Source organism: Streptomyces sp. ActVer, assembly GCF_027270795.1.
Lineage (GTDB): Bacteria > Actinomycetota > Actinomycetes > Streptomycetales > Streptomycetaceae > Streptomyces > Streptomyces umbrinus_A.
The window spans coordinates 1-57,069 of the sequence record NZ_JAPWHT010000010.1 but is presented as its reverse complement, the minus strand read 5'-3'; the positions used below and the strand labels follow the sequence as shown (position 1 = coordinate 57,069).

The window sequence follows — 57,069 nt, the reverse complement described above, 5'->3', positions numbered from 1 at the left end:
TGCTGGCGGCCATCTGAGGCCCGTCGGCTTGCCAGACCCGCCCCGCGGAGTTGACGACGGTGTCGGCACCGACCGTGGCGAGCAGGCCCGCGATCTCCCGGGGGGAGGCGGCGAGCACGTCGAGGCGGACGGTGGCCGTGGCGCCCGAGCGGGGTACGGCGCTGGGGGAGACCAGGTGCACCCGGGCCCCGAGCGCGGTGAAGGCCTCACCGATGTGGCGGCCGATGAACCCGGTGCCGCCGAGCACGACGACAGTGCCGTCGGCGGCCTTGTCGAGGTCAGGCAACGGCCCGGTCCGTTCCGTGCTTGGCGGCCTTCCACCAGTCCGGGTTGTCCCGGTACCAGGCGACCGTGTCGGCGAGACCCTGCTCGAAGCCGATCCGCGGGGCGTAGCCCAGCTCCTCGCGGATCTTGGTCTCCTCGATGGAGTAGCGCAGGTCGTGCGCCTTGCGGTCGGGAACCCGCTGGATCGCCTCGGCACCCGCACCGGTCAGTTCCAGGAGCTGCTCGGTGATGGCCAGGTTGGTGCGCTCGTTGCCGCCGCCGATGTTGTAGATCTCGCCCGCCCGGCCCTGGTTCAGGACCAGGTGGATGCCCCGGCAGTGGTCGTCCACATGCAGCCACTCACGGACGTTGGCACCCTCGCCGTACAACGGGACCCGGCGGCCTTCGAGCAGGTTCGTGACGAACAGCGGGATGAGCTTCTCGGGGTGCTGGTACGGCCCGTAGTTGTTGGAGCAGCGCGTGATGGACAGGTCGACGCCGTGGCTCCGCCAGTAGGCGCGGGCCACCAGGTCGGAGCCTGCCTTCGACGCCGCGTAGGGCGAGTTGGGCGCGAGCGGCCACTCCTCGGTCCAGGAGCCCTCGTCGATGGAGCCGTACACCTCGTCCGTGGACACGTGCACGACCCGCTCCACCCCGCTGTCGAGCACGGCGTCGAGCAGTGTCTGGGTGCCGAGGACGTTCGTACGGAAGAAGTCGCCCGCGCCCTCCAGGGAACGGTCGACGTGCGTCTCGGCGGCGAAGTGCACTACGGCGTCGTGGCCGGGCACCAGCTCGCGCAGCAGCTTGCGGTCGCAGACGTCGCCGCGTACGAATACCAGGCGCTCGTGTGAGGCCGGCAGGTTGTCGCGGTTGCCGGCGTACGTCAGCTTGTCCAGGGCGGTGACCTGCGCGTCCTCCCACCCGCTGTACGAGCCCTCCAGCACGTTGCGCACGAAGTGGGAGCCGATGAAGCCGGCCGCTCCGGTGACGAGGATCCTCATGCCGTGACCTCCACTCGGGTGTGGTCTCCGACGACCAGCCGGTACCGGTCGACGCCCTGCTCACTGGTGCCGACCGAGGCGGACCGCCCGATCAGCGAACTGCGCAGGCCCTTGACGCCGCTGACCGAGGCCTCGTCGAGGGCGATGGAATTCTCCACGGCGCTGTCGCTGACCAGGCAGCCGCGCCCGATGGACGTGTGCGGGCCGATGTGGCTGTTCTCCACCACCGCGCCGGCTCCGATGATCACCGGCCCCTCGATGCGCGACCGTGTCACGCGCGCCCCCGCCTCGACGACGACCGCGCCCAGCAGTTCGCTGAGGTCGTCGACGTCACCCTCGACGGACGGCGCCAGCCGGTCCAGGAGGTAGCGGTTGCAGTCCAGGACGTCCTCGACGTTCCCGGCGTCCTTCCAGTAGCCGCCGTACTGGGTGGCGCGGACCTCGGCGCCGGAGGCCAGCAGCCACTGGATGGCGTCCGTGATCTCCAGCTCGCCACGGGCGCTGGGCTCGATCGAGTCCACCGCCCGGTGGATGGCCGAGGTGAAGAAGTACACGCCGACCATCGCCATGTCGCTGCGCGGTTCGCGCGGCTTCTCCACCAGACGCAGCACCTCGCCGTCCGGCCCGAGTTCGGCGACACCGAACTGGCGCGGGTCGGTCACCTTGTGGACCACGATCTGCGCGGCCGGACGCCGGGCCGTGAACTCCTCGGCGGTGGCGGCGACGCCCTCGGGCAGCACGTTGTCGCCGAGGTACATCACGAAGTCGTCGTCGCCGAGGAAGTCCCGGGCGATGGCCACCGTGTGGGCGAGGCCGCGCGGGGCGTCCTGGGAGATGTAGGTGAGTTTCACGCCGAAACGGGAGCCGTCACCGAGGGCGGCGTCGATCTCCGGGCCCCGGTGGCCGACGATGACGCCGATGTCGGTGACGCCCAGGTCCCGGATGTTCTCCAGAACATGTACCAGGACGGGGGTGTTGGCGATCGGGATGAGCTGTTTCGGCATCGAATAGCTGAAGGGTCGCAAGCGGGTACCGGAACCGCCTGCCAGCACAAGCGCCTTCATGAGGAGTCCTCTCGATTCACGTGTGCATGCCTTTTCTCGTCGTGCTCTGGGCGTTTGTGCCTCGGGCGTCGGGGCGTCGCGGCCTCGGCGGTTCAGCGGAGCTGTTCCAGTGCCGCCACCACGTGGGAGGGCAGCGGCATCGTGGCGATCTCCGCGGAGAGTTCGCCCGCCCGCTCCCGGTATCCGGGGCGTGCGAGCAGTTCCTCGCAGGAGTCGGCGATGCGCTCGGCTGTGTCCTCGCCGGGCAGCAGGGTGATCGCCGCTCCCCGCTCGGCGATGCGCAGGGCCGGGCGTTCCATGACGGCCCCCTTGGGGATGAGCAGTTGGGGGACGCCCGCGTTGAGTGCGGTCAGGGTGCTGACACCGCCCGCGTGGTGGACGAGCAGGTCGCAGGTGGGCGCGATGACGTCGAGCGGGACCCAGCCGGCCCGCAGGCCCGGCAGTTCGGCGGTGAGGGCCTCGGCCACCTCTTCGGGGGCGGCGACGACGAGTTCGACGTCCCAGGCGGTGACGTCCTTGGCCATGCCGCGCAGGAACTCGAAGTTCCGGTCGTAGCTGTCCTTGGCGACCCGGCTGCCCGAGGTCACACAGATCCGGCGCCGCTCACCGCGCGAGTACATCCAGGGTTCGAGCCTGCGCTGCCCGTTGGCCGGGATGTAGCGCATCATCTGCGCGGGACCGGCGTTCGCCGGGCGCAGGCTCGGCGGGCAGATGTCGACGAACAGCTCGGGCTCGGGCAGCCGGTCGAGCCCCAACTCGGCCAGTTCCGGCGCCAGTTCGGTGTCGGCGCCCGGATGGATGCCGTCGGCCTCGATGGCGTCCCAGGCCTGGCGCACATGCGGGATGCCCAGATGCGCGGCGAGCAGCGGGGCGACGTAACACATCGTGCCGCCGACGACGAGGTCCGGCCGCCAGGACCGCGCGAACTCCAGCATGCGCGGGAGGCTCTCCGCGCCCATGCGGGCGAACCAGCGGCCGGTGAACAGCGCCTGCTCGACGGGGTCGGAGGGGATCGACTCGGGGTTGCCCTCCCGGTCCTGGGTGATGAACTCCCGGATCGGCCGGTGGGTGGTCGGGATGCCGGGCAGTCCCGAGCCCGTGATGTGCGGCATCATGTCCGCGTTCGCGGCCATCACGACCTGGTGCCCGGCGTTGCGGGCGGCGGTGGCCAGCGGGGCGAGCGCGAAGACGGTCGCGGGGCTGCCCGCGGTGACGAAGAGGATCCTCACAATGTCCCTGCCTTGGTGAATCGGGGCGTGCCTGTCCTGCCGAACCGGGGCAGAACGCCGGCGGCTCTGGCCTCGGCCACGGTCGGTGCCTTGGCGTCCTTGTCGGAGATGAGGGGGACTTCGGGGCAGTCCCACGGCAGATCGAGCTCGGGATCGAGCGGATTGATGTCGATCTGCGTTCCGGGCACATAGGTGCTGGAGACGACGTAACAGATGCAGGCGTCGTCGGTGAGCGCGAGAAAGCCGTGGCCGACGCCCTCGGGCACATAGACGGATCTGCCCGAATCCGCGTCGAGCTCATTGACCTGATGCTTCATGAACGCCGGGGAACCGATCCGCAGATCGACCACGATGTCGCGCAGCACGCCCCGCACACAGGTGACGTACTTCGCCTGACCCGGAGGAATGCTCACGCTGTGGATGCCGCGCAGCGTATGGCGCCTCGACACCGAATAGTTGATCTGGCGGGGCTGAAAGGCGACACCGGTCGCCTTCTCCAGCGTGTCGTCACGCATCGCCTCGTAGAAGTTCCCCCGCTCATCGAGTATCTGACGGGGCGTTACCAGATAAGTACCGGGAATGACCATTTCCTCGATCAGCACCGCGCGTTCGCCTCTCTCGGCTCAGTGGCCTCGGGGTGGTGGTCCTTCATGCCTGACGGGACAGCCGCTCGAGGTCGGCCGCGACATCGGCGGGCGATGGCATCGCTGCCATCTCCGCGGCGAGCCGCCGGGCCGCCGCGCCGTACGCGGGATCCGACAGCAGGGTGTCCAGGGCGCCGGCGATCAGCTGCGGGTCGTCCTGCTCGGCTGCCTTGTCGAAGGTGAGGCCCGCGCCGGTCGCGGCGAGCCGGTCGCCCAGCGGGAAGTGGTCCGCCAGCTGGGGCAGGGTGAGCTGCGGCAGCCCGAAGGCGGTCGCGGTCATCGCGGTGCCCGCGCCGCCGTGGTGGACCATCGCGTCGCAGCGGTCGAGGAACAGGTGCAGGGGCAGCGGATCGATCAGCCGTACGTGTTCCGGTACGGCGCCGATACCGGCCCGGTGCCGCTCGGGCACCGTCGCGAGGATCTCGGTGCCGGGCCGGTCCGCGAGGGCTTGCAGCAGGTGCCGGGTGAACGGTTCGCCGTGCAGGGCGAGGGTGTTGCCCAGCGAGACGGCGACCCGCTGCCGTCCGGCACCGGGCCCCCGGTCCGCGCGCAGCCAGCCGGGCACCTCACCACCGCCGCTGTAGGGCACGTACCGGATGGACGTGCCCGGCTCGGAGTCCGGCAGCCGCAGGGACGGCGGGCACGGGTCGAGCAGCACCGCCGGATCCGGCAGGCCGGGCAGGCCCAGCTCCTCGCACAGCTCCGGGAAGTCGGGGCGCACCAGGCGCCGGGCCGGACCGGAGATGGCGTCCACCGTCCAACGGTGGTGCACCACCGGCACGCCCAGCCGCGCGCCGAGGATCAGCGAGCAGTACTCCAGCGGGTCCGAGAGGATCAACTCGGGCCCGAACTCCCGGGCGAGCTCGCCGTAGTGGCCGAGCACGGACTTGGCGTGCCCCATCCAGAGCTTGCCGTATCCGCCGAGCACCTCGGGCGCGGGCCGGGGCCGCGCCTGCAACGGCCGCTCCTCCTCGGCCAGCCCCCGCAGCAGCATCCCGTCCACGTCGAACGACTCGCCCACGACCGCGCCGGTCAGCCCGGCGGCCCGCACGGCGCCGAGCACATCGGGCTGCCCGGTCACCAAGACCTCGTGCCCCGCCGAGCGCAGCGCCCAGACGAGCGGCACGAGCGGCAGGAAGTGGGTGGGAACAGGGGTGCAGATCACGAGTACGCGCATCTGACGGGGTCCTCTCGGTGGCTGGTCGGTGGGTCGCCGTCAGCGGCGCTCGGCGGTCAGACGTTCCAGCAGCGGTACGACGTCCGTGGGCGCCGGCGCGGCGAGCATCTCCTCGTACAGGCCGCGCGCGCCGAGCTGGAACGACGGGTCCTCGAGGAGTCGTACGAGCTGCTTGTGCAGGCCGTCGACGTCCAGCGCGGCGGGGTCGGCGACCAGGCCCGCGCCCATGTCGGCGACATAGCGCGCCGTGACCATCTCGTCCCACATGACCAGCGGCACCACGAGCTGCGGCACCCGGTGGGGCACGGCCGCGGCGAAGGTGCCGCCGCCTCCGTGGTGGATGATCGCCGAACTGGTCGGCAGAACCTGGTTGAGCGGCACGTACTCGACGGTGCGCACGTTGTCGGGCACCTTGCCGACCGCCGCGAGCTGCTCGTTGTTGAGGGTGGCGACGACCTCGACGTCCAGGGCGGACACGGATTCGAAGAACTCGCGCATCGGGAAGCCGCTGTACTTGCCGAAGATCTTGCGCCGGCTCACCCCCAGGGTCAGCACCGCGCGGGGCCGCTCGGGCCGCGCGTGCATCCAGTCGGGCAGTGCGGCCGCCCCGGTGTAGGGGACCCGGCGGACCGGGATGTGTGTCAGGTCCAGGGGATGCCGCATCCGGGACTGGGTCAGATCGAGGGTCCACTGGCCGAGCAGCATCTCGTCGTCGAGCTCCAGCCCGTACCGCTCCAGCATCGGGCCGAACCAGCTCAGCCACGGATGCTCGGTCAACTCCGAGCGCGGGTCCGCCAGTTCGCGCTTCGTGCGGTCGTGGATCACGGCGACGTTGTCCATGCCCCAGACCAGCCGGGCGTGCGCGGCGCCGCTGACCCGCGCGGCGATCGGGGCCGCGAGCATCAGGGGGTCCCACAGGACCAGATCGGGGCGCCAGGCGCGGGCGAAGTCGACCAGGTTGTCCAGGACCGGGCGGCGTCCGCCCTGGCGCTCGGGCGCCGGGTAGTACAGCGAGAACATGCTGGCGAGGATGGAGCGCGCCGTGCGCCAGCCGCCGCTCTCCTCCGGCTCGTTGGGGTCGAAGCCCAGCGACGGACGGTCCGGCTTGGCGTCGCCGGTGTGCGCACCGAGCGCCGGGGACAGCTCGTCCGGGGTGCCGAGCGACACCGCGGTGAGCCCGGCCGCGCCGATGTTCCCGATCACCCCCGGGTCCACCACGCCCGAGTGGCTCGCCACGACGACCTCGTGCCCGGCGCTCTGCAGCGCCCAGGCCAGCGGCACGATCGAGTACAGGTGTGACGTCGCGGGAAAGATGGTGAGCAGGACACGCATCGTTGATCTCCGTTCGCGTTCGGGAGCGGTCGTCAGGTCGCCTTGTGCGCCGGGGGAGTTCGGGTCCACACCGCGGCGAGCGCGCCGGCCGCCGACAGGGCGGTGAGGAAGAGCAGCGCCGGTCGGTATCCGGCACCGGCCAGCACGGCCACGGTCGGCAGGGCGAGTACGGCGCCGAGTTGTACGGCGGTCTGGTAGACCGGCACCGCCTGGCCCTTCCGGTCGGCCGGAATCCCGGACATGGCCTGCATGTTGAGAGCGGCGAACGACAGCACGAAGGCCGCGCCGACCAGCAGCAGCGTCGGCAGCACCCCGGTGATGTACGAGTCCGGCTCCCCGCCCGCCAGCGCGGTCACGGAGCCGAGGGTCGCCGCGCAGCCCCCGGCGACGATCAGCCGCTCGCTCCCGAAACGCCCCACCAGCCGCCCGGCGAAGGGCAGCGACAGCGCGAGCGGCACGCAGGCCGGCAGGAACGCGAGCGCCAACCGCCAGGCGTCCCAGCCCCATTGGGCGTGCAACTGGTGGGTGAGGAGCAGGAGCAGACCGAGATACGTGCCGTTCAGCGTCGCCGCGCAGACCGCGGAGCGTACGAAAGGACCGTTGTGCCACAGCCGTACGAGCGTCTCCCGAAGCGGCGGCGGACCGGCCTGCGACGCCACGTCCGCGGGAATCAGCCGGAAGCCGAACACCAGCAGGAGCAGGGCGATCGGCGCCGGGAAGACGAGATCCCACCGCCAGCTCAGCGCGGTGAGCGCCCCCGAGGACAGCAGCCCGACCGTGAACCCGGCGGCGCCGAACAGCGAGTACACCGACACGGCCCGGCGCTGTTCCGCACCTGCCCGGAAGGTCGTACCGATGATCGCGAGCCCCGTCGGTGCGGTGAGCGCGGCGCACATGCCCTTGACGACCCGGGTAAGGATCAGTAACGCGCCCTGATCGGCCAGGCCACCGGCCACCGAGGCGGCCACGAAGACCAGGAGCGCCGCCAGATACACGCGTCGTCTGCCCCAGCGGGCGGTCACGCGCGGACCGAGCAGCAGCAGGGCCGCGAAACCGGCCGCGAAGCCGCTCATCACCCACTGGGTGCCCCACATCGAGAGCCCCAGATCGTCCCCGAGGGCCGGCAGCGCGACCAGCACCACGGACACTTCGAGCGCGTCGATGAGCATGTTCCCGGCGAGCACGAACAGAAGGGCCCGGTGGGCGCGGCTCCCCTTCACCGAAGGGGCACCGGGGCGTGGAGAGACTGCCGTCATGACGTGCTGACCACCTTCGGGGCGACAGGAATCCGTGCACAGGCCGGCCGTGGCTCATCGGGGCATCGACCGAGCCACGGCCGGCCAGTCGGGGGGCGGGCCGAGGGGGGCGGCCCGCCCGGTCAGCGCAGCAGCGTGCCGCCGCTGGCGTCGAGGTAGGAGCCGGTGATCCAGCGGGCGTCGTCGCTCGCCAGGAACGCCACGACATCGGCGATGTCGTTGGTCTCGCCGACGCGCTCGAAGACCGAGTAGCGCGCCATCTCGGCGACGGCCTCCGGGTTGTCGAAGATCGGGGTGCCGTTGTCGGTGATGCCGGGCCCCACGCTGTTGACGGTGATGTTCCGCGGGCCCAGGTGCTTGGCGTAGTGCAGGGTCAGCTGGTCGATGGCGCCCTTGGTCATCGCGTAGGCCACCTCCTGCGGGTTGGCGAACCGGGTCAGCCCGGAGGAGATGTTGATGATGCGTCCGCCGTCGGGCAGGAGCCGCAGGGCCCGCTGCACGATGAAGAACGGCGCCTTGGCGTTGACGGCGAACAGCCGGTCGAACTGCTCGGGCGTGACGTCCTCGGGTGCCACCCCGCCCATCACCCCCGCGTTGTTCACGACGATGTCGAGAGTGGTCTCGCCGGTGCGCTCCTTCAGCCCGCGCTCCAACTCCAGGAAGAGCGCGTGCACATCGCCGGACACGCCGAGTTCGGCCGCCACGGCGAACGCCCGGCCGCCCTCCTTCTCGACGGCGGCCACGGTGTCGTCGGCTCCCTCGGTGTCGCGGGAGCAGTGCACCGCGACCAGCGCGCCCTCGCGGGCCAGACGGATCGCCGTCGCCCGTCCGATGCCGCGGCTGGACCCGGTGACGAGCGCGGTCCTGCCGGTGAGCTTGCCCATGGTGCTCCTCCTGTGCGTGCGGGTGAACGGGCCTGTGGCCGTGGGGTGTTCTGTCCTGCCGGTGTCCGAGACGGCGGGGCGCGGGCCGTCGAGCCCGCTGATCATCGAGGCGAGGTGGCGGCGGGCGGGTTCGAGCGCGAGCAGTTCCCCGAACACCGCGCGCAGGGCGTCCACTTCGGGTCCGCCGAACAGCAGCTGGGCCTGCGCCTCGATGTTGCCGAGCACCCGTGCGCCCACCGGGTGCCGCTCGGCGTGGTAGCTGTCGAGCATCCGGTCGTCCGCGCGGCCGGTGATCCGCGCCGCGAGTTTCCCGCCGAGCGCGGCCGCGTCCTGGAGACCGAGGTTGAGGGCCTGGCCGCCGACCGGCAGCTGGACGTGCGCGGCGTCCCCGGCGAGGAGGACCCGGCCGTGCCGGTAACTCGCCGCCTGCCTGCGGGCGTTGTGGAAGGCGTTGACCCAGACGGGCCGGGCGCCGGCGATGTCCTCGCCGGTCACCCGCGCCCAGACCCGGCAGACCTCGGCGAAGTCCGGGGCCCGGCCGCCCGGGGCGGGTGCCCGGCCGTACTGGTGAACCATGAGGCGGGTGACGCCGTCCGGCCCGCGCCGGGAGTTGGCCACCCCGTTCGGATGCCGCTGGAAGCGCCGGTCCGGGATATCGATTCCGCTGATGTCCGCCCGCAGCAGCTCCTTGACCGGGCCGCTGCCGGGGAACTCGAAACCTCCGAGGCGCCGTACGGTGCTCTGCTCGCCGTCACAGCCCGCGAGGTAAGCCGCTCCGAACCGGAGCCGCTCGCCGTCGGGACCGGTGACAGCGACGTCGACCCGGTGCTCCGCGACCGTCAGCCCGGTCACCGTGTGCCTGCGCCGCACCTCGGCACCGAGCCCCACGGCCCACTCGTACAGCACCTTCTCGACCAGTGTCTGCGGTGCCTTCCACTGGCCGGGAAACCGGCTCGGGTGCGCCGCGGCCAGGTCGAGCGGGATGCCGCCGAAGTGGCCGGGGCCCGCGCTCGGCGGTGGCCCGAGCCGGTCCAGCAGGCCCAGACCGTCGAGGATCTCCATGGTCCTGGAGTGCAGTACCGACGCCCGTGACTCGTCGGTGGGCTCGGCCAGTTGCTCCAGTACGGTCACCCGGGCGCCACCGAGGCGCAGGATCCCGGCGAGCAGGAGACCCACGGGCCCCGCGCCCACGACGACCACGTCGGTGTCCGGTGCTTCGGCAACCTGTACGGCCACCGCTCAGCGCCGCGCTTCGGCGTACGCCTTGGCGTGGCCGAGCGTCGCCCGGCTGTTGTTGCCCAGCGCGTTGCGGATGAACTCGCGGGCCTCGGGAACCCCGGCCTCCTCGCTCAGGATCTTGGTGATGTTCTCCGTGTTGAGGATCACCGTGTGCTGCGAGGTGGCGGTGGTGACGCCGTCGGCCGACTCCTCGAGCTGCCAGTAACCGGTGTGCAGGTTCATCAGCGCAGGCAGCGTCGTCTGCTTGTAGACGATCCGGGAGTGCGGGAAGCACACCCGGATCGACTCGGTGGTGTGGACCGAGCCGTCCTTGGTCAGCGTGTCCATCCGCAGGACCTGCAGGCCGGGCGAGTCCTCGGTCAGCGAGACCTGCTTGACGTGCGGCAGCCGCTCGCTCCACAGCTGGGCCTCGTTGATGAAGTCGTAGACGTCCTTGGCGGCGCCCTTGATCTCCAGACTGTCGGTGAACGACAGGGTCAGCTCGGCAGAGCCGGTGACGCGTTCGACGTTGCCCTTCAGCGCGGCCAGCTCGGACCGGCTGTTGCGGTCGACGGCCTGGTCGATCCACTCCAGGCCCTCGGGATCGTCGTCGACGGCCCGGTAGTCGTGCAGCAGGCGCACACGGGACGCGCCCTCGCCGGCCGGCTCGATGATCCACGTGCCGCCCATCGACGCCACCGGCGGGGCGGACACCTCCTGCCGGAACGTGATGCGCCGGGCCTCGGGGTCGAGCGTGCGGCGCGAAGTCCAGCCCTTGGCCGCGCCGTTGGCGGTGGCCCAGATGCGGATGCGCTCCTCGCGCGCGCCGCGTTCGAGGTGGTCGACGTGGACGGTCGGCGGGAAGATCAGCGGCCAGTTCCCGACCTCCGCGATCAGCCGGTACACCTCGGCGGCCGGGGCTTCGACAGTGATCTCGTGCTCGACCTCACGGACGGTCATGGTGAACTCTCCTCACGGTTAAGGGATCAGAAATTGCCGAGGCCGCCGCAGACGTTCAGGGCCTGCGAGGTGATGGAGGCGGCGGTGTCCGAGGCGAGGTAGCCGACCAGGCCGGCCACCTCGTCGGGCGTGGAGTAGCGGCCGAGCGGGATCTTCGCCTGGAACTTCTGCAGGATCGCGTCCTCGGAGGTGTCGTACGCGGCCGCATAGCCCTGCCGTACGCGCTGGGCCATCGGCGTCTCGACATAGCCTGGGCACACGGCGTTGACGGTGATGCCGGTCGGGGCCAGTTCGTTGCCGAGGGCTTTGGTGAAGCCGACGACGCCGTGCTTGGAGGCCGAGTAGGGGGCGCCGAGCACGACACCCTGCTTTCCGGCCGTGGAGGCGATGTTGATGATCCGGCCGCGCTCCTTGGCCGCCATGCCGCCCGTGTTGAGTACCTCGCGGCTCATCAGGAACACGCTGTGCAGGTTCGTGGCGATGACGTCGTACCAGAGTTCGTCGGCGATGCCGGCGGTGGGACCGCCGCCGCTGCGGCCCGCGTTGTTGATCAGGACGTCGATGGGGCCGAAGCGCTCGACGGCCTGCCGCACGAAGCGCTTCACGTCCTCGCCCTCGCGTACGTCGCAGACGGCGCCGTCGACGTCGAGGCCCTCGTCGAGCAGCTCCTTGACCGTGCGGGTGACACCGTCCTCGGTGCGGGCGCACAGGAACACCCGGTGACCCTGCTCGGCAAGGAGCCGGGTCACCGCGAGGCCGATACCGCTGGTCGCGCCGGTGACGACGGCGACCTTCTTCTCCGTGTTGCCGGATGTGGCAGTCGTCATGTCTGTTGTCTCCTCTGTCTCCTGACGGGACGTCAGCTGGACCGGACGGGCACCAGGAAGGTGTTGACGGCGCCGATCAGCGCGCGAGGTGTCTTCGCCTCCGTCACCGTGTCGTCGTCGAGCGTGATCCCGAACTCGCGCTCGATCCGGCCGCTGGTCTCCAGCAGGGCCAGGGACTCGTATCCGAGAGACTCGAAGTCCGTGTCGAGGATGTCGCCGTCCAGGTCGACGGCCTCATCGGTGCCGGCCCCGTCGCGCAGAATGCGCCGAAGGTCTTCGATGGTGAACTCGTGAGCGGGCATGACGGTCCTTTCGTCGGGCGGTTCGAGGAGACAGAGCGAGGCGGACGGGGGGCGGAGCGGTCACTTGTCGACGGCCCGTACCACCACGGCCGAGTTGAAGCCGCCCTGCCCGCGGGCGAGGACCAGGGCCGAGCGGACCGCGGCGTCGCGCGGGCGGTCGGTGACCAGGTCGAGGGCGTAGGCGTCGCTGAGGCGGGTGCCGACCGAGGCCGGGATCACGCCGTCCCGGATGGCGAGGAACGCGGCGGCCAGATCCAGCGGGGCCGCCCCGGAGTACAGCCGTCCGGTCATCGTCTTGGGCACGCTGACCGGGACCCCGAGGGCCCCGAAGACACCGGTGATCGCGTCGGCCTCGATGCGGTCGAGCTCGGGCAGGGCGGCACCGTCGGCGAACACCACGTCGATGTCGCCGGCACTCGACTCCGCGTCGGCCAGCGCGAGTTCGATCGCTTTGCGCAGGCCCGGGGGACGTCCGCTGCCGGGCCGGGGGTCGAAGGTGGAGCCGTACCCCGCGATCTCCCCGTAGATCTGCCGGGCTCCACGCTCGCGGGCCCGCTCCAGGTCCTCAAGGACGAGCAGCGCGCCGCCCTCGCCCGGGACATGCCCGCGCACCGCCGCGTCGAAGGGCACGTACGCCCGCGCCGGGTCGTCGCTGGTGCTCAGCCGGTCCCCGGCCATCTGGGCGACCCAGCCCCAGGGGCAGATCGAGGCGTCGATCCCGCCGGACACCACCAGCGGCGTGCCCTTGCGGATCTGCCGCCGGGCCTGTGCGACCGCGTCGAGGCCGCCCGCCTGGTCGCCGACGACCACGCCGCTGGGGCCACGCATTCCGTTGCGGATGGAGATCTGGCCGCTGTTGACGGCGTAGAACCAGGCGAACGACTGGTAGGCGCTGACGTACCGACTGCCCTGGCTCCAGAGCGCCTTGAGTTCCTTCTGGCCGAACTCGAAGCCGCCCGAGGAGCTCGCCGTGATGACACCCATGTCGTACTCGGGCAGCTCGGCGGGATCGACGCCCGCGTCGGCGAACGCCCAGTCCGTCCCGGCCAGGGCGACCTGTGTCATGCGGTCGGTCTGCGGCAGCAGCCGGGCCGGGAGATGCTCAAGGCCGCTGAACTCCTTGATCTCGCCCGCCAGCCGGGCCGGGTACTGCGCGGGGTCGAAGCGGGTGACCCGGCCGATGCCGCTGGCGCCGGCCCGGGCCGCCGCCCAGTACGCCTCCACGCCGAGGCCGTTGGGCGCGGCGACACCGAGCCCGGTGACGGCCACCCGTACGGCGGCGCTCATGCGGCGCTCCTTTCGGCCCGGTCCGGGCGGGCCAGCACGATGGCGCTCTGGAAGCCGCCGAAGCCGCTGCCGACGGAGAGCACCGCGTCGGTCTGCCAGTCGCGTGCCGTGAGCGGCACGTAGTCGAGATCGCACTCGGGGTCGGGGGTGTGCAGATTGGCGGTGGGCGGTACGGCGCCGTGCTCCATGGCCATCGCGGACGCGGCGATCTCGATCGAGCCGATCGCGCCGAGCGAGTGCCCGACCATCGACTTGATGGAGCTGACCGGTACGTCGTAGGCACGGCTGCCCAGGCTGTGCTTGAACGCGGCGGTCTCGTGCCGGTCGTTCTGCTTGGTGCCGGAGCCGTGCGCGTTGATGTAGTCGATGTCCTCGGGGTTCAGCCGGGCCTCGTCCATGGCCACCCGGATGGCCTCCGCCATCTCCCGCCCGTCGGGCCGCAGTCCGGTCATGTGGAAGGCGTTGCTGCGGGTCGCGTACCCGGCGATCTCCGCGTAGATGTGCGCGCCGCGGGCCCGCGCGGAGCCCAGCTCCTCCAGGACGAACACGGCGGCACCCTCGCCCAGGACGAACCCGTTGCGGGTGCCGTCGAAGGGCCGTGAGGCGTGCTCCGGGTCGTCGTTGCGCGGGGTGGTCGCCTTGATCGCGTCGAAACAGGCCACCGTGATCGGCGAGATAGGGGCGTCCGCGGCACCGGCCACCATGACGTCGGCGGCGCCCTCCCGGATCAGCTCGGCGGCGTATCCCACCGAGTCGAGGCCCGAGGTGCAGCCCGTGGAGACCACCGTGCTCGGACCCTCGGCGCCGACCGCCCACGCCACCTCGGCGGCGAACGAACTGGGCACCAGGTAGTTGTAGAGGTGGGGCACGGCGTAGGTGTGGTCGACCAGGTCGAGCCGCCCGTTGTCGCTGACGGTCCGGTACTCCTCGTCGAGCCCCATGGTCGCGCCGACCGCGCTGCCGATGGTCACCCCGGTCCGGTGCGGGTCGAGGCCCTCGAACTCCAGCCCGCTGTCGGCGACCGCCTCGCGCGCGGTGACGACCGCGAACTGCGCTGCCCGGTCCATGCGCCGGATCTCCTGCGGGCCGAGCCCCAGCAGCGCCGCGTCGAAGTCGGCCTCCGCGGCCACCTGGGAGCGGAACGGCGACGGATCGAAGAAGCTGATACGCCGGGTGGCGGTGCGCCCGTCGGTCAACAGGCTCCAGAAGTTCTTGGCGCCCACGCCGCCCGGTGCGGTCACCCCGATGCCGGTGATCACGACCCGCCGGCCGCCGGTCGCGGTCACAGCGCGGTCCAGTGGTAGAAGCGCTGGGCCATCGCGTCGGCGGGGGAGCGCCAGGTCGCCGGGTCGTACGCCTCGATGAACGGCTTGAGGTCGTCGCTGATCCCGACGAACCGGGGGTCCGTCTTGGCCTGCTCGATCCGCTCGCCGCCGTCCTCGTTGTCGAAGTCCTGCAGATGGAAGTAGAGACCCCGGTACGAGAAGAGCTGGCGGCGCCGGGTACCCATGAGGTGCGGCATCTCGGTGTCGTCGAACCTGTTGAACAGACGCGCGACGTCGTCGGCGGATCCGGGCTCCATTCGAGCCACGATCAGCGTGCTGTGCATCTCTCTCTCCTTGTCAGGACGATCGGCGCCGGGACGGCCTTGTGAGCACGGCCGGCGTCAGGACTTCGGGCCCCGCGACGGGCCGAACCAGCGCTCCAGCACCATCGGCAGGTCGTGATGGCTGCCGGGCGCGGCCCACGCCACATGCCCGTCGGGGCGCACAAGCACGGCTGAGGTGCCGGCCAGCGGGCTGTCGTCGGACAGGCCGTGCGGTGCGGCGGTGACGATGTCCACACGGTCCGACCAGCCGGACGCCCGGTCGCGCAGGACAGCGTTGTCCTCCAGGTCCAGGAGCACGCCCCGGGCCGCGCGCAGCAGTTCGGTGCTGCTGGTCTTGCGCCGGTCGCCGACCAGCTCCAGGTGCGGCATACGCAGGCCGAGCAGGGGATGGCGGCCGCCTCCGACGTCGTACCGGATCTCCAGGCCGCTCACCATGCCGGCGAGATGGCGGCTGACCTCCTCGTACCGGATCAGCTCGCGGAGCACGTCCCGCAGCGGCTGCACCTCGTCGCCGCTCAGGAAGAGCAGGCCCTGCGCCTTGGTGTTCATCATCAGCCGCTGTCCGACGGGGTACCGCTCGCCGTGGTAGGTGTCCAGCAGTTCTTCGGGCGCGGTGCCCCGGACGACGGCGGCCAGCTTCCAGCCGAGGTTGGCGGCGTCCTGGATGCCGGTGTTCATGCCCTGTCCGCCGGCCGGGAGATGGATGTGCGCGGCGTCGCCCGCCAGCAGGACCCGGCCGCGCCGGTACTCGGTGACCAGGCGGGTCGCGTCCCCGAAGGCGCTGACCCACACCGGCTCGGCGTGCGAGGTGTCGATCCCGGTGAGCCGCTGCCAGGCCGCCGCGACTTCCTGGTACGACGGGGGCTCGGTGCGCCGCTTGGGTGGGGTGCCCCGCTCGCAGACGATGATGCGGGTGATCCCGCCGTCGCCGAGCGGCCCGACCATGACCATGCCGCCGTCCACGGTCTCCCCGATGAGCCGGGGTTCGAGCTCGACGCCCTTGATGTCCGCGAGGTACATCTCCATGGTCGCCGCCGTGCCGGGGAAGTCGAAGCCGACGATCTTGCGGACAGTGCTGCGCCCGCCGTCGCACCCCACGAGATAGTGCGCGGTCAGCAGCTGTTCGCCGTCCGGCCCGCGTACGTCGACCTCCACACCGTCGGTGGTGTCGCGTACGGCGAGCAGTTCGTGGCCGCGGCGGATGTCCGCGCCCAGTTCACCGGCCCAGCCTTCGAGCATGGTCTCGGTGGTCGACTGGGGCACGGTCTTGGCCGCCTGGTGCACGCTGTCCAGTACGGCGAAGTCGACCGGCAGTCCTCCGAAGTGTCCGGCGTTGCTGGTCCCCATGTCGCCGAAGCGGGGCAGCAGCCCGCGTTGGTCGAAGACCTCCATCGTGCGTGTGGTGAAACCGAGGCCACGCGACTCGCCGGTCCGCTCGGCGAGCCGGTCGACGACGATGACGTCGACTCCCGCCAGACGCAGCTCGGCGGCGAGCGTCAGGCCGGTGGGCCCCGCGCCGGCGACTATGACCGAAGCATCCATGTACTTGTCCTCCGGGCATTTCAGAGAGGAATTGCAGGAGAGGGGTTCGGAATGTAACTGGAGCGTTAATTCAGAACCGAAATAACTGAACCGGCATTAATTGGCCGGGAAACGCTTTGCACCGGTTGGTCGACACAGTGCTGCGGAAACTAGTGATTAGCTTCTTCGGGAATCCTCGGAATGTCAAGAGGGGTTTTTCAGGCGGGCCACAATATTCCGTCAAGTAATTGTTAAGTCGCACTTGAGGATGGTGAGCCATCGTTTTTGGAAGGCGCGCTTCCGGAACGCGCGCCGAGTGTCCGCTGGATGTCCTCGCAGTGGTAGTAGGTGCGCCCGCCCTCCGCGCGCCTTCGCCACCGCTGCTCGCTGGCGTGCCGGTACACACTGCCGGGCGGGATGTTCCACAGCCGGGCGATGTCGGCGGCGCCGACCCAGTGCACACGGGTCTCGCGCGTCAGCAACCGGCTCAGGCTCAGCCACTCGTCGGCGGACCAGCGGTGGGCGGGTGAGGCCTCGCAGCGGATCTCCAGTGGGGTGTCGGCCCGGTGCGGCCGTACGAGCGCCACCAGGCCGCCCTGGCAGTCGGCCTCGACGCAGGACCCGATGGGCACCCGGCGCAGTGGGCTCGGGTCGATCACGCGACGCGCGTCACGCACCAACAGGGCCGTTTCCTGGGACAGTTCAGGGGCGGCCTGATGTGCGGTGAGCCAGTCGCAGTGCCGGGCCAGGAACGCCGCGAGGGTTTCCACGTTCGTCGGCGGAGCGCTGGTTCGGCGCTCCTCGACGACCACGGACGACCAGGACCGCAGCACCCCGGCGATGGCCGACCGGACGTCCGCCGCGGCGGTGTTGAAGGGCAGGCCCGGCAGGGGCCCGCCCGAGGTGCGCTCGCGCGGCCCGTCGGAGCCGCCGAGAAGCCGGCCGCACTCCTCGTGGAGCCGGGGCAGCTGCCGCAGTTCCGCGATCAGGCGGTCCCGGCAGTCCGGGCAGAGCCGGTGCCCCCGTGCGGCGAGCCTGCGGGGCCGGCCCTCGGCCGCCCGCCGCCCGCACCGTGCACCCCGGCACACGGTTATTTCCTGGGTCCTACCTGCGAGTACTCGATTCATTTCCCCCACCACTTCTCGGTGAGGTGAGGCTATTTCCGGGCCTCCGGCACGGCCGTGAGTGAACTCACCTTCTGTGGGGTGCGTGCCGGAGATCTCTTACTTCTCTGATGAATTTGTCGTGGATTTGAACGTGACGGAAATTCAGATGCCCAGGTGTGCGGAGATCCCGTCGAGGACCGACTCGAGGCCCGTCTCGAACTGCCACTCCAGGTCGTCCTTGCGGCTCGCCTCGCGGAGGTAGCGCTCGTACGTCGGGTAACGGCCGGTGCCCATCAGCCATGTCATGCGTGGGGCCAGACCGGTGCGCGCCTCGTTCGCGCTGGACCAGCCCTGCTCCCGCATCAGCTCGTTGAGGCCGATCTCGAAGCCCACGGCGCCCTGCACATAGGAGTCGACGGTGCGGAAGACCGCCATCATCGTGTCGGCGTCCAGGTCGAGCCCGTCGAGCGCGGCCAGGGCCCGCTCGGGCACGGCCAGCTGGTTCGGGGTCAGTGTGAACACCGCCGTGCGGGCCACCCATGAGTGCCTGAGGAGCACGGTCCTGGTGCGCAGGGCGAGCGCCCGCATGGCGTCCCGCCAGTCCTTGGCGTCCCCGGACAGTGACAGCTCGCCGTAGACGTGGTCGACCATCAGCTCCAGCAGCTCGTCCTTGCCGGAGACATAGCGGTACGCCGCCATCGGCGCGGCCCCCAGGTCGGCCGCGAGGCGCCGCATGGTGACGGCGTCGAGGCCTTCCGTGTCGGCGATCGCCACGGCGGCCGCGGCGATGCGCTGCGGGGTGAGCGTGGAGCGAGGGGCGGGTGCGGGGCGGTTGAGGCGTTCCCAGAGCGAGACGGTCTCCCTGGGCTCGGACGGCTCCGGCGTCACCTGCTTCTCCTCTTTTCTCCGAGTGGCCATGGGCGAGGGTTCCTTCCGGGTGCCGGGGTTGTGTACAACGTAACAGCAGTAGACAACGTACACTTCGATGTGTACGTTGTATCTGTAGCGATACGCCGTACACTTCCAGGAGTTCCGCATGAGTGACCTGAACGACAGCCCTCTGCAGGTGGCGGCCCTCGTCGGCAGCACGAGGGGCGGACGCTTCGGTCCGGTCGTGGCCGACTGGCTGCTGAGCCAGATCGCCCAGCGCAAGGACATGGAGGTCGACCTCGTCGACCTGGTCGAGACCCCCCTGCCGACCGTCATGCCGGCTTTCGGAGAGCAACTTCCGGACGAGGACATGGCTCTGCTCGGCGCGGTCGCCCCGCGCATGGAGTCGGCCGACGCCTTCATCATCATCACGCCGGAGTACAACCACAGTTATCCGGCGGCCCTGAAGAACGCGATCGACTGGCACAACCCGCAGTGGCACGCCAAGCCCGTCGCCTTCGTCTCCTACGGCGGCATCTCCGGCGGCCTGCGCGCCGTCGAGCACCTGCGGCTGGTCCTCGCCGAGCTGAACGCCATGACGATCCGCAACACCGTCAGCTTCCACAACTACGGCGACAAGTTCGACTCGGACGGCAAGCCCCTCGACCCGGACTGTGACGTCGCGGCCAAGGCCCTGCTCGACCAACTGGCCTGGTGGGGAGAGGCGCTTCGGGACGCCCGCACCGCTCGTCCGTACACCGGCTGAGACGAAAGACGGCCATGACCAGCGACACGACGGAGACCGGCGGCACCGCGGACACGCCTCCGCAGACCGCCGGGAAGCTGCCCTACCTCGGCATCTTCGGACTCATGCTCGGCATCTTCCTGGCCACCCTCGACGGACAGATCGTCAGCATCGCCCTGCCGACCATCGTCGGTGACCTCGGCGGCCTCGACCACTTCTCCTGGTCCGTCACGGCCTACCTGCTCACGATGGCAGCCGCCACCCCGATCTGGGGCAAGCTCGGCGACCTCAAGGGCCGCAAGGGCGCCTACATGTGGTCCGTGCTGCTCTTCCTGGTCGGCACCGTCCTGTGCGGCCTCGCCCAGGACATGCCACAGCTCATCGCCTTCCGCGCAGTCCAGGGCCTCGGCGCCGGCGGACTGATGGTCGGCGCGCTGTCGGTCATCGGCGTGCTGGTTCCGGCGCACGAGCGCGGCCGCGTCCAGTCGATGGTCGGCGTGATGCTGCCGGTCGCCTTCGTCGGCGGGCCGCTGCTCGGCGGCTTCATCACCGACGCCCTCGACTGGCGCTGGGTGTTCTACGTCAACGTGCCCTTCGGTGTCCTCGCGCTGTTCGCGGTCGCCAGAGGCGTACGGCTGCCGAAGGAGCGCTCCGGCGGACGGATCGACTACCCCGGTACGGCGCTGCTGACCACCGCCATCCTCTCGCTCACCCTGCTGGCCACCTGGGCCGGCACCCGCTACGACTGGGGATCGGCGCAGATCGTGCTGCTCGCCGTCGTCGCTGCCGTGGCCGTCGCCGCATTCGTCCGGGTGGAACAGCGGGTGGCGGAACCCGTCATCCCGCCGCGGCTGTTCCGCAGCCGTGACTTCGCCCTCGCCCAGACGCTCAGTTTCCTCGTCGGCGCCGTACTGGTCTCGGTCATCAACTACCTGCCCCAGTACATGCAGTTCGTGCAGGGTTCCACCTCCACCGTCAGCGGCATGCAGATCCTGCCCCTGATGATGGGCATGCTGGCGGCGCAGCTGACCACCGGGCGGCTGATGGACCGCGGCGGCCTGGAGCGGGTGGTGCCGATCACCGGGGGCGCCGTCACGGTCGTCGGCGCGCTGCTGCTGCTCCTGCTGGACACGGACACCCCGGTGTTCGTCGCCTCGGCCCTCACCCTGGTGCTCGGCATCGGCGTCGGCATCCTGATGCAGAGCACGCTGCTCACCACGATGAACACGGCACCGCCGCGCGACATGGGTGCCGCCACCGGAACGGTCACGCTACTGCGCACGATCGGCGGTTCACTCGGCGTCGCCGCGCTCGGCGCCGTGCACCTGGGCCGTATGACGGACGAGCTCACTGGCCGGCTGGGCGAGCGCGGCGCCGAACAGCTCACTTCCGGCGGCGAGTTGACCCCGTCTTCGGTCGACGGGATGTCCGGTCGAGTGCGGGGTGTCGTCCAGGATGCCTTCACGAGCGGACTGCACGGTGTCCTCATCGGCACCGCCCTGCTCTCGGCCGTCGCCTTCGCCCTCGCCTGGTTCGTCCGTGGGACCCCGGCCCCCAAGACCCCCGAACCCGCCGGGGATTCGCGGCCCGCCCAGGTCCCCGCGACGACCACGGACTGACACCCCACGTTCTGTCTCCCAGCCTCCTTCTTTCCCACCGATTCCGTCAGGCGCCCCGGCGCCCCGACCGAAAGCAGACCCTTCTCATGTCGACCACCTCCGCCGAGCGCGCCAAGGAAGTCCTGCTGCGCCCCTTCACTCTGGGCAGTCTCACTCTTGCCAACCGGATCGTGATGGCACCGATGACCCGGGAGTTCTCGCCGGGTGGCGTACCGGGCGACGACGTGGCGGCGTACTATGCGCGGCGCGCGGCGGGCGGCGCCGGCCTCGTCATCACCGAGGGGACGTACATCGGCCATGACTCGGCCGGCACCAGCGACCGTGTCCCCCACATCTACGGCGAGCAGGCCCTGGCAGGCTGGGCCAAGGTGACGAAGGCGGTGCACAACGCGGGCGGGAAGATCCTGTCGCAGCTGTGGCACGTGGGACTGGACCGGAAGGCCGGCTCCCCGCCTGTACCCGAGGCCCCGAGCATCGGCCCCTCCGGCATCGCTGTCGACGGCACGCCCGTCGGCCGCGCCATGACGCAGACCGACATCGACGATGTCGTCGCCGCCTACGCCGCGGCGGCAGCGGCCGCCGAGCGGACCGGCTTCGACGGCATCGAGGTGCACGCGGCCCACGGCTATCTGATCGACCAGTTCCTCTGGGAGCAGACCAACCGCCGCACCGACGCGTACGGCGGTGACCTGGGTGCCCGTACCCGGTTCGCCACAGAGATCGTCGCCGCCTGCCGCGGGGCGGTCGCCCCGGACTTCCCGATCACCTTCCGGTTCTCGCAGTGGAAGATGGGTGCTTATCAGGCCAGACTCGCGGGATCGCCGCAGGAGCTCGAAACCCTGCTTGCCCCCCTGTCGGACGCCGGGGTGGACGCCTTCCACTGCTCGACCCGCCGCTTCCACCTGCCCGAGTTCGAGGGATCCGAGCTCAACCTCGCCGGCTGGACGAAGAAGGTCTCGGGCAAGCCCACGATCAGCGTCGGCTCGGTCGGCCTCGACAACGAGTTCATCGAGGTGTTCCAGGGGAAGCCGGGCTCGGTCGCCGGGATCGACGCGCTGCTCGACCGGGTGGAGCGCGACGAGTTCGACCTGGTGGCCGTCGGCCGCGCACTGCTCGGTGACCCTGAGTGGATCACGAAGATCCTGGGTGGCCGGACCGAGGAGCTCCAGCCCTTCCACATGGGCCTTCTGGGTACCCTTCACTGAGCTCGTTCACGCTTCAAGAATTCCAGGCGACCGCATGCGGCACTGATTACCCGAGTAATCCCGTAATCAACAATCGATCACGGCCACTCTGGCCGAATATGCACTTCTGATATTGCCTCATGTTTCCCGGATGCTTCGGCTCCCTCATTCTCGCTGGTGTGTCAATAGCTATTATTTGACTTTTCATCGAGCGGTTTGTAGCCTTCTGGGAGCGCGACTCGATGCCCGCTTATCTGGCATAACATGGGGGAGTATCGGATGAGCAATCACTCCACAAAATTTCTCGAGCCCGCCATTCCGCAACAACTGGCCAATCGCCGCGCGCCAACGCCGTCGCGCCCAGTGGGTCAACATGCCCAGCAGCATCCGCCCATACAGGCCCAGCAACTACCGCCCATCCAGGCCCAGCCTCAGCTTCACAAGGCGCGCGGGGTGTTGCGTGTCCTCGTTGTCGAGACCGGGGCGCCCGCCGCCCAGTCCCTGGTTCTGAGTCTGGCCAGGCACGGGTACCAGGCCGTGAGCGTGGACACCGGCAGTAAGGCGCTCCAGAAGTACCGGGAAGCGGATGTCCTGCTCATCGACCTGGACCTGCCCGACCTGGACGGCATCGAGATCTGCCGTTTCGTCAGGGCCGCGTCCGGGGTCGGAGTCATCGTTGTCACGGCCCGCGACACGGAACTCGACCGCGTGCTCAGCCTCAAGGCGGGCGCGGACGACTATGTGGTGAAGCCCTACAGTCTACCCGAGTTGATGGCCCGTATCGAAGCCGTCATGCGACGGGTGCGCCCGCTGCCGCTGACCACCGAAGTGATCAGCAGTGGCCCGTTGCGGATCGACTCGCGCACCCGTGAGATCCGGCTCGGCGACGAGCCCGTCGAGGTGACGCGCAAGGAGTTCGACCTGCTTTATCTGCTGGCCTCCCGGCCGGGCAGCGTCGTTTCCCGAAAGCAAATCATGACCCTGGTCTGGGGCGATTCCCGCTCCCAGCCGGGTCGCACGATCGACACGCATGTCAGTAGTCTCCGCAGTAAACTCGGATCCAGCAGCTGGATCATCACGGCCCGCGGTGTCGGTTTCCGATTCGGTCATGCGTAAATTGATCCCGTGTATTTCCGTGAACTAGAAAATAGTCGCTCGGGAAGAAAGCGATTTCCTTTCGCCAGACGCATAACATGAACTCTCGGAGAAACTCTCGCCTACATGCACCGGCGCAAACGACGAGCCCGCGGCCCTATGGGACGCGGGCTCGTCGCATGGGGCAGGGGGCCTGCCGGCTGCCGCGAGTCGGCCTCGGCGGGTGACTTCCTGATCGGCCGGCATCGCGGGCCCCCATTGCCCGACGGCTCGACGCCGACGCGGCCGTGCCGCCGCCTCGCACCGCATCCGGTTCCACGCGCACGCCGGTTCCACAACACCCGTGGCGGCCACGCCACCTCTGGTGGTCGGGCCCTGTCCTCGGACGACACGACCCTCGGACAACACGCCGGCCCAGAAGCGCACAGGCTCACGCTTCATCCGTCCTCCGGCGGCGGCCGTCCCGCCACCATCCGATCCGCGTGGAGCCGGTGTGGGCCGAGGGCTTCGACCGCCGCGCCGGACCGCAGGGGCCTTGCTCCGGCCCGCCCACATGGATGAGCGAGCACGCTCGGGTTCGCCCCCCGGTCGGTGATCCCCTCGCGGCCCACCCGCTCGCGCAGGAGGCCCGCTCGTGTCGTCTCCGCGGCCCGGGAAGCTGCCCATGTTGCCCATCCCGGCGGCCGTACACGCACAGGCGCGAGCGCCGGACCCCGCTCACCCGGGTGCACCGGGTGCCGTTGTCCGGCGCCGCGCCGGCCCGCTCTGCCGGAGGGGTTATGCGTTACGCCCGCGCCGTACAGCCTCGAGCCCCAGCGCTCCGGCCGCGCCCACGACCACGTGCATCACGGCGAGTGAAGCTGCCGTGCCGCCGTCGGTTTCGCTCGTGAGGGGGCCGAGGGCGGTGAGGACGCCGAGGGCTCCGGACACGATCTGACCGACCCGCAGCAGCACCGGCTTCCAGCGGGCCGCGAACGCGGCGGCCGTGACGCCGAGCGCCGGCGGTACGAACGAGGCGAAGATGACGCCGCCGGCGACGATGTCGTCGGCCTTGCCGTTGAGCTCCAGGGTCAGGGAGGCCCCCGCCGCGTCGGCGATGAACAGGACGATCAGGTTGACGGCCGTCGCGACGAGGGCACTGCCCACCGCGGCCTGCCACAGGGGCAGTCCGCGCCCCGCGCGAGCCGTGGGGGAAGAGCTGATCTCGGCGGGGTTGCTGCTGGTCATGGAAGGGTCCTCCGGTTGATGAATGAGGGCGTGGGGGTCAGGACGGGTTCAACGAGAGGCCGTGCCTGAAGACGTTGCGCGGGTCGTACGTGTTCTTGACCCGCTGCAGCCGGGGGTGGTTGTCCTTGTAGAGGATCGTGTACCAGGGCACGCCCGAGGAGTTCTGGTACGGGTCCCTGATGTCCACGTCGGGGTAGTTGACGTATCCGCCGTCCTGCTGGTCGTTCGGGACCGGGAAGCCGCCCGTGGCGCTGTGGACGCCCTTGCGCAGCGTTCTGATCCACTCGACCTCGGCCGCGTCGGCCGACGGCTCGGACCAGTTGGTCGAGTACCAGACCTTGAAGATGGAGTCCCGCTGGGCCACGGCCGTCGCCGACGACGACACTGTGTTGATCTTGCAGCCGTATGCCGCGAGGTACACAAGACCGGCGCCGGTGGAGTGCTCGGGATCCGTCAACGACCGGTACACGACGCCGACCTGAGCTGCCGTCAGCGGCTTGCGCAGATGCCCGCCGATGGACTTGTGCCGGGAGTACGTGCCGAACGGGGGCGTCGGCTCGGTGGCTGCCTCCACCCAGGGCATCTCCCGTGTGTCGACCGTCGGCGTGACACCGACACCGGCCGACACCGCGGCCAGGTAGTCGTCGAACAGCTTCGGGGTGGCGGCGAGCGTCGCGTCCATCCGGATTTCCAGCACGAACGACCCGACCAGCGACGAACGCAGTTGGAAGGAGCTGTGCATGGTGGCGTACGGCGAGTCGGGCCCGCTGTTGGCCGCGTGCCAGGCACCGTGGTTGAGCAGCAGCCGGGTGAAGCCGGCCTCGGTGATGTCCGACCACTGCCAGGTCACAAGGGACTTGCGCATCCGGGCGGGCGGCTTGGGCAGCAGCGCGGTGGGGGCTCCCGACGCGCCCGGCGTGCGGAACCAGAACCTGGTCACGATGCCGAACTGACCGCCGCCACCACCGGTGTGCGCCCACCACAGGTCGCGGTTCGGGTCGCTGCGACGGCTGGTCGCGACGATCGTACGAGCCTTGCCGTCGCTGCCCGCGACCACCACCTCGACCGCGTACAGATGGTCGACCGACAGCCCGTAGCGCCGGGACAGAGGCCCGTAACCGCCGCCGGACACATGCCCGCCGACACCGACCTCGGGGCAGACGCCGCCGGGCAGGGTCACGCCCCAGCCCTCGTACAGCGCCTTGTAGACCTCGCCGAGCCGGGCGCCGGACTCGACGGCGAAGGCGTTCATCGAGCTGTCGAAGTAGACCCGCTTCATCTCCGAGGTGTCGACGAGGAGGCGGAACTGGGGGTCGTCGACCAGGCCGTCGAAGCAGTGGCCGCCGCTGCGTACGGTGATCCGCTGGTCCTTGCGGATCGCCTGGGTGACCGCCTTCTCCACCTGGGAGGCGTTGTGCACCAGCCAGATCTCGTCCGGGGCGGCTCGGAAGCGGGTGTTGTAGCCGCGCCCCGCCAGCTCGGCGTAGCGCGTGTCGCCGGGTCTGACGATCACCTCGGGCGGAACGGCCGCGGCGGCGGTCGTGCGGGCGTGGGCGGCCGGTGCCACGGCGGACAGGCCCGTCGTGGTACCGGCCACAACTATCGAGGTGCCAAGGAACGTGCGGCGCGAAACCATGTCGAGCACTCACCCTTTTCTCAAGTACGTGGAACGGCTGGAGACTGCCGCCAGCCAAGCAGGGGCTCCACGCGGTCCGGGCACAGTTGACACGGATCTGTCATAGCTCCGTACGAAACCTGATGCTCAGACCCAAACCCACAAAAGCCCGCCCCTCCCGAAGAGTCACTTGGCGGGCTGTGGTCGCGGCAGGCCACGATGGGCGGGGCCGGGCGGAGGGCGTGGCGGCAGGTCAGGGCCTCTGTCGCGAACTTCGGACCGGACGCGTGCTCACGACGGCTCCGGCTGCCACCCCAGCGCCCGCGAGATGCCGCGTGCCGCCAGCCGTACCGCCGGGATCAACGCCGGTGTCTGCGCGTCGCGTTCGGGCACCACGACCGAGACGGCCGCGGCCACCGAGCCGTCCGCCCGTCGGACCGGTGCGGCCACCGACAGGGCGTCGTCGGTGATCTGACGGACGCTCACTGCCACGCCTGCGCGGCGGACTTCGGCGAGGACACGGCGCAGGGTGGCCGCGTCCGTGATGGTGTGCGGGGTGAATCCGGCGAGTGGTCCGCCGCAGTATGCCTCCTGGAAGGCGGCCTCGCAGTGGGCGAGCAGCGCGAGGCCCACGCCGGTCGCGTGCAGTGGCCAGCGGGCGCCCACCTGGATCTTCACGCCCACGGCCGAACGGCCGGAGATCCACTCTATGTAGACGACCTCGGAGCCGTCCCGGACCGCCAACTGCACGTTCTCGTGCGTGGCTTCGTACAGGTCCTCCAGGTACGGCAGCGCGATCTGCCGCAGTGCGAGACCGCGCGGGGAGAGTGCCGCGATCTCCCAGAGGCGCAGGCCCACGTGGTAGATCCCGGACGCGTCGCGCTCCAGGGCTCCCCAGTCGCTCAGCGCACCCACCAGCCGGTGGGCTGTGGTCAGGGAGAGCCCGGCCCGGCGGCTGATGTCCGTGAGGGAGAGCGCCGGGTGGTCGTGGTCGAAGGCGGCGAGCACGGCCAGCAGGCGGTCGGGGGCGGACGGCCCGGTCATCGGCCGGGACCGGTCATGAGCCGAGGCCGGTCATGCGTCGAGTTCGGCTTCGGCGACCCGCTGCAGCAGCGTGTGCAGGGTGTCCCGCTCGGCGGCGTCGAGGGGCTGGAGCAGGTCGTTCGTCACCCGCAGACCCGCCTCGTCGGTGTCGCGCAGGAAGGCGCGGCCGTCCTCGGTGAGCACCACGATGCGGCTGCGGCGGTCGTCGGGGGAGGGGCGGCGCTCGGCGAAGCCGAGCTTCTCCAGGTCGTCGACCAGACCGACGATCGCGCTCGGGTCGTAGCCGAGCCGTGAGCTCAGCTCCCGCTGGAGCGCGCCCTCGGAGGTGGCCAGGAACCGCAGCAGCGCGTAGTGCCGCAGCCGAAGCCCCGACGCCTGGAGGAACGTGTTGAACAGCTGCCCCGACCGCAGTCCCAGCCGGTACAGGAGATAGCCGGTGTCCGAGTGCAGCCCGCGCATCCACGGCTCCTGCGAGTCGATGGCGTCGGGGGGCGTGGCGTGCTGCTGGCCGGCGATGGCGAGCTCCCTGGGCCGGGCCCCTGCGGGGCGGTGCGTACGTGTTCCCCACAGCATGCCGCACAGACGAGTCGGCAACAACTATTGACGACAACAATGATTGTCTTTAGCTTCGATCTCGTAAGCTCCGATCTCGTAGCCGTCCTGCCTTCCGCAGGTGATCCGTTTCTCGAAGGGACCGTCGTGCCCAGCATCGATCTCACCGGCAAGGTCGCCGTCGTCACCGGCTCCGGCCGTGGCCTCGGCCTGGCCTATGCGCATGCCCTGGCCGCCGCAGGCGCCTCCGTGGTCGTCAACGACGTGGACGAGGACGTCGCCGAGCAGGCCGTCAAGGCGATCACCGAGGCGGGCGGCACCGCCGTGGCCGAGGCGGTCCCGGTCGGCACCACCGAGGCCGCCGACCGCCTGGTGGGCCGCGCGGTGGAGGAGTTCGGCCGCCTCGACATCCTGGTCACGAACGCGGGCATCCTCCGGGACAAGGTCCTGTGGAAGATGACCGACGAGGACTTCGACGCGGTGATCACCACCCACCTCAAGGGCACCTTCACCTGCGCCCGCGCCGCCGCCGTACGCATGCGCGAGCAGGGCGAGGGCGGCACGCTGATCCTCGTCGGCTCCCCGGCCGGACAGCGCGGCAACTTCGGCCAGACGAACTACGCCGCCGCCAAGGCCGGCATCGCCGCCATGGCCCGTACGTGGTCGATGGAGCTGGGCCGCGCGGGCATCACCGTCAACGCGATCGTGCCGGTGGCCGCGACCGCGATGACCGAGACCATTCCGGCCTTCGCGCCCTACATCGAGGCCATGCGCGGCGGCGAGCCGCTGCCGGAGTTCCTCCGCAAGGGCGAGGGCTTCGGCACCCCCGAGGACTGCGCCGTCCTCGTCCCGTTCCTGGCCTCCGAGGCCGCACGCGGTGTGACCGGTCAGGCCATCGGCATCGGCGGCGACAAGGTGGCCCTGTGGTCCCACCCCCAGGAGATCAAGGCGGCGTACGCTGACGGTGGCTGGACCCCCGACTCCCTCGCCGACGTCTGGCCGGCCTCGCTGGGCGCCGAGCCCCAGTCGGTCGGCATCCCCGCCCCGAAGTTCCCGGAGGCGTAAACGATGACGAACATCGACGTCGAGGAACTCGTCGCGATCGACGTCCACACCCACGCCGAGGTCTCCTCCAAGGGCACCTCTTCCCTGGACGACGACCTGCACGAGGCCTCCAGCGCCTACTTCAAGGTCGAGGGCAAGCGGAAGCCGACGCTGGAGGAGACGGCCGCCTACTACCGTGAGCGGAAGATGGCCGCCGTGATCTTCACGGTCGACGCCGAGTCCGCCACCGGCACCGAGCCCGTCCCGAACGAGGAGGTCGCCGAGGCGGCCGCCGCCAACGCGGACGTACTGATCCCGTTCGCCTCCATCGACCCCTTCCGCGGCAGGGCGGGCGTCAAGCGGGCCCGCCGCCTGGTCGAGGAGTACGGGGTGAAGGGCTTCAAGTTCCACCCCAGCATCCAGGGCTTCTTCCCCAACGACAGGTCGGTCGCGTACGAGCTGTACGAGGTGATCGAGGAGACCGGCACGATCGCCCTCTTCCACACCGGACAGACGGGCATCGGCGCGGGCGTCCCGGGTGGCGGCGGGATCAGGCTCAAGTACTCCAACCCGCTGCACGTGGACGATGTCGCCGCGGACTTCCCGCACCTGAAGATCATCCTGGCGCACCCGTCGTTTCCCTGGCAGGACGAGGCCCTCGCGGTCGCCACCCACAAGCCGGGCGTCCACATCGACCTGTCCGGCTGGTCGCCGAAGTACTTCCCGCCGCAGCTCGTGCAGTACGCGAACACGCTGCTCAAGGACAAGGTGCTGTTCGGCTCGGACTATCCGGTCCTCACCCCGGACCGGTGGATGGCCGACTTCGCGAAGCTCTCCATCAAGGACGAGGTCAGGCCGAAGATCCTCAAGGAGAACGCGGCCCGGCTGCTCGGACTGACGAAGCCATAGCGGCAGCCATGTGCAACGAAGGACAGGGGCACCCCATGTGCGACGAAGGACAGGGGCACGGACATGCGCAATGAGGGACTGGGGTCGTGGCCCGCACGCCGGGCTCGCAAGACCCCGCACCGGACCGCCCTGATCCACGGCGACACGACTCTCACGTACGCCGGGCTGTACGAGCACACCACCCGCCTCGCACACGCCCTGCGCGCCTCCGGAGTGCGCCGCGGCGACCGGATCGCCTACCTCGGCCCGAACCACCCCTCCTACCTGGAGACACTGTTCGCCGCGGGCACTCTCGGGGCGGTCTTCGTACCGCTCAACACCCGCCTCGCCGGACCCGAGATCGCCTACCAGCTCACGGACTCCGGCGCGAAGGCCCTCGTGTACGGGCCCACGTTCACCGGCCTCGTCGCGGGGCTGCCTGGCAACAGCGACGTGCGTACGTACATTGAAGTGGGCGCCGAATACGACCAGTTGCTCGGGGCGGCCTCCGGCGAGGCGATCGACGAACCCGTCACCGCCGACGACACCTGCATCATCATGTACACCTCGGGGACGACGGGCCGGCCCAAGGGCGCGATGCTCACCCACGGCAACCTGACGTGGAACGCGGTCAACGTCCTGGTCGACCAGGACGTGATCGCCGACGAACGCGCCCTGGTCTCCGCCCCGTTGTTCCACACGGCCGGGCTGAACATGCTGACTCTGCCGGTCCTCCTCAAGGGCGGTACCTGTGTCCTGGTCGAGGCCTTCGACCCGGCGGCCACCTTCGACCTGATCGAACGGCACCGGATCACCTTCATGTTCGGCGTCCCCACCATGTTCGAGCACGTGGCCCGCCATCCGCGCTGGGCCGACGCCGACCTGTCCTCCCTGCGGATGCTCAGCTGCGGCGGCTCACCCGTGCCGACCCCGCTCATCGCCGCCTACCAGGAGCGGGGTCTCACCTTCCTCCAGGGCTACGGGATGACCGAGGCCTCGCCCGGCGTGCTCTTCCTGGACGCCGAGCACGCGGTCACCAAGGCGGGTTCGGCGGGCGTGCCGCACTTCTTCAGCGACGTCCGCGTCGTACGGCCCGACCTCGCCCCGGCCGAGATCGGCGAGACCGGCGAAGTGGTCGTACGCGGGCCGCACGTCATGCCCGGCTACTGGGGGCTGCCCGACGAGACCGCGGCCGTGTTCCACGACGGCTGGTTCCGCAGCGGGGACGCCGCCCGGATCGACGAGGACGGCTATGTCACCATCGTCGACCGCATCAAGGACATGATCATCTCCGGCGGCGAGAACATCTACCCCGCAGAGATCGAGGACCAGCTCCTCGCCCACCCCGACATCGTCGAGTGCGCGGTCATCGGCGTGCCCGACGAGAAGTGGGGCGAGGTGCCGCGTGCGGTCGTCGTGCCCCGTGAGGACGTCGAGCTCGACCCCGACGAGGTCCTCGCGTCCCTCGCCGGACGCCTCGCCAAGTACAAGATCCCGAAGTCGGTCGTGCTCGCGGACGAACTGCCGCGGACGGCCTCCGGCAAGCTCCTCAAGTCCCGGGTGCGCAAGCGGTACGGGACGCGATGACCCTCCGAACTCCCTTCAAGGAACAGGCACTTATGACCATCACCGTGAACGGCATCGACGAACTCAAGAAGCTCGCGGGCAGCGACCTCGGCACCAGTGAGTGGATCGAGGTCACCCAGGAGCGCATCAACACGTTCGCCGACGCCACGGGCGACCACCAGTGGATCCACGTCGACGAGGAGAAGGCCAAGGAGGGGCCGTTCGGCGCGCCCATCGCGCACGGTTACCTCACCCTCTCGCTGTTCATCCCGCTCTTCACCGAGCTGCTGGACGTGCAGGGCGTCACCACGAAGGTCAACTACGGCCTCAACAAGGTGCGGTTTCCCTCACCGGTGAAGGTCGGCTCGCGTATTCGGCTCGCCGGGAGGCTGACGGATGTCGAGGACGTGCCGGGGGGTGTGCAGATCACTGTTGACGGCACGATCGAGATCGAGGGCGCGCCCAAGCCTGCGGCGGTGCTGCGGAGTCTGTCGCGTTTCTACGTCTGAGCTACGGCTGGGAGCGCCGTTTTCGTCCGCGGGTTCGTCGTGGCTGGTCGCGCAGTTCCCCGCGCCTCTAAAGGGGCTCCTGAGGCTCCGGTCGTACCGGCACCAGGTCGAGAAGTCGTTCCGCCGACTCCCGTGCGAGTGGGGTCAGTTGGGCGTACACCGTGTGGAACGTCTTCTCGGCCTGTTCGGCGGGCCAGTTGTCCGGGAGGTGTTTGACCGGCAGGCGCGGGTCCCGGCGGACGACCTGCAGCCACTCCGTCGACAGGCGCAGCCGCAGGGCGAGGGCCTCGTCGGCGGCGGGCTCGGTCGTCTCCCAGTGCTGCCAGCGGTGCGTGAACGCCTCGTAGCGCGTGGCCAGTTCGTCCAGTTCCCAGGTCTCCTCGATCATGGCGCCGATGTCCATGCCGGCGTCCGCGTGGGCGCGGAAGATCTTCACGTGGGCGGACAGACCGAGCTCGGTGACGAGTGCGGAGACGTCGGTCTCCCCGGGTGCGATCCACAGTCCGCCGAACAGCGGGCCGAAGCCGCTCCAGGTCAACTGCGCGCGCAGATCGTGGCGTTGGCGCTGCCAGGACTCCGGCAGTGAGAAGCCGAGCAGCGTCCAGGAGCCGTCCCAGTGCCGGTTGACGGCCCCCTCCTCCCAGATCCGCTGCTCGCCGTCCCGCAGCACGGACTCCGAGCGCTCGGTCAGCCCGAAGTACATACGGCGTCCCTCGCGCTGCCGCCTGAGCAGATCGCGGCCCACCATGCGTGTCAGCGTCGAGCGGGTCGCGTGCTCGCCGACGCCCGCGCGCCCGAAGACGTCGATGACGCTCCCCGAGTACACGCAGACGTCACGGCCGAGCACCTGGTCGCCCAGGAACGACAGCATGAGGGACTGGGGCCGCAGCGCCTCGTCAGTGGTCACCGGCCCACGGTACGCCCGTCGATCAGCTCGTGACCAGGTAGTACGGGCGTACCGGCCGCCCCGGTACACGCGGCCCCGGACCGGCCTCACCGGTGGCCGGCGACCTCCACGAAGACGGGGTTGGAGTAGAACCACGTGTCGAGCCACGGATCACCGTCGCCCGGCGCGTGCGGGACCGGCCCGTGCGGGTCGACCGACGCGCCAAGGTACCCGGCGCCGTGCCGGTTGCCGTCGCTGCCGCGCAGCCGCACGTAGAAGGACTCGTCCCCGGCGGTCAGCGGGATGCGCAGGGTGTACGTGCCCCTGCGGCCGGACACGTCCGCCGTGTGCACGACCTTGGTGGCCGGCGCCCGCCAGTCGTCCCGGTCGGCCGACGGACCGCGCACCGCGCCGCGGATGACGTCCACGTGGGCCAGCTCGGGCAGGATGTCGTGCGGGTTGGGCCGCGAGGCCGTCGTCACGGTCACGTTCAGGGTGAGCTTCTCGCCCTTGCGCACCCGCAGCCGACTGCCCAGGGTGACGCCCCGGCCGTGGTCGCAGTCCCGCTTCAGCCGTACGTCGAGACCGTCGAGCAGATGCCCGTGGTCGAGCCAGACCCGGCCCGCGCGCAGGCCCGCCATGACCGCGCGGTAGCCGTAGCGGGACACGCCGACGTGCGTGCGGCTGAACTGGCCGGGCCAGAAGTCGCCGCCCGGCTGCGGCTCGGTCGTGTTGACCGGGTCGGGCAGCCGGCCCGTGTTGTCGAAGTTCTGCCCCGGCAGCCAGTCGCCGTTCTTCCAGGTGTCGAACACCACCCGGTGCACATCGGAGTTGGTGGTGATCGTGAACAGCCTGCCCTCGGAGAGCATGGCGTCCCACATGCCGCCGACGGTCGCCGTCATCCAGTCGAAGCCGCCGTACGTGAGATACGAGTCCGTCGGATAGGCGGGCCAGGAGTCCGCCGACGGCTTGTTCTCGTACTCGCCCCGTATCGACGTCGGACCGCGCCACCCGGGGATGGCACCGCCCTGCGCACCCGGTGCGCCCTCCATGCCGATCATGATCTCGGGGGCCGCGTCCCGCCAGTTCCGCATCTCGTGCGGGGAGTCGATACCCAGACGCATCGGGTGGTTGGCGAAGACCAGCACGTCGTCCACGTAGCCCGAACGGCGTTGCGCGGCGAGCCACTTGATGGCCTTGACGGCGTGCGCCTCGTTGCGCGGGGTGTCGGGGTGGGTGGGGGCGCCCGCCGTGTAACCGAGCAGCTTGCCGTCGTAGGCCAGCTCGAACTTCGTGAGCAGGTCCACCTCGTGGCGGCCGGGCGCCGCGAAGATCGTGCAGTGCTCGGCGCCCGGGATGTACCACTCCAGGCCCTGGAAGATCAGCTGACGCGGGTTCGCCGCACGGGCCTTGAGGATCTCCTCGTGCTCCAGCTTCGCCCCGTACTGGGCGTGCCCGAAGTTGGAGTGCTCGTTGAACACCATCCAGTCGAGGCCGTATGTGGCGCTCGCCTGCGCCAGTTGGGAGAACGTGTACTTCGCGTCGTGGCTGTAGACGGAGTGCACATGGTGGTCGCCGACGAGGTAGGCGAGGTGCGGGTCGTTGCCGCCGAAGCCCTTCGCGCTCGCCACGGCGGGCGTCGCCAGCGATCCGGCGGCGAACGCGGCGCCGAACAGGCCTGCGCGGCGCATGAGTTGACGTCGGGACACGCCCTGCGCGTCGAGGGCGGCGGGGGAGACGGACGGATCTGCCCAGGCGGGCAGCTGCTGCTCGGTCATGGTCTGGGGAATCCCTTGGAGTCTCAGTGGTTCATGAACGACGTGACGGGCAGGGCGCGTTCGACGATCCGCACGTCACCGAGCCGTCCGTGCAGGATCTGGTCGATCTTCCCGGCGTACTCGTAGCCGCCGAGGAGCCAGGGCAGGCCGACCGAGGTCAGCCCCACGGAGCGCGCGGTGGGATTGCGGGCCACGGGACACCCCTGGACGTACAGCGTGGTGTGCGAGCCGTCGTTGACGACGGCGACGTGCCACCACTGCTCCCGGGCCGTCTCGTCGCCCCAGTTGGTGGCGATGCCCTGCTGGTTGAGCGGCCGCACCGCCCACTGCGGGCCGGGCCCGTCGGAGAGCGAGAGGGTGGCGAGCGGCTCGTCCGGGTCGCCCTCCGTCTTGCCCGCCGCACCGCCCGTACCGGTCCGGCTGACCAGCCCGGACCAGGCGTTGCGGGACGGGTCCCAGTCGGCGGGCAGCTGGTAGAAGGCCTCGACGGTGTAACCGCCGCGGAAGGTCGCCGAGTTGAGCGGCGCGTTCGCGGCCGTCCGCAGGTAGGAGCCCACCAGCGGTGACTTGTCGCCGTGGAAGAAGAGGCTGCCGTGCCCCGGCTGGTCGGGGTGGTGTGCCGAGGACCAGGTGAGGGAGCCGTCGCCGACCTTCACGACGGTCAGGTCGTTGCCGCGCCCCGAGAGATCGCGGACCGTGCCGTCCATGGCCGCACCCTCGGCGCTGTTTTCGGATCCGTCGAATCGCCAGTAGGCGACCGTGCCCCGGACCAGCATCTCGGAGGCGGGACGGGGCGCACGCGGCGGCACCGGGGCGAAGCCGGAGAAGCGCTTCTCGAAGTCGACGGCCACCGAGAACCGGTCCGCGGGGCCGGACAGTTCGATCTCCTGCCGCTCCAGCTCGTTCAGGCCCTTGGCCGCCCGGCCCAGGATCCACGGGGAGATCGTCTCGACGTCGATGGTGTCGCGGTCGAGGTCGAAGCGGTACAGCCGGATCATCGCGGCGCCGCCGTAGTAACGGTTCTGATAGTTCGTCAGGTGCAGGTGCACGTCGTTCCCGGCGGCGTTCTTGCGCACGGTCCGGGCGGCCGGCCAGTAGTGCCCGTTGAGGGTGAGGAAGATCTGGTCGTGCTCCTTGACCAGCCGGTCCCAGAGCTGCTGTCCGTAGGTGGAGAGGGTGTCGTCCTCGTAGACCAGCTCATGGGTGGTGAGGATGACCGGGGTCTTCGGGTGCTGGGCTATGACGTCCTTGGCCCACTCGTAGCCCTTGGCGGACAGCCGCCAGTCCAGGGCGAGTACGAGCCACTGCCGGCCGGCGGCCTTGAAGAGGTGGAAGGTGTTGTAGCCGTCGGGCGAGGCCCCGCCGAAGGTCGGCCTGCCCTTGAACCGCTTCGGGCCGAAGGCGTCCAGATACGGGGTCGGGCCCCGCTGGTCGTCGGTGGACGACTTCACGTCGTGGTTGCCCGCCAGGACGCTGTAGCCCACGCCCCGCCGGTCGAGCAGCTCGAACGCCTTGCTCACCGCGGCGACTTCGGGCTGTGCGCCGTTCTCCGTGAGGTCGCCCAGGTGCGAGAGGAAGACGATGTTCTCGTCCTTCCCGTGCTCCAGGATGTAGCGCAGAGAGGCCTCGATGGGGGCGGGGTTGATGCTCGCCCCGTCGAACAGATACTGCGTATCGGGCATCACCGCGAGCGTGAAGCGGCGGCTGTCGGTGTCGGGTCTCCAGCGGGTTCCCGAGGAGGGCGCCGCCTGCGCGGTGGCCGTCGGCAGCGCGACCGCCGCCGTGGCGGCGCCGATCAGCGCGGTCGCCCGCAGGAAGTTCCGTCGTCCGGCGCCGGCTTGCGGGCAGGCCTCGGCCGGGTCGTGCTCATGCGAAGTACACACGTCTGCTCCGTGAGAAGGGGGACTGCTCGGCAGAGGGGGGTGGCGACTCGGGGAGGGGGGTGGCGACCGTGAGGAGGATGGCGGCCGGGATCAGAGCACGCGCAGCGTCCAGGCCCAGTGGTGGGTGCCCGGCGCGACGAGGTACTCGGCAGTGGTGTCGGGCCCGCACGACGCCGTGCCGAGCCCCCGGTGCGCGGCGTCGAGGTGCACGACACAGCCGGGCCGCGGCACCAGCTCGTCGTGGTGCGTGGCGGCCGCCAGATCCTCGGCCCGGTACCGGTTGACGGAGACCTGCCCCGGCGCCCCGAGCTCCACGGTCAGCCCCGTGGCGTCCGGCGCCGACAGCGTGAACCGCCGCACACCGTGCCGGCCGCCGCTCTCCTGGGGCCGCAGATAAGAGGTGAACAGCTCGTCCACCGGGAGCGAGTGGTGTCCCACGGGCGCGCCCGTGCTCCGGTCCGGGTAGGACTCCCAGGGGCCCTGCCCGTACCAGTCCAGGACATCGAGCCCGGCGACCGTCTCGAAGACCGTGCCGACGCGGGCCACGTCGTCGAGGCCCTCCGGCAGTTCGGCCGACTCCTCGACCCGCAGGCCGCCGGCGACCGGGGTGAACACCTGCTCGTGGCGGACGGGCCCGGCCCCGGTCGCGTACTCGGCGACCACGACGACCCGGGAGTCCTCCTCACGTATGTCCACGACCTTGCGTACGAGCTCGTCGAGCCCCCAGTCGTGCCAGCGGGCCGCCATGCCGCCCAGTTCGTCGTTGTCGGTGGGCGCCCGCCAGAGGGAGAGCACGGGCGCGGAGGTCAGCAGCGGATGGACCAGCAGCGCGTCCGCGTCCAGCGTGACGGCCGGGCCGGAGGCGGGCTCCGGCGTCGCGTCGGCGACGGCCTCGCCCAGCCGGACCTGCGGCAGGCACACCTCGGTGCCGAGCGGTGCCCAGGCCTCCTCGTCCGCGGTGACGACCCGCAGGGTCAGCCAGGACTCGCCCTCCGGCACGGGGAACGGCAGCGGCACCGCCGCGGACTCGCCCGGCAGTACGTCGGGCAGCTCGGCCGGTGCCGTCACCGTGGTGCCGTCCGCGAGGACGAGGCGCCACTCGGCTGCCAGCCATTCCAGGTCCCGGAAGTGCTGCCGGTTGTGGACCAGGAGGATGCCCTGGTCATAGGCGAGGCGGACCGGCGCCGCGATCTCCCGGTGCTCGTACATCGCGGGCTTGGGCGTGCGGTCCGGGAACACCACGCCGTCGGCGATGAACGCCCCGTCGTGGATGGTCTCGCCGAAGTCGCCGCCGTAGGCCCAGCGATGGCCGGGCGCGGCGACTCCGTGCTCGTACAGCCCGGCGCCCCCACGCCCGGCAGGTCTTCCGTCGTTCACACGCTGGAGAATGCCGTGGTCCCAGAACTCCCAGATGAAGCCGCCCTGAAGACCTGGGGTGGACTCGATGGCGGCCCAGGTGTCGGCGAGCGTGCCGTTGCTGTTGCCCATGGCGTGCGAGTACTCGCACTGGATGAGCGGCATGGTCTGCTTCCCCGACCGGGCGTGCGCGACACAGTCCTCGATCGGCGCGTACATCGGGCAGACGATGTCGGACGCGGCCGTCGGATCCGCCCAGTCGAGCTTGGCCGCGCCCTCGTACTGGATCGGCCGGGTCGGGTCGTGGCGCCGGACCCAGCCCGCCGCCGCGTCATGGTTGGCCCCGTAGTCGGACTCGTTGCCGAGCGACCAGATGATGACCGACGGGTGGTTCTTGTCGCGCAGCACCATGCGCGAGACCCGGTCCACGAAGGCGGGCAGATAGCGGGGGTCGTCGGCGATCTCGTGGGCGTGGTCGTGCGACTCGATGTTCGCCTCGTCCACGACGTAGAAACCCAGCTCGTCGGCGAGGTCGTACAGCGCCGGGTCGTTCGGGTAGTGGGCGGTGCGGATCGCGTTGAAGCCGAAGCGCTTCATGACGACCAGGTCCGCGCGCATGTCGTCCACGGTGACCGTGCGACCGGTCAGCGGGTGGAAGTCGTGCCGGTTGACGCCGCGGATGTAGACGCGCTCGCCGTTGACCAGCAGGTCCCGGCCGCGGATCTCCACGTCCCGGAACCCGACCCGGTGGTGCGAGGTGTCGGCGACCGAACCGTCGGCCCGGTGCAGGCGCACGGTCAGGTCGTACAGCTCGGGCGTCTCGGCGGTCCACGGCCATACGTTCTCGACGGTGCCCCGCAGCCGGGCCTCGCCGAGGAAGTCGGACACCCGCATGTCCTCGGCGTTGAAACGGTCGAACTCGGTGTCCTGGGCGAGAAGTTGGTCCTCCAGCGCCCCGGTGACGTACCACCCCCGCGGCAGCGGTCCCGAGGCGTCGCGCACCTGGCAGTCGACCCGGAGCCGCCCGTCCCGCCGGGCCCGTACGGTCACGTCCGCGAGATGCAGCGGATCGGTCGCGTACAGCAGCACCGGGCGGGTGATCCCGGCGTGCCACCACTGGTCCTGGTCCTCGATGTGCGAGGCGTCGGACCACTTGACGACGGTCAGCCGCACGGTGGCCGGGTCTCCGGGGCGTACGACGTCGGAGAGGTCGAACTCGGCCGCGAGGTGGGAGTCCTTGGAGATGCCGACCGGTTGGCCGTTCACATGGACCAGGAGCACGCTCTCGGCCGCGCCGACCTGCAGCACGATCCGGCGCCCCGCCCACTCGGCGGGGATGTCGACGGAACGCTCGTATATGCCCGTCGGGTTGGCGGCGGGCGAGGCGGGCGGGATCTCGCCCCACGGCATCTGCGCGTTGGTGTACTGCGGCAGGTCGTCGCCGCTCTGGGTGGTCCAGGTGCCCGGCACCTCGATCCGGGTCCACTCGCCCGAGCAGCCCATGGGCGAGGGCAGCAGCTGGAAGTGCCAGGAGCCGTCCAGGGACAGCGCACCGGAGCGCCGGTCCACCGCGTTCATGGCCAGCCGCCCCCAGGAGGTCACCTCCGGTGCCTCCCAGGGGCGCAGGGCGATCAGGTGATCGCGTCGCATCAGCGAATGGCTCCCTTGCCGAGATCCGCGATGATCTGCTTGGCGCCGATCGCGAAGACGATCAGCAGCGGGATGAGGGCCAGTACCGCACCCGTCATGACCATCCCGTAGTCCGTGGTGCCGTGGACGCCGTTGAGCTGCGACAGCGCGACCTGGAGGGTCACGTTGTCCGGGTTGGTGAGGGCGATCAACGGCCAGGCGTAGTCGTTCCACTGGCCCATGAAGGTGAAGATGCCGAGGAAGGCGAGACCGGGCCGCACGACCGGCAGGGCCACGTGCCAGTACTGGCGCATGAAGCTCGCCCCGTCGAGCTTGGAGGCGTCGAGCAGCTCGTCGTGGATCGCGCTCTTCATGTACTGGCGCATCCAGAAGATGCCGAACGCGTTCGCGGCCGCCGGCACGACCAGCGAGGTCATCGAGCCGATCCAGCCGAGCTTCGCCATGATCACGAACTGCGGGATGGCCTGTAGCTGGGCCGGCACCATGAAGATCATCATCATCATGGCGAACAGCACCCCCGGCCCGGGAAGCTGAACTTCGCGAAGACGAACGCGGCCAGCGAGTCGAAGAAGAGCACGAGGACCGTCACCGTGGTGGCGACGAGCAGCGAGTTGAACATCGACCCGAAGAAGTCGATGCTGTCGAAGAGCTTGCTGAGGTTGTCGCCGAGGCGCGAGCCGGGCAGCAGCTTCGGCGGGTAGGAGAAGATCTCGGTCGACGAGTGCGTCGACATGATCACGGCCCAGTAGAACGGGAACGCGGAGAGCAGCACGCCGAGGATCAGCGAGGCGTGGAGGGCGATGCCCCTGCGCCGGGTGCCGTCGATGCGCTTGTTCTTGCCGTGCCTGGCCTTGCCGGGCTCGGACTCGGTGGGCTTGACATCGGTGATTGTCATGGTGACGGGCCTCCCTAGTCCTCGCCCCGGCGCTGCACCAAGCGCCAGTTGATGATCGAGAAGATGACGACGACGAGGAAGATGCCCCACGCCACGGCGGCGCCGTAACCGAAGTCGTTGTTGTCGAAGGTCTGCTGGAAGAAGTAGAGGACCATCGTCCGGCCCGCGTGGTCGGGACCGCCCGAGAACGTCGACTCGTTGGCCGTGGTCTGCAGCAGCACCTGGGGTTCGGAGAAGCTCTGCAGTCCCGTGACCGTCGAGATCACGAGGACGAAGAGCAGCACGGGCCGCATCATCGGCAGCGTGATCCGGAAGAAGGTCTGGATGGGCCCGGCCCCGTCCACGCGCGCGGCCTCGTACAGTTCACCGGGGATCGTCTGGAGTCCGGCGAGGAAGATGATCGCGTTGTAGCCGGTCCACTGCCAGGTCATCAGGGTCGCGATGGCGACCTTGATGCCCCACGGGGTGTTCAGCCAGGCCACCTGGTCGAGTCCGACCGCCTGCAACAGGGCGTTCACCAGGCCGAAGTTGGTGGAGAAGACCGAGCCGAAGATGATCGCGACCGCCACGACAGAGGTGACGTTCGGCAGGAAGTACGCGAAGCGGTAGATCTTCTTGAAGCGGACCGCCGAGTTGAGCATCACGGCCGTCACCATCGCCAGGAAGATCATGGGGAAGGTGGCCAGCGCCCAGATGATGATCGTGTTGCCGATCGAACTCCAGAAGTCGGTGTCCGTCAGCAGGTACTTGTACTGCGACAGCCCGGCGTACTCCATCGAGCCCAGACCGTCCCAGCGGTGGAACGACAGATACAGCGAGAAGCCGACCGGGATCAGACCGAAGGCGAGGAAGAGCAGATAGAAGGGCGAGATCGCGGCGTACAGCCGCCAGTAGCTCCGGATGCTCCTCTTGGGATTGGGGTACGGCGGTTCCACGGCGGGCGCCGGGGGCTTCTCGACCAGGGGCACGGTAGCCATCAGTAGCTCACCCCCAGGTGGTCCGCGATGCGCCGGCACTTGCTCATGGCGTCCCTCCAGGCCTTCTTGGGGTCCTTGCCGAGGACGCCGACGTTCTTGATCTCGTCCCTGATCGGCTGCCCGAGCGCCACGTCGAACGGGCTGTTGAAGGCGACCGGGATCTTCTCCGCGGCCGGCCCGTAGACGTCCATCGTGATCTGGTCGCCGAAGAACGGGTCGGGCTCGCGCAGCTTCTTCATGTCGTACGAGGCGGGGGTCGACGGGAAGAGCCCGGCGTCGACGAAGCCCTGGGCCTGGTTGTCCGCGTTGAGCAGCCAGGTGATGATCTCGAAGGCCTTCTCGGGTTCGCGGCACGCCTTGGTGATCGCCAGGAACGAGCCGCCGACGTTCGACGGGCCGCCGGGGCAGTTGGCCACTCGCCACCTGCCCTTGGTCTTCGGGTACTGGAGCTTGAGGTCGCCGGCCGCCCAGGAGGCGTTCAACTGGCTGGGCAGCCGGCCCTTCTCGGTGGCCGAGATGGAGTCGGGGGTGCCCGTCACGAGGTCGGAGACGATCCCGCGCCGCTTGGCCTCCACCGCGCGGTCCCAGCAGTCGCGTACGTGCTCGCCGTCGCCGATGAAGTGCTTGTCCCGGTCCACGAACCGGGTGGTCCCCTGGCCGATCGACATCTCGAAGACGCTGCCGACGTCGGTCAGGATGTACGTGCCGGGGATGCGCTTCTTGAGCTGCTCACCGGCCGCGAAGAACTTGTCCCAGGTGTTCATCTCCGAGGAGACGTCGTCCGGTTCGTGCGCCAGCCCGGCCTTCTCGTAGACCGCCGGCTGGTAGTACTGCACGACCGGGCCCACGTCGATGGGGAAGCCGATGAGGCTGCCGTCCGGTGCGACCGCCTGCTGCCACTTCCAGTCCAGGTACTGGCTCTTGAGCTTCTCGGCGCCGAGGGTCCGCAGATCGATGAACTGGTCCGCGTTCGGCAGATAGGACGCCATGTCCTCGCCCTTGAGCCCCGCGATGTCGGGGATGTGGGCCTGGCCGGTCATCGTGGTGATCAGCTTGGAGCGGTAGTAGCCGCCGATCTGGATCGCGTCCAGGTCGACCGACGAGTCGTAGCGCGCCTTGGCCTTCTTGACGACGGTGTCGCTCAGGCCGCCGCTCCAGTACCACAGGACCATGTTCCGGCCGGTCGAGCCGGTCGGGACGGCGCAGCCGGTTGCCAGGCCGCCGAGCGCCGTGGCGGCCGTACCGGCCAGACCCGCGCGGAGCAGGCCCCTTCGTGAGAGCCGCACAGCTCCCACCGCCTTTCGGATGTGTTCGGTCTTCGCATCAGGGGAGATCGGGAATGCCGTGGGGGGCGGGTGGGGTCACAGGGGCGTGGGGGACCGGCGGGCCGGGGTCCGCGGGCAGGCGGTCGGCCAGGAAGCCGTACGCACGCCGCAGTTCGGTGTTTGTGAGGTTGTCGGGGTTCTCGGTGTTCCGGACCGACTGCCACCACTGATGAACGCCGTACCAGCCCGGCGCGGCCAGAGCCCCGCCGTGCCGCTGTACGGACAGTCCGGCGGCCAGCACCGCGAAGCGCAGCCGCTCTTCGAGGGGCCAGCCTTCGAGGGAGGCCGCGACGAAACTCGCGCCGAAGACGTCTCCGGCACCCGTCGCGTCCAGTACCTCGGTGGGAAGGGCGGGTACGTCGGCGTACTCGCCCGTCGTCTGGTCGACGGCGATCGCACCGTCGCCGCCGCGCGTGACCACGGCCACCGGCACCAGCTCGGAGAGCGTGGAGAGCGCGTCGGCCGCGGTGTCGGTGCGGGTGTACGCCATCGCCTCGGTGTCGTTCGGGACGAAGGCGTGGCACAGGGCGAGCTGGTCGAGGAGGGCCGAGGACCACTGCTGGGTGGGATCCCAGCCGACGTCCGCGAAGATCTTCGTACCGTTCGCCGCCGCCTTGGCGAGCCACTCGCGGGGTTCGGCCTCGATGTGCACGAGGGCGGTGCGCGCGGCGGGCGGGTCGCCCATCAGCGCGTCCTGCGAGTAGGGGGGTTCCTGGCCGTGGGTGACCAGGGCGCGGTCGTGGCCGTACGCGATCGAGACGGTGACCGGGGTGTGCCAGCCGTCCGCGGTACGGGAGAGCGAGAGGTCGATGTGCTCCTGGCCGGCGAGGACCTCACGGCAGTGGGCGCCGTAGTAGTCGTCGCCGAACACCGTGGCCAGGGACGTCTTCAGGCCGTAGCGGGCCGCGGCCACGGCCAGGTTCGCTATCCCGCCCGGGCTCGTGCCCATCCCGTCGGTCCAGATCTCCTCGCCGGGAGTCGGCGGCTTGCCCAGACCGGTCAGGACGAGGTCGTAGAAGAGCAGCCCGGTCAGCAGCACATCGGGCCGCGCGTCGGGCCGTTCGTCACCCACGAGCGCATCCTCTCGTCAAAACTCTTCACTTTCGATGCACGGGATCGTGTTTCGGTGGACAGGATCGTGCGCGCCTCAGGCTGATTTGGCAAGAGTCGAGCAGAACTGAGCATAGAAATGATTGCGAATGACGAGTACTGTTCAGCGCGTGCTGGCAGAGCGACGACATCAACTCATCCTGCGGGCCCTGCGAAACGGGGGCCCCGCAGCCGTCACCGACCTCTCGGAGCAACTGGGTGTGAGCCCCGCCACAGTCAGGCGTGACCTGCTCAAACTGGAGGAGGAGGGGCTGCTCACCCGCGTGCACGGCGGGGCGGTCGCCGAGGAGGGCGACCAGCCCTTCGCCGAGGTCGCCGAGGTGCGCGTGGCCGAGAAGGACGCCATAGCCGAACGCGCCGCCGCGATGGTCGAGGACGGCCAGTCGGTGCTGCTCGACATCGGCACCACCGCGTACCGGCTGGCCCGGCAGCTGCACGGCCGCCGGATCACCGTGATCACCAGCAACCTCGTGGTCTACGAGGAGCTGGTGGACGACGAGGGCATCGAACTGGTGCTGCTCGGCGGCATGGTCCGCCGCGAGTACCGCTCACTGGTCGGCTTCCTCACCGAGGACAACCTGCGTCAGCTGCACGCGGACTGGCTCTTCCTCGGCACCAGTGGAGTGCGCCCCGGCGGGCAGGTGATGGACACGACGGTCGTCGAGGTGCCGGTCAAGCGGGCCATGATCAAGGCGGCCGACCGGGTCGTGCTGCTCGCCGACCGCGCCAAGTTCCCGGGAACGGGCATGGCCAAGGTCTGCGGGCCGGAGGAGCTGGACGTGGTCGTGACCAACGGACCGGCGGACGCCGGGACGCGGTCCGCCCTGGAGGAGGCGGGCGTGCGCGTGGTTCTGACGTGAACGGCGTGCGCGCCGGTTCACGGACATCGAGGAGCTCAAGGACCTCGACGAACATCGAAAGGGCAGTTGCGTGAAGCTGACGATTCTGGGCGGCGGCGGGTTCCGGGTGCCGCTCGTGTACGGGGCGCTCCTCGGGGACCGCGGTGAGGGCCGCGTCACCGACGTCGTGCTGCACGACCTGGACGCGGGACGGCTCTCCGCCGTCGCCCGCGTCCTCGCCGAGCAGGCCGCGGACGTCCCCGACGCACCGACCGTGACCGCCACCACCGATCTCGACGAAGCGCTGCGCGGCGCCGACTTCATCTTCTCCGCGATCCGCGTCGGCGGCCTCGAAGGCCGCGCGGCCGACGAGCGCGTCGCCCTCGACCAGGGCGTCCTCGGCCAGGAGACGGTCGGTGCCGGCGGCATCGCGTACGGACTGCGCACGGTGCCCGTCGCCGTGGACATCGCCCGGCGCGTGGCCCGGCTCGCGCCCGACGCCTGGCTCATCAACTTCACCAACCCGGCGGGCCTGGTCACCGAGGCGATGTCCCGCCACCTCGGCGACCGCGTCATCGGCATCTGCGACTCGCCGGTCGGCCTCGGCCGCCGCATCGCCCGGGTGCTCGGTGCCAACCCGCGCGAGGCCTGGATCGACTACGTCGGCCTCAACCACCTCGGCTGGGTCCGCGGCCTGCACGTCGCCGGACGCGACGAACTGCCGCGGCTGCTCGCCGACCCGGACCTCCTCGGCTCCTTCGAGGAGGGCAAGCTCTTCGGCACCGAGTGGCTCCAGTCGCTCGGCGCGATCCCGAACGAGTACCTGCACTACTACTACTTCAACCGGGAAGCGGTCCGCGCCTACAGCGAGGCCGAGAAGACCCGCGGCGCGTTCCTCCGCGACCAGCAGGAGCACTTCTACCAGGAGATGAAGCGCCCGGACGCCGCCGCGCTCACCGCCTGGGACCGTACGCGCGCCGAGCGCGAGGCGACGTACATGTCGGAGAACCGGGAGACGGCCGGCGCGGGCGAGCGTGACGCCGACGACCTCTCCGGCGGCTACGAGAAGGTGGCGCTCGCCCTGATGCGGGCCATCGCCCGCGACGAGCGCACCACGCTGATCCTCAACGTCCGGAACCAGGGCACCCTCTCGGTGCTCGACACGGACGCCGTCATCGAGGTGCCCTGCCTGGTCGACGCCAACGGCGCCCACCCCGTCGCCGTCGCCCCGCTCCCGGACCACGCGACCGGCCTGGTCTGCGCGGTGAAGGCCGTCGAGCGCGAGGTGCTCGCCGCCGCAGAGTCGAGTTCCCGCACGACGGCCGTGAAGGCCTTCGCCCTGCACCCGCTCGTCGACTCCGTGAACGTCGCCCGCAGGCTGGTCGACGGCTACACCGGTGCCCATCCTGGGTTGGCGTACCTTGAGTAAGCGCTTTCCCCGCTACCTGGAGACTTGAGATGCACGACGAACGCCGCCGGATCGAAGAGCGCGTCCAGCGCGTCCACGACCAGCGCATCAAGACCGCGATCTACGCCGCCTCCGTACCCTTCGAGGTCGAAGCCTGGCAGGCTCCGGGCGAGCCCGTCCCCTTCGAGGAGGCCGCGGCCGCCTCGTACGAGCCCTTCGCGATGGACACCCCCTGGGGTCCGCCGTGGGGCACGACCTGGTTCCGGATGCGCGGGCAGGTTCCCGCCGAGTGGGCCGGCAAGCGCGTCGAGGCCGTCATCGACCTCGGCTTCATCGGTGACTGGCCGGGCAACCAGGCCGAGGCGCTCGTCCACCTCACGGACGGCACCCCGCTGAAGGCTGTCAACCCGCTCAACCAGTACGTGGCGATCGCCAACCCCGCCGTCGGCGGCGAGCAGATCGACTACCTGGTCGAGGCGGCCTCCAACCCGGACATCCTCGCCGACAACTTCTCCAAGATCACACCGCTCGGCGACAAGCTCACCGCGGGCGACAAGCCGATCTACACCTTCCAGCGCGCCGACATCGCCGTCCTCGACGAGGAGGTCTGGCACCTCGACCTCGACGTCCAGGTGCTGCGCGAACTGATGCTGGAGCTGGGCGAGCACGACCCGCGCCGGCACGAGATCATGCACACCCTGGACCGGGCCCTGGACCTGCTGGACCTCGACGACGTCTCCGGCACGGCGGCGGACGTACGGGCCGCGCTCAAGCCCGCGCTGTCCAAGCCCGCCAACGCCAGCGCCCACATCGTCTCCGGCGTTGGCCACGCACACATCGACTCCGCCTGGCTCTGGCCGATCCGCGAGACCAAGCGCAAGACGTCCCGCACCTTCTCGAACGTCACCTCGCTCGCCGACGAGTACGACGACTTCATCTTCGCCTGCTCGCAGGCCCAGCAGTACGAGTGGGTGCGCGACAACTACCCCAAGGTCTGGGCCCGTATCCAGGAGTCCGTGAAGAAGGGCCAGTGGGCGCCGGTCGGCGGCATGTGGGTCGAGGCCGACGGCAACCTGCCCGGCGGCGAGGCCGTGGCCCGTCAGCTCATCCACGGCAAGCGGTTCTTCATCGAGCACTTCGGCGTCGAGACCAAGGGCGTGTGGCTGCCGGACTCCTTCGGCTACACCGCGGCGTACCCGCAGCTCGCCAAGCTGGCAGGCAACGAGTGGTTCCTCACCCAGAAGATCTCCTGGAACCAGACCAACAAGTTCCCCCACCACACCTTCTGGTGGGAGGGCATCGACGGCACGCGGATCTTCACGCACTTCCCGCCGGTCGACACCTACAACGCCCGTTTCAGCGGCGAGGAGATGGCCCGCGCCACCCGCAACTACCAGGAGAAGGGCGCGGCCACGCGCTCGCTGGCCCCCTTCGGCTGGGGCGACGGCGGCGGCGGTCCCACCCGCGAGATCATGGAACGGGCGCGCAGGCTCGCCGACCTGGAAGGCTCGCCCAAGGTCGTCGTCGAGCACCCCGACGACTTCTTCGCCAAGGCCCGCGAGGAGTACCCGGACGCTCCGGTCTGGGTCGGCGAGCTCTATCTCGAACTGCACCGCGCCACCTACACCTCGCAGGCCCGCACCAAGCAGGGCAACCGCCGCAGCGAACACAAGCTCCGCGAGGCCGAGTTGTGGGCCACGACGGCCGCACTGCACGCACCCGGCTACGCCTACCCGCACGAGAAGCTCGACCGGCTCTGGAAGACGGTCCTGCTCCACCAGTTCCACGACATCCTGCCCGGGTCCTCCATCGCCTGGGTGCACCGCGAGGCGGAGGCCGAGTACGCGCGCGTCGCGGTCGAGGTCGAGGAGCTGACCGCAGAGGCGGTCACCGCACTCGGCACGGGCGGCACCCGCGTCTTCAACACCAGCCCGGTCGAGCGCCGGGAGGTCGTACGGACCGCCGACGGCACCCTCGCCCACACCGTCGTCCCCGCGAACGGCAGCGCACCCCTCGGCACCGGCGAAGCACCCGAGCCGGTGACGGTCGCCGGTCGCGTCCTCGACAACGGCCTGGTCCGCGTCGAGGTCGCCGAGGACGGCACCCTGGCCTCCGTACGCGATCTGCGCGCCGGCGGCCGTGAGGTCCTCGCCGACACGGGCAACCTGCTCCGGCTGCACACGGACCTCCCGAACTACTGGGACGCGTGGGACGTCGACAAGCACTACAAGAACCGCTACACGGACCTGCTGGACGCGGAGTCGGTGACCGTGGTCGAGGAGGACCCGCTGCTGGGCGCGATCCGCGTGGAGCGCTCCTTCGGCAAGGGCTCGCGCATCACCCAGACGATCAGCCTCCGCGCAGGCAGCCCCCGTATCGACTTCGAGACGGACATCGACTGGCACGAGGCCGAGAAGTTCCTCAAGGCGGGATTCCCGGTGGACGTCCGGGCGGCCCACTCGTCCGCCGAGATCGCGTTCGGCCACATCCAGCGGCCCACGCACACCAACACCAGCTGGGAGTCGGCCCGCTTCGAGGTCTCCGGCCACCGCTGGGTCCACATCGGCGAACCGGGCTACGGCGTCGCGGTCATCAACGACTCCACCTACGGCCACGACGTCACCCGCACGGTCCGCGAGGACGGTGGCACGACCACCACGGTCCACCTCAGCCTGGTCCGTGCCCCGCGCATCCCGGACCCGGAGGCCGACCAGGGCAAGCACCGCTTCACCTACGCGCTGCTGCCGGGCGCGACCATCGAGGACGCGGTCGCCGAGGGCTACGCGCTCAACCTGCCGCTGCGGGTGGCGGACTCGGCGGGCACCCCCGAGCCGGTGGTGTCCGTGGACGGCGGCGGGGGCGTGACCATCGAGTCGGTCAAGCTCGCCGACGACGCCTCGGGCGATGTCGTCGTACGCGTCTACGAGTCACTCGGCGGCCGGGCACAGGGCACCCTGCGCACGAGCTTCCCGCTCGCGGGCGCCCAGCTCACCGATCTCCTGGAACGCCCGCTGAGCAGCGCGGACACGGTCGGCGACAGTGTGTCCGTCACCCTGCGGCCCTTCGAGATCCAGACGCTGCGACTGGCTGTGGGGAACAAGTGACCACGCTTCCCATGAAGAATTAAGGAAGCGGTAAGACGCCTGGTCACGGCGGGTCCATCGCCCGCCGTGACCAGTGCCTGTTCCCTGTACGACACCTGGAGTTCGCCCGTCGCCCCTCTGATGTGGGGCAGTGCGAGAGAAAGGTGTCACCGTGCGAGACCCGCGAATGTCCGCCATCGGCAAGGGGCTGAGGCGCAGGGGAAGGCTGATGGCGCAGGCGGTGAGCCCGCCGCGCCGGAGCCTCGACGCCATGCCCGCGCCCAGGACCGACAGGGACTCGTACACCGCTCCGCCCGCCCCGCGGCTGGTGGACTCGCCGGTCTTCGTCCTCTCCTCCGTGCGCTCGGGCTCGACCCTCCTGAGGGTCCTGCTGAACAGCCACAGCAGGATCCGAGCCCCGCACGAGATGCATCTGCGCACCCTGCACATCAACCTGTCGCGCGACTTCACCGCCGACGCCATGCGGGCACTCGAACTCGACAAGGACGAGCTGGAGCATGTGCTGTGGGACCGGGTGCTGCACCTGGAACTCGCCCGCAGCGGCAAGCAGATCATCGTCGACAAGACCCCGCCGAACACCCTCATGTGGCCGCGCCTGCACCGATGTTGGCCGAACGCCCGCTACATCGTGCTGCTCCGCCACCCGGGCGCGGTCGTCGCCTCGCTCACCGACCGCCGCACCGACCCGGACCACGAACAGATCCGCGCCGAGGTCCTCGACTACAGCGAGAAGCTGGACGAGGCCCGCCGCACCCTCGACGCCCACGTGATGACGTACGAGGAACTCACCACTCACCCGGAGCGGACCACCCGCGGTCTGTGCGAGTACCTCGGTGTCCCCTGGGAGAGCACGATGCTCGACTACGGCGAGAAGGACCACGGCGACTTCCGCCCGCAGCTCGGCGACTGGAGCCCCACGATCAGGTCGGGCCGCATCCAGCAGGCCCGCCCGGCCGACCCGACGGCCCAACTGCCCCCACGCCTGGCCGAGTTGGCGAAGGCGTGGGGGTACCCGGTCGACTGACCGGGCATCCCCTTGAGAGCCGCCTGCTCTCCCGCTTCCCCACCGCGAAACTCAAGGCCCGGCTGGTGTCGATGGCTGTCGAACGGGACATCACCATCGTCGCGGTCGACCCCGCCTGCACCAGCAAGTGGGGTGCCCAGCACCGGCAGCAACCGCTGGCCACACCAACTCGCAAGATGTCCTGGCGCGATGCGGCGAGCATCGCGGTCGGGCGACGCGCCCTCGGACACTCGATCAGGCTGAGGGCACCTCCCAGCGGTAGCTGGGGGAGGACGGCACCGCCCCACGACGACCGGAGTGATCGTCGTGGGCATCGGACCGTCCAGGCCCGACCGGAGATCCGGCTGCGTGAGGAAACCCGCCCCCACCTACCCGGACCACGCACCAGATGCGTGTCACCGGTGGTGGAGCGAACGCGGGGGACCAGCCTGCCCAACACCGTTCGGGGCGGCGCCACCGAGCAGCAGTCCTGGCAACAGGACTCACTAACGCTCAGTGTTCAGGAACGGTACGGGAGTTGGCACGTCCACCAAGTTGGTACGGGCCAGTCAGACGGTCAGGGGACTGTCTGAAGTCTGGGCGGCCTGGGCCGTCTGAACCACCTGTGCGGTCTGCGTTGTCTGGGTGTTCACGACGGACTCGGGCGCCGACGCGGCGACGTCCAGTTCCGTGCGCTGCTGCGGCAGCGACACGGGCCGTACCGCACGCGGTCCCGCGACGACCGTGTAGTCCTGTCCGAGGAACGGCGGGACCACGTCGCCGGGCTCCTCGCCGAGCGCCAACCGCACCGCCGCCCAAGGGGCGTTGATGCCGCACTGCGAGAGCTGGTGCAGGCCGCCCGCCGGGCGCGTGTTCACGTCCATGAGCACCGGCTCGTCACCGAGCATCCGGAACTGAATGTTCGTCAGATAGTGCAGCCCGAACGACTCCGCGAGCAGCCGGGACGGCTCGATCCACTTGGGGTCGAGCGTGAAGCCGCGCCGCCGGCCGTTCTTGGTCCGGCCCACGGCCATCCGCACTCGCCCGTCGGGGCCGGTCAGGCAGTCCACGGACACCTCCGGCTGCTCCAGACGCGGCATGACCAGCCAGTCCACGGGCTCGTCGGCCTGCTTCAGTGCCTCGACGACCATGTCCAGCGGCACGTACGGGCTGGGGAAGCCGTTGAGGTGCATCAGGGAGAAGGGGGTCCGCGTGATGATCCGGAAACCGACGCCGCCCGCCCCGGAGGCGGGCTTGAAGCACGCCTTGTGGCCGTCGGCCTCCAGCGCGTCGACCGCCGTGACCAGCTCCTCCGGGGTCCGCACCCGCCACCACGGCGGTGCCGGAATGCCGAGCTTCTCGACCGCCTCGTACGCGATCACCTTGTCCTGGAAGGTGTGCACGGCCTCCGCGGGCGGCGCGAGCAGCGCCGTACCGACCGCGGCGAACTCCTCGCGGTGCTCGACGAGCGTCGCCTGGTGCAGGACCGGCACGAACACGTCGATGGAGTGCCGGGCGCACTGGTCGAGCGCGTACTCGACGTACGCCGCCGGGGACAGCCCCTCCGGCTCCAGCGCGGCCGCGTCGGCGGCGGCGAGGATGGGGGAGTCGGGGTCGCCGTGGGTCGCGTGGATCTCGACGGCCCTGCCGCACGGATTTCGCCGTAGCTGATCCATGAAGAACACGTTCTCCGCGTACGTGCGGTTGAGCCAGACGCGTACGCGAGAGACCATGCAGGCCGCCTTTCAGGGTTCGCGGGCACGACGAAGCAAGCCGTGCCCGGCCAAGGAGTAAATGGGTACACAAAACCGCCGTTCGAAAACGGGAGTCCGTGGCGGTTGTGTAGGGCCGATCATAGGGCTTCCGCAGCGTGCTCGCTGCTACGTGCGTGTTACAGAATCCCCGGACGGGCCCGCCGGTGCTCCTGAGGCACGTCAGGCCCCCTGGACCCCGCTCCCCTTGAAGGACTCCAGGCCCTCCTCGATCTCCGCGAGCACGTCCGCCGCCTCGGCCCCGTCGATCACACGGTGGTCGAAGGTGAGGCTCAGCGGCAGCACCGGAGCGACGACGACCCTCCCGTCACGGACCGCCGGGCGGTCGGCGGTCGGCGGTCGCGCCGAGCCCGAGCGTGATCGTGGTCCCTCCGACGGAGTGGAACGCCTCCACGGGACGGTGGCCGAGCGAACTCACCGCGAACGTGCCCGTCGTCGAGGCCCGCCTGCGCAGCGGACGGGTCGCGGCACGGTGGGCGAGGGTGCGCAGCGGCCCGGGCAGCCGCTGGAGCACGCGGACGCCGGCGAACTCCGGCATCGTCGCGGGGTCGCCGTCGCGGAAGTGGTCGACGCGCTCCTGGATCTCGCCGAGCCCGGCCCGCTCCAGGTCCGCCAGCACGGCCGAAAGCACCACCCGGCGGACGCCCAGCGTGCGGTCGAGCGTGAACTTGCCGTGCACACCGTCGTAGCGGGCGACCCTGGACCGGCCCCGGAGCGCGGCGTTCGCCTCGGGATGCGCGGCCAGCACCCGCGCGGCCACATGAAGCACGTACGTGACCGTGGAGATCCGGCACCCCGACAGCTGCCCGGCGCGGTGCTCCCGCTGTGCCGTCGCTCCGGTCGGTGGCCGTCGTGTCGTCGTCCGGGACCCGGACGAAGCCGTTCCTCGGGTAGAAGTCCTTGACCTTGGTGTTCTTCGGCGTGGTCCGGTGGTTCGCGCGCACCGCCCGGGCGCCGTGTGCGCGGGCGTGTCGCAGCACGGCACAGAGCGCGGTCTGCTCGATGCCTCGGGAGAACACCCGGCAGTTGAGCGGGAAGTTGTCGATGTGCACGGTGTCGCCGTGCCGGCGCGTGAACACCGCGCCCACGACGCCGTTGTCGCCGAAGCGGTCGGCGGAACGGACTGCGAGGACGCGCGCCGCCGGATCGTCGAGGAGGGCGCGCACCTCGGCGGACCCCAGCCGCAGCGTCGTCTGGTTGAACTGGTTGGTGCGCAGGGTCAGTTGGGAGAGCCGGGCCACCTCGGCGGGGCCCGCCTCGACGAGCCGGACCTCGACCCGCCTCTGCCGCAGGCATTCTGGCTCAGCCGCGGCTCGACCACGGGCACGCCCTCGCCGGCCGGCGGATCGAGGCCGAGGGCGACGACCCGCTTGTGCTCCTCGGCCAGCCGCAGCAGCCGCGCGTTGGCCCCCGCCGCCACACCGCCCCGAGCCGCGCCCGCGACCGGTGATCGACGAGTTGCGCGGCGAACCGCCTGGCAGCGGCAGGGTGTTGAGGACGAGCGTCCCGCGCGCGGACTCCGCGAACCGCGCGACCAGCCCCGCCAGCGTCCCGATCCGCTCCCGTGCCACCCGCTCCACGTCCTCGGGCCCCCAGGGCACGGGGACCTCGTCGAAGACCACCATCGGGTCAAGCACACAGTCGAGCACGCAGAGGGCCAGATCGGCCCGGTACAGCTCGCCGCCCCGGTCGGCGAGGTCGAAGACGTACGCGTCAAAGTCCGCGAGATGCGGCCGCAACAGCAGCTTGTGGCGGGCCAGTTCCACGGTCAGGGACGGCAACAGCGGTGCCAGCGTGCCGTGCCCGGTGACGGCGACGACCGGCACGGCCGGATGCTCCACGACCACCTCGTCCGGATCGAGCCGCGCCAACAGCTGCCCGGCCCGGGCGAGTTCGGCGTCCGAGGCGCCGCAGAGCAGTTGCCGAACGCCGGGGTACTCACGGACGAGCCGCCGTGCACGGTGCAGATCGAGCAACGTCGAAGGCCCGCTCTCCACCGGACGTTCGGAGCCGGATGCGCCTGCCATGGATCTCCTTGCTCTCTTCGTTCTCCTTGGGCTCGGCACCCCGTTCGGGGCGCGGGACGCTGACATCTGCGGCTCCGCCGCGGAGCGCGAGCAACCACAACGGACCCGCATCCGAAAGACCGGCCGCAGCCACATCGTCGACGGGGCCGCTGAAGCCGCTCTTGTACCGTGGAGGCGGCATGTGTTCTTGTGGTCCCATCCGGGCACGCCGAGGGGCGTCTCCGGTCCACGGAGGGGGCGAGGGTGACGACGGCTGACCGTCCGGGCCGGCTGCTGGCCATCAGCGACCTGCACATCGGATACGCCGAGAACCGCGCCCTCGTCGAGCGGATGCGTCCCGAGACCGACGACGACTGGCTCCTGGTGGCCGGCGACGTCGCGGAGACGGTGGCCGACATCCGCTGGGCCCTCGAAACGCTCGCCTCGCGCTTCCGCAAGGTGATCTGGGCACCCGGCAACCACGAGCTGTGGACCCACCCCAAGGACACCGTCACCCTGCGCGGAGTGGCCCGCTACGAACACCTCGTGGAGGTCTGCCGCGAGCTGGGAGTGACGACGCCGGAAGACCCGTACCCCGTGTGGGAGGGCCCCGGCGGACCGGTCGCCGTCGCGCCGCTCTTCCTCCTCTACGACTACTCGTTCCTGCCCGCGGGCTGCGCGACCAAGGAAGAGGGGCTCACGTACGCCCACGGGACCGGTGTCGTCTGCACGGACGAGCACTTCCTGCACCCCGACCCGTACCCGACCCGTGAGGACTGGTGCCGGGCCCGGGTGGCCGAGACCGGGCGCAGGCTCGCGGAGATCCCCGCCGAGCTGCCGACGGTCCTGGTCAACCACTACCCGCTGGACCGCCACCCGACAGAGGTCCTCTGGTACCCGGAGTTCGCCATGTGGTGCGGCACCCGGCTCACCGCGGACTGGCACCGCACGTACCGCGTCGCGGCCATGGTCTACGGCCACCTGCACATTCCCCGCACCACCTGGCTCGACGGCGTCCGCTTCGAAGAGGTGTCGGTGGGTTACCCCCGCGAGTGGCGCAAGCGCTCGGAACCGCCGGGCAAGCTGCGCCGCATTCTGCCGATGGAGGTCGGACCCGGTGATCGAGGAGCTGCTCCCGGAGTCGGTCGTGGCCGTGGAGGCACACGGTGACGAGCGGCCCGGCGGCACGACGCCGTACCCCGAGCTCTATCCCGAGGAACAGGCGCTGATCTCGCGCGCCGTCGAGAAACGGCGCCGTGAGTTCACCGTCGTACGCGGCTGCGCCCGGCACGCCATGGAGAAGCTCGGCGTGCCCCCGCAGGCCGTGCTGCCCGGTGAGCGGGGAGCACCGCAGTGGCCCGCCGGGCTGATCGGCAGCATGACGCACTGCGAGGGCTACGCCGCCGCGGCGCTGGCCCGCGCCACCGATCTGGCCTCGCTCGGCATCGACGCGGAGCCCCATCTGCCGCTCCCGGACAACGTGCTGGCGTCCGTGGCGCTGCCCGACGAGGACCGGCGGCTGCGCGGCCTCGCCGCGCAGCACCCCGGCGTCCACTGGGACCGGCTCCTGTTCAGCGCCAAGGAGTCGGTCTACAAGGCGTGGTTCCCCCTCACCGGGAAGTGGCTCGACTTCTCCGAGGCGGACATCGACGTCTTCATGGATCCCGGACACACCACGTCAGGTGGCTTCCGTGCCCGGCTCCTCGTGCCCGGGCCGGTGGCCGACGGCCGTCGCATCGGGCACTTCGACGGTCGCTGGACGGTACGCCGGGGACTCGTGGCGACCTCGGTGACCGTGCCGCACGCGCAGGACTGAGCGCGTCCTCGGACGGCGGTCGGCGGAGGGCCGGGCCCGCAGCGACGGCCGCGAAACGCGGGCTCGTCCGGCTCGACCTGCTCGCCCGGCCCGTCCCGCCTCCGTCGAAGGGCTGACGGCGGCTCATCACACCTCCGGGCACCACGTGTGCAGCAGGCGGAAGAACGCCTCCTCGTTGCCCGTGAGCCCCGCCGCGGCCAGCGCGCGCTCCGCCTCCGCGAGGGCGGAGGGCGGCACGACGGGTGGTCGGCCCGTGCCGGGAGGGCCGTCCATGGCGGCCCGTACCGTCTGCAGCAGTCGCAGATAGGCCTGCACGGCGGTGCGTTCGTGATCGGTCAGTACGGCGGTCGGCATCGGACGGCTCTCCCCGGTTCGGCTCGGCAGCAGCGCTTCAGGCGGTTCACTCGCCCCCGCACAGCGGTGGCGCTGGGTCCAGCTTGCCGTCCGCCACTGACAATGCCCTTTCGGTACGCGTCGGTTCGCCCGGTTAGCGGAGGGGAAACATCGCGGAAATCCCTTGTCGGACAAGGGTCCTACGCTGGATGCCAGGGCCTGGAGCCGTACTCCCGGCGGCCCGGTGAGGGGAGGCGAGCCCGTGGTCGACGTCCCGCGACAGCACCCGAGGCCCACCGCACGACTGCGCTCGGTGGGCGACGGGGAGCTGAGGCTGCACCACCGCATGGTGCACGGCTACCGCCGCGCCTACCGGATGGCGGGCGAGGGCCCGGCACTCGTCCTGATCCACGGCATCGGCGACTCCTCGGCGACCTGGGCCGAGCTCATCCCCGATCTCGCCCGCACCCACACGGTGATCGCCCCCGACCTGCTCGGCCACGGCGCCTCGGACAAGCCCCGGGCCGACTACTCGGTGGCCGCGTACGCCAACGGGCTGCGCGATCTTCTCTCCACCCTCGGTATCGAGCAGGCCACGCTGATCGGGCACTCGCTCGGCGGCGGCGTCGCGATGCAGTTCGCATACCAGTTCCCCGAACGCACCGAGCGGCTGATCCTGGTCAGCGCCGGCGGCGTGGGCCGCGAGGTGAACCCGGTCCTGCGGGCGGTCTCGCTGCCCGGCGCCGACCTGGCCCTGGCCGCGCTGCGGCTGCCGGGGATGCGGATCCAAGTGGGGCTGGTCGCCCATCTGATGAGGCTCCTCGACACCGACCTGGGCCAGGACGCGCCGGAGTTGCTGACCCTCGTGGACGCCCTGCCCGACGCGACCTCGCGCAGCGCGTTCATCCGTACGCTGCGGGCGGTGGTCGACTGGCGCGGCCAGGTCGTGACGATGCTCGACCGCTGCTACCTCACCCAGGGCATGCCGACGATGCTGATGTGGGGCGACCGCGACAGCGTAGTCCCGGTACGGCACGCGTACGGGGCGCACGAGGCGATGCCCGGCAGCCGCCTGGAGATCTTCGAGGGCGCCGGGCACTTCCCCTTCCACACCGACCCCGCCCGCTTCCTCGCCCTCGTCGAGGAGTTCACCGGCACCACCAGCCCCGCCGACTGGAGCCGCGAACACTGGAGCGACCTCCTGCGCGCCGGCCGCCCGGGCACCGCTGCGGGCCGCCCGGACACGGCCCGCAGCAGGGCGGTGGAGCGGGATCTGAGGGAGGCGAGCG

At 70.3% G+C, this 57,069-nt stretch carries 49 protein-coding genes and 2 pseudogenes; 17 read left to right on the top strand and 34 right to left on the bottom strand.

All coding sequences use genetic code 11. The annotated features are described in order from the left end of the window. The 18 genes from O3Q52_RS03425 to O3Q52_RS03340 all read right to left on the bottom strand — a co-directional run. A partial coding sequence (locus O3Q52_RS03425) for an NAD-dependent epimerase/dehydratase family protein (protein ID WP_269647264.1) occupies nucleotides 1–286 on the bottom strand: 286 nt, incomplete at its 3' end. Next, entirely contained in the window at nucleotides 279–1,265 is a 987-nt protein-coding gene (gene rfbB / locus O3Q52_RS03420) for a dTDP-glucose 4,6-dehydratase (RefSeq protein ID WP_269647263.1), read from the bottom strand. The genes rfbB and O3Q52_RS03425, both read right to left, overlap by 8 nt. Next, nucleotides 1,262–2,329, bottom strand: a complete 1,068-nt coding sequence (locus O3Q52_RS03415) for a glucose-1-phosphate thymidylyltransferase (RefSeq protein ID WP_269647262.1) — start codon at nucleotides 2,327–2,329, stop codon at nucleotides 1,262–1,264. The genes rfbB and O3Q52_RS03415 overlap by 4 nt, the downstream gene beginning before the upstream one ends. Nucleotides 2,330–2,421: 92 nt before the next feature. Continuing rightward, nucleotides 2,422–3,558 (bottom strand): nucleotide disphospho-sugar-binding domain-containing protein, encoded by a 1,137-nt coding sequence (locus tag O3Q52_RS03410; protein WP_269647261.1) that lies wholly within the window; start codon nucleotides 3,556–3,558, stop codon nucleotides 2,422–2,424. Next, nucleotides 3,555–4,160, bottom strand: coding sequence for a dTDP-4-dehydrorhamnose 3,5-epimerase family protein (locus O3Q52_RS03405; protein ID WP_269647260.1), 606 nt, complete (start codon nucleotides 4,158–4,160; stop codon nucleotides 3,555–3,557). Before O3Q52_RS03405 ends, O3Q52_RS03410 begins: the two co-directional genes overlap by 4 nt. A gap of 46 nt (nucleotides 4,161–4,206) precedes the next feature. Further along, entirely contained in the window at nucleotides 4,207–5,379 is a 1,173-nt protein-coding gene (locus tag O3Q52_RS03400) for a nucleotide disphospho-sugar-binding domain-containing protein (protein ID WP_269647259.1), read from the bottom strand. A 39-nt stretch (nucleotides 5,380–5,418) separates the two neighbouring features. Then, nucleotides 5,419–6,711 carry an activator-dependent family glycosyltransferase gene (locus tag O3Q52_RS03395; protein ID WP_269647258.1) on the bottom strand — a complete coding sequence of 431 codons (1,293 nt, stop codon included), beginning with the start codon at nucleotides 6,709–6,711 and terminating at the stop codon, nucleotides 5,419–5,421. 32 nt (nucleotides 6,712–6,743) lie between these two features. Continuing rightward, nucleotides 6,744–7,967 (bottom strand): MFS transporter, encoded by a 1,224-nt coding sequence (locus tag O3Q52_RS03390; protein WP_269647257.1) that lies wholly within the window; start codon nucleotides 7,965–7,967, stop codon nucleotides 6,744–6,746. 122 nt (nucleotides 7,968–8,089) lie between these two features. Further along, nucleotides 8,090–10,087, bottom strand: coding sequence for an SDR family oxidoreductase (locus O3Q52_RS03385; RefSeq protein ID WP_269647256.1), 1,998 nt, complete (start codon nucleotides 10,085–10,087; stop codon nucleotides 8,090–8,092). Between the two features lie 3 nt (nucleotides 10,088–10,090). After that, nucleotides 10,091–11,029, bottom strand: a complete 939-nt coding sequence (locus tag O3Q52_RS03380; protein WP_269647255.1) for an aromatase/cyclase — start codon at nucleotides 11,027–11,029, stop codon at nucleotides 10,091–10,093. A 26-nt stretch (nucleotides 11,030–11,055) separates the two neighbouring features. Continuing rightward, entirely contained in the window at nucleotides 11,056–11,856 is an 801-nt protein-coding gene (fabG, locus tag O3Q52_RS03375; RefSeq protein ID WP_269647254.1) for a 3-oxoacyl-ACP reductase FabG, read from the bottom strand. 32 nt (nucleotides 11,857–11,888) lie between these two features. After that, nucleotides 11,889–12,158 carry an acyl carrier protein gene (locus O3Q52_RS03370; protein WP_269647253.1) on the bottom strand — a complete coding sequence of 90 codons (270 nt, stop codon included), beginning with the start codon at nucleotides 12,156–12,158 and terminating at the stop codon, nucleotides 11,889–11,891. 60 nt (nucleotides 12,159–12,218) lie between these two features. After that, a complete protein-coding gene (locus O3Q52_RS03365; RefSeq protein WP_269647252.1) occupies nucleotides 12,219–13,445 on the bottom strand; it encodes a ketosynthase chain-length factor in 1,227 nt (408 codons plus the stop codon). After that, nucleotides 13,442–14,731, bottom strand: a complete 1,290-nt coding sequence (locus tag O3Q52_RS03360) for a beta-ketoacyl synthase (RefSeq protein ID WP_269647251.1) — start codon at nucleotides 14,729–14,731, stop codon at nucleotides 13,442–13,444. Before O3Q52_RS03360 ends, O3Q52_RS03365 begins: the two co-directional genes overlap by 4 nt. Beyond that, entirely contained in the window at nucleotides 14,728–15,054 is a 327-nt protein-coding gene (locus O3Q52_RS03355; RefSeq protein ID WP_143644092.1) for a TcmI family type II polyketide cyclase, read from the bottom strand. The genes O3Q52_RS03360 and O3Q52_RS03355 overlap by 4 nt, the downstream gene beginning before the upstream one ends. Before the next feature lie 57 nt (nucleotides 15,055–15,111). Next, nucleotides 15,112–16,596: an FAD-dependent monooxygenase gene (locus O3Q52_RS03350; protein ID WP_269647250.1), complete on the bottom strand. Its 1,485-nt coding sequence runs from the start codon at nucleotides 16,594–16,596 to the stop codon at nucleotides 15,112–15,114. Nucleotides 16,597–16,826: 230 nt separating this feature from the next. Next, a complete protein-coding gene (locus O3Q52_RS03345) occupies nucleotides 16,827–17,663 on the bottom strand; it encodes a hypothetical protein (RefSeq protein ID WP_269647249.1) in 837 nt (278 codons plus the stop codon). A gap of 180 nt (nucleotides 17,664–17,843) precedes the next feature. Continuing rightward, nucleotides 17,844–18,599 (bottom strand): TetR/AcrR family transcriptional regulator, encoded by a 756-nt coding sequence (locus tag O3Q52_RS03340; RefSeq protein ID WP_269647248.1) that lies wholly within the window; start codon nucleotides 18,597–18,599, stop codon nucleotides 17,844–17,846. A 118-nt stretch (nucleotides 18,600–18,717) separates the two neighbouring features. On the opposite strand from O3Q52_RS03340, the gene O3Q52_RS03335 reads away from it, so the two are divergent. The 4 genes from O3Q52_RS03335 to O3Q52_RS03320 all read left to right on the top strand — a co-directional run bounded on the left by O3Q52_RS03335 (nucleotide 18,718) and on the right by O3Q52_RS03320 (nucleotide 23,215). Next, nucleotides 18,718–19,317, top strand: a complete 600-nt coding sequence (locus O3Q52_RS03335; RefSeq protein ID WP_269647247.1) for an NADPH-dependent FMN reductase — start codon at nucleotides 18,718–18,720, stop codon at nucleotides 19,315–19,317. Between the two features lie 14 nt (nucleotides 19,318–19,331). Further along, on the top strand, nucleotides 19,332–20,915 hold the full coding sequence (locus O3Q52_RS03330) for an MDR family MFS transporter (protein ID WP_332112847.1): 1,584 nt from the start codon (nucleotides 19,332–19,334) through the stop codon (nucleotides 20,913–20,915). A gap of 86 nt (nucleotides 20,916–21,001) precedes the next feature. Next, on the top strand, nucleotides 21,002–22,120 hold the full coding sequence (locus O3Q52_RS03325) for an NADH:flavin oxidoreductase (RefSeq protein ID WP_269647246.1): 1,119 nt from the start codon (nucleotides 21,002–21,004) through the stop codon (nucleotides 22,118–22,120). Between the two features lie 258 nt (nucleotides 22,121–22,378). Beyond that, nucleotides 22,379–23,215, top strand: a complete 837-nt coding sequence (locus O3Q52_RS03320) for a response regulator transcription factor (RefSeq protein WP_269647245.1) — start codon at nucleotides 22,379–22,381, stop codon at nucleotides 23,213–23,215. Nucleotides 23,216–23,971: 756 nt separating this feature from the next. Here the strand turns inward: O3Q52_RS03320 and O3Q52_RS03315 are convergent. The 4 genes from O3Q52_RS03315 to O3Q52_RS03300 form a co-directional block, all read right to left on the bottom strand. Then, on the bottom strand, nucleotides 23,972–24,421 hold the full coding sequence (locus O3Q52_RS03315) for a DUF6069 family protein (protein ID WP_269647244.1): 450 nt from the start codon (nucleotides 24,419–24,421) through the stop codon (nucleotides 23,972–23,974). 37 nt (nucleotides 24,422–24,458) lie between these two features. Further along, on the bottom strand, nucleotides 24,459–26,018 hold the full coding sequence (locus tag O3Q52_RS03310) for an FAD-binding oxidoreductase (RefSeq protein WP_269647243.1): 1,560 nt from the start codon (nucleotides 26,016–26,018) through the stop codon (nucleotides 24,459–24,461). A 309-nt stretch (nucleotides 26,019–26,327) separates the two neighbouring features. Beyond that, nucleotides 26,328–27,080, bottom strand: a complete 753-nt coding sequence (locus O3Q52_RS03305; protein WP_269647242.1) for an IclR family transcriptional regulator — start codon at nucleotides 27,078–27,080, stop codon at nucleotides 26,328–26,330. Nucleotides 27,081–27,110: 30 nt separating this feature from the next. Next, complete coding sequence (locus tag O3Q52_RS03300) at nucleotides 27,111–27,539, bottom strand: MarR family winged helix-turn-helix transcriptional regulator (RefSeq protein ID WP_269647265.1); 429 nt, start codon at nucleotides 27,537–27,539, stop codon at nucleotides 27,111–27,113. Nucleotides 27,540–27,779: 240 nt separating this feature from the next. Here O3Q52_RS03300 and O3Q52_RS03295 point away from each other — a divergent pair, with 240 nt between their 5' ends. The 4 genes from O3Q52_RS03295 (at nucleotide 27,780) to O3Q52_RS03280 (ending at nucleotide 31,639) form a co-directional block, all read left to right on the top strand. Further along, nucleotides 27,780–28,697 carry an SDR family oxidoreductase gene (locus tag O3Q52_RS03295; RefSeq protein WP_269647241.1) on the top strand — a complete coding sequence of 306 codons (918 nt, stop codon included), beginning with the start codon at nucleotides 27,780–27,782 and terminating at the stop codon, nucleotides 28,695–28,697. Nucleotides 28,698–28,700: 3 nt separating this feature from the next. Further along, the gene (locus tag O3Q52_RS03290) at nucleotides 28,701–29,585 is read left to right on the top strand and encodes an amidohydrolase family protein (protein ID WP_269647240.1); all 885 of its coding nucleotides are present in this window, start codon (nucleotides 28,701–28,703) and stop codon (nucleotides 29,583–29,585) included. 63 nt (nucleotides 29,586–29,648) lie between these two features. Next, complete coding sequence (gene menE, locus O3Q52_RS03285; protein WP_269647239.1) at nucleotides 29,649–31,151, top strand: o-succinylbenzoate--CoA ligase; 1,503 nt, start codon at nucleotides 29,649–29,651, stop codon at nucleotides 31,149–31,151. 32 nt (nucleotides 31,152–31,183) lie between these two features. Then, entirely contained in the window at nucleotides 31,184–31,639 is a 456-nt protein-coding gene (locus O3Q52_RS03280; protein WP_269647238.1) for a MaoC family dehydratase, read from the top strand. A gap of 67 nt (nucleotides 31,640–31,706) precedes the next feature. On the opposite strand, the gene O3Q52_RS03275 is transcribed toward O3Q52_RS03280, so the two are convergent. The 8 genes and pseudogenes from O3Q52_RS03275 to O3Q52_RS03240 form a co-directional block, all read right to left on the bottom strand. Then, on the bottom strand, nucleotides 31,707–32,546 hold the full coding sequence (locus O3Q52_RS03275; protein WP_269647237.1) for a PaaX family transcriptional regulator C-terminal domain-containing protein: 840 nt from the start codon (nucleotides 32,544–32,546) through the stop codon (nucleotides 31,707–31,709). Nucleotides 32,547–32,632: 86 nt separating this feature from the next. Further along, the gene (locus O3Q52_RS03270) at nucleotides 32,633–34,303 is read right to left on the bottom strand and encodes a histidinol-phosphatase (RefSeq protein WP_269647236.1); all 1,671 of its coding nucleotides are present in this window, start codon (nucleotides 34,301–34,303) and stop codon (nucleotides 32,633–32,635) included. Between the two features lie 23 nt (nucleotides 34,304–34,326). Next, complete coding sequence (locus tag O3Q52_RS03265; RefSeq protein ID WP_269647235.1) at nucleotides 34,327–36,186, bottom strand: LamG-like jellyroll fold domain-containing protein; 1,860 nt, start codon at nucleotides 36,184–36,186, stop codon at nucleotides 34,327–34,329. A 90-nt stretch (nucleotides 36,187–36,276) separates the two neighbouring features. Further along, complete coding sequence (locus tag O3Q52_RS03260; RefSeq protein ID WP_269647234.1) at nucleotides 36,277–39,192, bottom strand: glycoside hydrolase family 2 TIM barrel-domain containing protein; 2,916 nt, start codon at nucleotides 39,190–39,192, stop codon at nucleotides 36,277–36,279. After that, nucleotides 39,192–40,087 (bottom strand): annotated as a pseudogene (locus O3Q52_RS03255) (carbohydrate ABC transporter permease). Before O3Q52_RS03255 ends, O3Q52_RS03260 begins: the two are co-directional and overlap by 1 nt. A 14-nt stretch (nucleotides 40,088–40,101) precedes the next feature. Continuing rightward, a complete protein-coding gene (locus O3Q52_RS03250; RefSeq protein ID WP_269647233.1) occupies nucleotides 40,102–41,064 on the bottom strand; it encodes a carbohydrate ABC transporter permease in 963 nt (320 codons plus the stop codon). After that, the gene (locus O3Q52_RS03245) at nucleotides 41,064–42,350 is read right to left on the bottom strand and encodes an extracellular solute-binding protein (protein WP_269647232.1); all 1,287 of its coding nucleotides are present in this window, start codon (nucleotides 42,348–42,350) and stop codon (nucleotides 41,064–41,066) included. Before O3Q52_RS03245 ends, O3Q52_RS03250 begins: the two co-directional genes overlap by 1 nt. Nucleotides 42,351–42,387: 37 nt before the next feature. Next, nucleotides 42,388–43,461 (bottom strand): carbohydrate kinase family protein, encoded by a 1,074-nt coding sequence (locus O3Q52_RS03240; protein WP_269647231.1) that lies wholly within the window; start codon nucleotides 43,459–43,461, stop codon nucleotides 42,388–42,390. A 148-nt stretch (nucleotides 43,462–43,609) separates the two neighbouring features. On the opposite strand from O3Q52_RS03240, the gene O3Q52_RS03235 reads away from it, so the two are divergent. From O3Q52_RS03235 to O3Q52_RS03215, 5 genes and pseudogenes are all read left to right on the top strand, one after another. Further along, nucleotides 43,610–44,359 (top strand): DeoR/GlpR family DNA-binding transcription regulator, encoded by a 750-nt coding sequence (locus O3Q52_RS03235; protein WP_200394778.1) that lies wholly within the window; start codon nucleotides 43,610–43,612, stop codon nucleotides 44,357–44,359. A gap of 70 nt (nucleotides 44,360–44,429) precedes the next feature. Then, a complete protein-coding gene (locus O3Q52_RS03230) occupies nucleotides 44,430–45,767 on the top strand; it encodes a 6-phospho-beta-glucosidase (RefSeq protein ID WP_269647230.1) in 1,338 nt (445 codons plus the stop codon). 29 nt (nucleotides 45,768–45,796) lie between these two features. Next, nucleotides 45,797–48,850 (top strand): glycoside hydrolase family 38 C-terminal domain-containing protein, encoded by a 3,054-nt coding sequence (locus O3Q52_RS03225; protein ID WP_269647229.1) that lies wholly within the window; start codon nucleotides 45,797–45,799, stop codon nucleotides 48,848–48,850. A 151-nt stretch (nucleotides 48,851–49,001) separates the two neighbouring features. Further along, nucleotides 49,002–49,874 carry a sulfotransferase gene (locus O3Q52_RS03220; RefSeq protein ID WP_269647228.1) on the top strand — a complete coding sequence of 291 codons (873 nt, stop codon included), beginning with the start codon at nucleotides 49,002–49,004 and terminating at the stop codon, nucleotides 49,872–49,874. A 20-nt stretch (nucleotides 49,875–49,894) separates the two neighbouring features. Next, nucleotides 49,895–50,371 (top strand): annotated as a pseudogene (locus O3Q52_RS03215) (IS200/IS605 family accessory protein TnpB-related protein); the annotation flags it as partial. A gap of 51 nt (nucleotides 50,372–50,422) precedes the next feature. Here O3Q52_RS03215 and O3Q52_RS03210 read toward each other — a convergent pair. The 3 genes from O3Q52_RS03210 to O3Q52_RS03200 form a co-directional block, all read right to left on the bottom strand. After that, a complete protein-coding gene (locus O3Q52_RS03210; protein WP_269647227.1) occupies nucleotides 50,423–51,586 on the bottom strand; it encodes an ATP-grasp domain-containing protein in 1,164 nt (387 codons plus the stop codon). Between the two features lie 201 nt (nucleotides 51,587–51,787). Beyond that, entirely contained in the window at nucleotides 51,788–51,910 is a 123-nt protein-coding gene (locus O3Q52_RS03205) for a 2-oxo acid dehydrogenase subunit E2 (RefSeq protein ID WP_269647226.1), read from the bottom strand. Nucleotides 51,911–51,932: 22 nt separating this feature from the next. Beyond that, a complete protein-coding gene (locus O3Q52_RS03200) occupies nucleotides 51,933–52,394 on the bottom strand; it encodes a hypothetical protein (protein WP_269647225.1) in 462 nt (153 codons plus the stop codon). A 292-nt stretch (nucleotides 52,395–52,686) separates the two neighbouring features. On the opposite strand from O3Q52_RS03200, the gene O3Q52_RS03195 reads away from it, so the two are divergent. From O3Q52_RS03195 to O3Q52_RS03185, 3 genes are all read left to right on the top strand, one after another. Continuing rightward, entirely contained in the window at nucleotides 52,687–53,715 is a 1,029-nt protein-coding gene (locus tag O3Q52_RS03195; protein ID WP_269647224.1) for a hypothetical protein, read from the top strand. A gap of 180 nt (nucleotides 53,716–53,895) precedes the next feature. Next, nucleotides 53,896–54,801: a metallophosphoesterase gene (locus O3Q52_RS03190; RefSeq protein WP_269647223.1), complete on the top strand. Its 906-nt coding sequence runs from the start codon at nucleotides 53,896–53,898 to the stop codon at nucleotides 54,799–54,801. Beyond that, on the top strand, nucleotides 54,749–55,447 hold the full coding sequence (locus O3Q52_RS03185) for a 4'-phosphopantetheinyl transferase (RefSeq protein ID WP_269647222.1): 699 nt from the start codon (nucleotides 54,749–54,751) through the stop codon (nucleotides 55,445–55,447). The genes O3Q52_RS03190 and O3Q52_RS03185 overlap by 53 nt, the downstream gene beginning before the upstream one ends. A gap of 126 nt (nucleotides 55,448–55,573) precedes the next feature. Here O3Q52_RS03185 and O3Q52_RS03180 read toward each other — a convergent pair whose 3' ends face one another. Then, entirely contained in the window at nucleotides 55,574–55,801 is a 228-nt protein-coding gene (locus O3Q52_RS03180) for a hypothetical protein (RefSeq protein WP_143644066.1), read from the bottom strand. Between the two features lie 241 nt (nucleotides 55,802–56,042). On the opposite strand from O3Q52_RS03180, the gene O3Q52_RS03175 reads away from it, so the two are divergent. Next, a partial coding sequence (locus O3Q52_RS03175) for an alpha/beta fold hydrolase (protein ID WP_269647221.1) occupies nucleotides 56,043–57,069 on the top strand: 1,027 nt, incomplete at its 3' end.

Bases quoted from the DNA above. Each gene is read 5' to 3' on its own strand.
- O3Q52_RS03325 (WP_269647246.1), top strand. From the start codon at position 21,002: ATGTCGACCACCTCCGCCGAGCGCGCCAAGGAAGTCCTGCTGCGCCCC.
- O3Q52_RS03270 (WP_269647236.1), bottom strand. From the start codon at position 34,303: ATGACCGAGCAGCAGCTGCCCGCCTGGGCAGATCCGTCCGTCTCCCCC.
- O3Q52_RS03250 (WP_269647233.1), bottom strand. From the start codon at position 41,064: ATGGCTACCGTGCCCCTGGTCGAGAAGCCCCCGGCGCCCGCCGTGGAA.
- O3Q52_RS03210 (WP_269647227.1), bottom strand. From the start codon at position 51,586: ATGGTCTCTCGCGTACGCGTCTGGCTCAACCGCACGTACGCGGAGAAC.
- O3Q52_RS03395 (WP_269647258.1), bottom strand. From the start codon at position 6,711: ATGCGTGTCCTGCTCACCATCTTTCCCGCGACGTCACACCTGTACTCG.
- O3Q52_RS03300 (WP_269647265.1), bottom strand. From the start codon at position 27,539: ATGCGCGGGCTGCACTCGGACACCGGCTATCTCCTGTACCGGCTGGGA.
- O3Q52_RS03305 (WP_269647242.1), bottom strand. From the start codon at position 27,080: ATGACCGGGCCGTCCGCCCCCGACCGCCTGCTGGCCGTGCTCGCCGCC.
- O3Q52_RS03330 (WP_332112847.1), top strand. From the start codon at position 19,332: ATGACCAGCGACACGACGGAGACCGGCGGCACCGCGGACACGCCTCCG.
- O3Q52_RS03380 (WP_269647255.1), bottom strand. From the start codon at position 11,029: ATGACCGTCCGTGAGGTCGAGCACGAGATCACTGTCGAAGCCCCGGCC.
- fabG (WP_269647254.1), bottom strand. From the start codon at position 11,856: ATGACGACTGCCACATCCGGCAACACGGAGAAGAAGGTCGCCGTCGTC.
- O3Q52_RS03290 (WP_269647240.1), top strand. From the start codon at position 28,701: ATGACGAACATCGACGTCGAGGAACTCGTCGCGATCGACGTCCACACC.
- O3Q52_RS03260 (WP_269647234.1), bottom strand. From the start codon at position 39,192: ATGCGACGCGATCACCTGATCGCCCTGCGCCCCTGGGAGGCACCGGAG.
- O3Q52_RS03370 (WP_269647253.1), bottom strand. From the start codon at position 12,158: ATGCCCGCTCACGAGTTCACCATCGAAGACCTTCGGCGCATTCTGCGC.
- O3Q52_RS03415 (WP_269647262.1), bottom strand. From the start codon at position 2,329: ATGAAGGCGCTTGTGCTGGCAGGCGGTTCCGGTACCCGCTTGCGACCC.
- O3Q52_RS03355 (WP_143644092.1), bottom strand. From the start codon at position 15,054: ATGCACAGCACGCTGATCGTGGCTCGAATGGAGCCCGGATCCGCCGAC.
- menE (WP_269647239.1), top strand. From the start codon at position 29,649: ATGCGCAATGAGGGACTGGGGTCGTGGCCCGCACGCCGGGCTCGCAAG.
- O3Q52_RS03340 (WP_269647248.1), bottom strand. From the start codon at position 18,599: ATGGCCACTCGGAGAAAAGAGGAGAAGCAGGTGACGCCGGAGCCGTCC.
- rfbB (WP_269647263.1), bottom strand. From the start codon at position 1,265: ATGAGGATCCTCGTCACCGGAGCGGCCGGCTTCATCGGCTCCCACTTC.
- O3Q52_RS03335 (WP_269647247.1), top strand. From the start codon at position 18,718: ATGAGTGACCTGAACGACAGCCCTCTGCAGGTGGCGGCCCTCGTCGGC.
- O3Q52_RS03180 (WP_143644066.1), bottom strand. From the start codon at position 55,801: ATGCCGACCGCCGTACTGACCGATCACGAACGCACCGCCGTGCAGGCC.
- O3Q52_RS03400 (WP_269647259.1), bottom strand. From the start codon at position 5,379: ATGCGCGTACTCGTGATCTGCACCCCTGTTCCCACCCACTTCCTGCCG.
- O3Q52_RS03365 (WP_269647252.1), bottom strand. From the start codon at position 13,445: ATGAGCGCCGCCGTACGGGTGGCCGTCACCGGGCTCGGTGTCGCCGCG.
- O3Q52_RS03350 (WP_269647250.1), bottom strand. From the start codon at position 16,596: ATGGATGCTTCGGTCATAGTCGCCGGCGCGGGGCCCACCGGCCTGACG.
- O3Q52_RS03390 (WP_269647257.1), bottom strand. From the start codon at position 7,967: ATGACGGCAGTCTCTCCACGCCCCGGTGCCCCTTCGGTGAAGGGGAGC.
- O3Q52_RS03225 (WP_269647229.1), top strand. From the start codon at position 45,797: ATGCACGACGAACGCCGCCGGATCGAAGAGCGCGTCCAGCGCGTCCAC.
- O3Q52_RS03280 (WP_269647238.1), top strand. From the start codon at position 31,184: ATGACCATCACCGTGAACGGCATCGACGAACTCAAGAAGCTCGCGGGC.
- O3Q52_RS03320 (WP_269647245.1), top strand. From the start codon at position 22,379: ATGAGCAATCACTCCACAAAATTTCTCGAGCCCGCCATTCCGCAACAA.
- O3Q52_RS03315 (WP_269647244.1), bottom strand. From the start codon at position 24,421: ATGACCAGCAGCAACCCCGCCGAGATCAGCTCTTCCCCCACGGCTCGC.